49 protein-coding genes and 2 pseudogenes (1 of these 51 cut by a window edge) are annotated in these 56,905 nt (G+C 69.4%); 25 read left to right on the top strand and 26 right to left on the bottom strand.

Going from position 1 to position 56,905, the window contains the following annotated elements:
* From ACWDOP_RS24615 to ACWDOP_RS24600, 4 genes are all read right to left on the bottom strand, one after another.
* Positions 1-261: the start of an acyl-CoA dehydrogenase family protein gene (locus tag ACWDOP_RS24615; RefSeq protein WP_456346940.1), read on the bottom strand. 963 nt of this gene lie to the left of the window's left edge; only the first 261 of its 1,224 coding nucleotides appear in the window; its start codon is at positions 259-261; its stop codon lies off the left edge, out of view.
* The gene (gene sfnG, locus ACWDOP_RS24610; RefSeq protein WP_456346939.1) at positions 258-1,406 is read right to left on the bottom strand and encodes a dimethylsulfone monooxygenase SfnG; all 1,149 of its coding nucleotides are present in this window, start codon (positions 1,404-1,406) and stop codon (positions 258-260) included. The genes ACWDOP_RS24615 and sfnG overlap by 4 nt, the downstream gene beginning before the upstream one ends.
* 191 nt (positions 1,407-1,597) lie before the next feature.
* The gene (locus tag ACWDOP_RS24605; protein WP_454202123.1) at positions 1,598-2,509 is read right to left on the bottom strand and encodes a LysR family transcriptional regulator; all 912 of its coding nucleotides are present in this window, start codon (positions 2,507-2,509) and stop codon (positions 1,598-1,600) included.
* Positions 2,510-2,665: 156 nt separating this feature from the next.
* Positions 2,666-3,526, bottom strand: a complete 861-nt coding sequence (locus ACWDOP_RS24600) for a helix-turn-helix domain-containing GNAT family N-acetyltransferase (RefSeq protein WP_456346938.1) — start codon at positions 3,524-3,526, stop codon at positions 2,666-2,668.
* Positions 3,527-3,626: 100 nt separating this feature from the next.
* On the opposite strand from ACWDOP_RS24600, the gene ACWDOP_RS24595 reads away from it, so the two are divergent.
* Both ACWDOP_RS24595 and ACWDOP_RS24590 read left to right on the top strand, forming a co-directional pair.
* Entirely contained in the window at positions 3,627-4,967 is a 1,341-nt protein-coding gene (locus tag ACWDOP_RS24595; protein WP_456346937.1) for an NAD(P)-binding domain-containing protein, read from the top strand.
* A 4-nt stretch (positions 4,968-4,971) separates the two neighbouring features.
* Positions 4,972-6,192, top strand: coding sequence for an MFS transporter (locus ACWDOP_RS24590; protein WP_456346936.1), 1,221 nt, complete (start codon positions 4,972-4,974; stop codon positions 6,190-6,192).
* Between the two features lie 23 nt (positions 6,193-6,215).
* Here the strand turns inward: ACWDOP_RS24590 and ACWDOP_RS24585 are convergent, their stop codons facing one another.
* Together ACWDOP_RS24585 and ACWDOP_RS24580 are read right to left on the bottom strand one after the other, a co-directional pair.
* The gene (locus ACWDOP_RS24585; RefSeq protein WP_456346935.1) at positions 6,216-8,117 is read right to left on the bottom strand and encodes a CocE/NonD family hydrolase; all 1,902 of its coding nucleotides are present in this window, start codon (positions 8,115-8,117) and stop codon (positions 6,216-6,218) included.
* Between the two features lie 377 nt (positions 8,118-8,494).
* Positions 8,495-9,496: a LacI family DNA-binding transcriptional regulator gene (locus ACWDOP_RS24580; protein ID WP_456346934.1), complete on the bottom strand. Its 1,002-nt coding sequence runs from the start codon at positions 9,494-9,496 to the stop codon at positions 8,495-8,497.
* A 104-nt stretch (positions 9,497-9,600) separates the two neighbouring features.
* Between ACWDOP_RS24580 and ACWDOP_RS24575 the strand changes: the two genes are divergently transcribed.
* From ACWDOP_RS24575 to ACWDOP_RS24555, 5 genes are all read left to right on the top strand, one after another.
* Positions 9,601-10,605, top strand: a complete 1,005-nt coding sequence (locus ACWDOP_RS24575; RefSeq protein ID WP_456346933.1) for an alpha/beta hydrolase — start codon at positions 9,601-9,603, stop codon at positions 10,603-10,605.
* 11 nt (positions 10,606-10,616) lie between these two features.
* Positions 10,617-11,561: an alpha/beta hydrolase gene (locus ACWDOP_RS24570; RefSeq protein WP_456346932.1), complete on the top strand. Its 945-nt coding sequence runs from the start codon at positions 10,617-10,619 to the stop codon at positions 11,559-11,561.
* A gap of 29 nt (positions 11,562-11,590) precedes the next feature.
* Entirely contained in the window at positions 11,591-12,862 is a 1,272-nt protein-coding gene (locus tag ACWDOP_RS24565; protein ID WP_456346931.1) for an MFS transporter, read from the top strand.
* A complete protein-coding gene (locus tag ACWDOP_RS24560) occupies positions 12,862-14,238 on the top strand; it encodes an alpha/beta hydrolase (protein WP_456346930.1) in 1,377 nt (458 codons plus the stop codon). Before ACWDOP_RS24565 ends, ACWDOP_RS24560 begins: the two co-directional genes overlap by 1 nt.
* Before the next feature lie 270 nt (positions 14,239-14,508).
* On the top strand, positions 14,509-15,609 hold the full coding sequence (locus tag ACWDOP_RS24555) for an AraC family transcriptional regulator (RefSeq protein WP_456346929.1): 1,101 nt from the start codon (positions 14,509-14,511) through the stop codon (positions 15,607-15,609).
* Here ACWDOP_RS24555 and ACWDOP_RS24550 read toward each other — a convergent pair.
* Positions 15,562-15,972 (bottom strand): nitroreductase family deazaflavin-dependent oxidoreductase, encoded by a 411-nt coding sequence (locus tag ACWDOP_RS24550; RefSeq protein WP_456346928.1) that lies wholly within the window; start codon positions 15,970-15,972, stop codon positions 15,562-15,564. The genes ACWDOP_RS24555 and ACWDOP_RS24550 overlap by 48 nt on opposite strands.
* Positions 15,973-16,195: 223 nt before the next feature.
* Between ACWDOP_RS24550 and ACWDOP_RS24545 the strand changes: the two genes are divergently transcribed.
* Genes ACWDOP_RS24545 through ACWDOP_RS24535 form a run of 3 tightly spaced genes read left to right on the top strand, consistent with a single transcriptional unit; the run spans position 16,196 to position 20,036 of the window.
* A complete protein-coding gene (locus ACWDOP_RS24545; RefSeq protein ID WP_456346927.1) occupies positions 16,196-17,932 on the top strand; it encodes a hypothetical protein in 1,737 nt (578 codons plus the stop codon).
* Positions 17,933-17,962: 30 nt separating this feature from the next.
* Positions 17,963-19,174, top strand: coding sequence for an FG-GAP repeat domain-containing protein (locus tag ACWDOP_RS24540; protein WP_456346926.1), 1,212 nt, complete (start codon positions 17,963-17,965; stop codon positions 19,172-19,174).
* Between the two features lie 4 nt (positions 19,175-19,178).
* Positions 19,179-20,036, top strand: coding sequence for a hypothetical protein (locus ACWDOP_RS24535; protein ID WP_456346925.1), 858 nt, complete (start codon positions 19,179-19,181; stop codon positions 20,034-20,036).
* An 869-nt stretch (positions 20,037-20,905) separates the two neighbouring features.
* On the opposite strand, the gene ACWDOP_RS24530 is transcribed toward ACWDOP_RS24535, so the two are convergent.
* Together ACWDOP_RS24530 and ACWDOP_RS24525 are read right to left on the bottom strand one after the other, a co-directional pair.
* A complete protein-coding gene (locus tag ACWDOP_RS24530; protein WP_456346924.1) occupies positions 20,906-22,411 on the bottom strand; it encodes a DUF222 domain-containing protein in 1,506 nt (501 codons plus the stop codon).
* A gap of 107 nt (positions 22,412-22,518) precedes the next feature.
* Entirely contained in the window at positions 22,519-23,865 is a 1,347-nt protein-coding gene (locus ACWDOP_RS24525; protein WP_456346923.1) for an FG-GAP repeat domain-containing protein, read from the bottom strand.
* Between the two features lie 227 nt (positions 23,866-24,092).
* Here ACWDOP_RS24525 and ACWDOP_RS24520 point away from each other — a divergent pair, with 227 nt between their 5' ends.
* The 3 genes from ACWDOP_RS24520 (at position 24,093) to ACWDOP_RS24510 (ending at position 28,003) form a co-directional block, all read left to right on the top strand.
* Positions 24,093-24,326 carry a hypothetical protein gene (locus tag ACWDOP_RS24520; RefSeq protein ID WP_456346922.1) on the top strand — a complete coding sequence of 78 codons (234 nt, stop codon included), beginning with the start codon at positions 24,093-24,095 and terminating at the stop codon, positions 24,324-24,326.
* 121 nt (positions 24,327-24,447) lie between these two features.
* Positions 24,448-25,341, top strand: coding sequence for an SUMF1/EgtB/PvdO family nonheme iron enzyme (locus ACWDOP_RS24515; RefSeq protein WP_456346995.1), 894 nt, complete (start codon positions 24,448-24,450; stop codon positions 25,339-25,341).
* 136 nt (positions 25,342-25,477) lie between these two features.
* A complete protein-coding gene (locus ACWDOP_RS24510; protein WP_456346921.1) occupies positions 25,478-28,003 on the top strand; it encodes an arylsulfatase in 2,526 nt (841 codons plus the stop codon).
* Between the two features lie 46 nt (positions 28,004-28,049).
* On the opposite strand, the gene ACWDOP_RS24505 is transcribed toward ACWDOP_RS24510, so the two are convergent.
* Both ACWDOP_RS24505 and ACWDOP_RS24500 read right to left on the bottom strand, forming a co-directional pair.
* The gene (locus ACWDOP_RS24505) at positions 28,050-28,355 is read right to left on the bottom strand and encodes an SHOCT domain-containing protein (protein WP_456346920.1); all 306 of its coding nucleotides are present in this window, start codon (positions 28,353-28,355) and stop codon (positions 28,050-28,052) included.
* 17 nt (positions 28,356-28,372) lie between these two features.
* Positions 28,373-28,795 (bottom strand): DUF6325 family protein, encoded by a 423-nt coding sequence (locus ACWDOP_RS24500; RefSeq protein ID WP_456346919.1) that lies wholly within the window; start codon positions 28,793-28,795, stop codon positions 28,373-28,375.
* Positions 28,796-29,397: 602 nt separating this feature from the next.
* On the opposite strand from ACWDOP_RS24500, the gene ACWDOP_RS24495 reads away from it, so the two are divergent.
* Positions 29,398-30,057 carry a GAP family protein gene (locus ACWDOP_RS24495; RefSeq protein ID WP_456346918.1) on the top strand — a complete coding sequence of 220 codons (660 nt, stop codon included), beginning with the start codon at positions 29,398-29,400 and terminating at the stop codon, positions 30,055-30,057.
* A 30-nt stretch (positions 30,058-30,087) separates the two neighbouring features.
* Positions 30,088-31,791, top strand: a complete 1,704-nt coding sequence (locus tag ACWDOP_RS24490; protein WP_456346917.1) for a SulP family inorganic anion transporter — start codon at positions 30,088-30,090, stop codon at positions 31,789-31,791.
* On the opposite strand, the gene ACWDOP_RS24485 is transcribed toward ACWDOP_RS24490, so the two are convergent.
* The gene (locus ACWDOP_RS24485) at positions 31,788-32,891 is read right to left on the bottom strand and encodes an AI-2E family transporter (protein ID WP_456346916.1); all 1,104 of its coding nucleotides are present in this window, start codon (positions 32,889-32,891) and stop codon (positions 31,788-31,790) included. The two genes, ACWDOP_RS24490 and ACWDOP_RS24485, sit on opposite strands and share 4 nt — an antisense overlap.
* Before the next feature lie 279 nt (positions 32,892-33,170).
* On the opposite strand from ACWDOP_RS24485, the gene ACWDOP_RS24480 reads away from it, so the two are divergent.
* From ACWDOP_RS24480 to ACWDOP_RS24465, 4 genes are all read left to right on the top strand, one after another.
* Positions 33,171-35,810 (top strand): LuxR C-terminal-related transcriptional regulator, encoded by a 2,640-nt coding sequence (locus ACWDOP_RS24480; RefSeq protein ID WP_456346915.1) that lies wholly within the window; start codon positions 33,171-33,173, stop codon positions 35,808-35,810.
* Positions 35,811-35,926: 116 nt separating this feature from the next.
* On the top strand, positions 35,927-36,133 hold the full coding sequence (locus ACWDOP_RS24475; protein ID WP_454208987.1) for a hypothetical protein: 207 nt from the start codon (positions 35,927-35,929) through the stop codon (positions 36,131-36,133).
* Positions 36,134-36,142: 9 nt separating this feature from the next.
* On the top strand, positions 36,143-37,108 hold the full coding sequence (locus tag ACWDOP_RS24470) for a DUF389 domain-containing protein (RefSeq protein WP_456346914.1): 966 nt from the start codon (positions 36,143-36,145) through the stop codon (positions 37,106-37,108).
* Positions 37,109-37,231: 123 nt separating this feature from the next.
* Positions 37,232-38,557 (top strand): hypothetical protein, encoded by a 1,326-nt coding sequence (locus ACWDOP_RS24465; protein ID WP_456346913.1) that lies wholly within the window; start codon positions 37,232-37,234, stop codon positions 38,555-38,557.
* On the opposite strand, the gene ACWDOP_RS24460 is transcribed toward ACWDOP_RS24465, so the two are convergent.
* The 3 genes and pseudogenes from ACWDOP_RS24460 to ACWDOP_RS24450 form a co-directional block, all read right to left on the bottom strand.
* Positions 38,538-39,524 carry a hypothetical protein gene (locus ACWDOP_RS24460; protein ID WP_456346912.1) on the bottom strand — a complete coding sequence of 329 codons (987 nt, stop codon included), beginning with the start codon at positions 39,522-39,524 and terminating at the stop codon, positions 38,538-38,540. The genes ACWDOP_RS24465 and ACWDOP_RS24460 overlap by 20 nt on opposite strands.
* 282 nt (positions 39,525-39,806) lie before the next feature.
* A pseudogene (locus ACWDOP_RS24455) lies at positions 39,807-40,559 on the bottom strand (MSCRAMM family protein); the annotation flags it as partial.
* Between the two features lie 324 nt (positions 40,560-40,883).
* Positions 40,884-43,181, bottom strand: a pseudogene (locus ACWDOP_RS24450) (MMPL family transporter); the annotation flags it as partial.
* Between the two features lie 337 nt (positions 43,182-43,518).
* Here ACWDOP_RS24450 and ACWDOP_RS24445 point away from each other — a divergent pair.
* Positions 43,519-44,142, top strand: a complete 624-nt coding sequence (locus ACWDOP_RS24445) for a 2'-5' RNA ligase family protein (protein WP_456346911.1) — start codon at positions 43,519-43,521, stop codon at positions 44,140-44,142.
* 10 nt (positions 44,143-44,152) lie between these two features.
* Here the strand turns inward: ACWDOP_RS24445 and ACWDOP_RS24440 are convergent, their stop codons facing one another.
* From ACWDOP_RS24440 to ACWDOP_RS24430, 3 genes are all read right to left on the bottom strand, one after another.
* Positions 44,153-44,512 carry a hypothetical protein gene (locus ACWDOP_RS24440; protein WP_456346910.1) on the bottom strand — a complete coding sequence of 120 codons (360 nt, stop codon included), beginning with the start codon at positions 44,510-44,512 and terminating at the stop codon, positions 44,153-44,155.
* A 103-nt stretch (positions 44,513-44,615) separates the two neighbouring features.
* Positions 44,616-44,993, bottom strand: a complete 378-nt coding sequence (locus tag ACWDOP_RS24435) for a 4-oxalocrotonate tautomerase (protein WP_456346909.1) — start codon at positions 44,991-44,993, stop codon at positions 44,616-44,618.
* 1 nt (position 44,994) lies between these two features.
* Positions 44,995-45,435 (bottom strand): hypothetical protein, encoded by a 441-nt coding sequence (locus ACWDOP_RS24430; protein ID WP_456346908.1) that lies wholly within the window; start codon positions 45,433-45,435, stop codon positions 44,995-44,997.
* 183 nt (positions 45,436-45,618) lie between these two features.
* On the opposite strand from ACWDOP_RS24430, the gene ACWDOP_RS24425 reads away from it, so the two are divergent.
* Positions 45,619-47,019 carry a lipase family protein gene (locus ACWDOP_RS24425; protein WP_456346907.1) on the top strand — a complete coding sequence of 467 codons (1,401 nt, stop codon included), beginning with the start codon at positions 45,619-45,621 and terminating at the stop codon, positions 47,017-47,019.
* A 45-nt stretch (positions 47,020-47,064) separates the two neighbouring features.
* Here the strand turns inward: ACWDOP_RS24425 and ACWDOP_RS24420 are convergent, their stop codons facing one another.
* From ACWDOP_RS24420 to ACWDOP_RS24400, 5 genes are read right to left on the bottom strand one after another with little or no spacing between them, the layout of a single operon-like run.
* Positions 47,065-47,508: a nuclear transport factor 2 family protein gene (locus ACWDOP_RS24420; RefSeq protein ID WP_456346906.1), complete on the bottom strand. Its 444-nt coding sequence runs from the start codon at positions 47,506-47,508 to the stop codon at positions 47,065-47,067.
* Between the two features lie 58 nt (positions 47,509-47,566).
* Positions 47,567-48,892 carry a hypothetical protein gene (locus ACWDOP_RS24415; RefSeq protein ID WP_456346905.1) on the bottom strand — a complete coding sequence of 442 codons (1,326 nt, stop codon included), beginning with the start codon at positions 48,890-48,892 and terminating at the stop codon, positions 47,567-47,569.
* A complete protein-coding gene (locus ACWDOP_RS24410; RefSeq protein WP_456346904.1) occupies positions 48,892-49,299 on the bottom strand; it encodes a hypothetical protein in 408 nt (135 codons plus the stop codon). The genes ACWDOP_RS24415 and ACWDOP_RS24410 overlap by 1 nt, the downstream gene beginning before the upstream one ends.
* Before the next feature lies 1 nt (position 49,300).
* Positions 49,301-49,474 carry a hypothetical protein gene (locus ACWDOP_RS24405; protein ID WP_456346903.1) on the bottom strand — a complete coding sequence of 58 codons (174 nt, stop codon included), beginning with the start codon at positions 49,472-49,474 and terminating at the stop codon, positions 49,301-49,303.
* Positions 49,471-51,228: a hypothetical protein gene (locus ACWDOP_RS24400; protein ID WP_456346994.1), complete on the bottom strand. Its 1,758-nt coding sequence runs from the start codon at positions 51,226-51,228 to the stop codon at positions 49,471-49,473. Before ACWDOP_RS24400 ends, ACWDOP_RS24405 begins: the two co-directional genes overlap by 4 nt.
* 304 nt (positions 51,229-51,532) lie before the next feature.
* On the opposite strand from ACWDOP_RS24400, the gene ACWDOP_RS24395 reads away from it, so the two are divergent.
* Positions 51,533-52,639, top strand: a complete 1,107-nt coding sequence (locus ACWDOP_RS24395) for a PucR family transcriptional regulator (protein ID WP_456346902.1) — start codon at positions 51,533-51,535, stop codon at positions 52,637-52,639.
* 34 nt (positions 52,640-52,673) lie between these two features.
* Here ACWDOP_RS24395 and ACWDOP_RS24390 read toward each other — a convergent pair whose 3' ends face one another.
* From ACWDOP_RS24390 to mbp1, 3 genes are all read right to left on the bottom strand, one after another.
* Positions 52,674-53,066, bottom strand: coding sequence for a hypothetical protein (locus ACWDOP_RS24390; protein ID WP_456346901.1), 393 nt, complete (start codon positions 53,064-53,066; stop codon positions 52,674-52,676).
* A 68-nt stretch (positions 53,067-53,134) separates the two neighbouring features.
* The gene (locus ACWDOP_RS24385; protein ID WP_456346900.1) at positions 53,135-54,415 is read right to left on the bottom strand and encodes a GAF domain-containing protein; all 1,281 of its coding nucleotides are present in this window, start codon (positions 54,413-54,415) and stop codon (positions 53,135-53,137) included.
* A gap of 185 nt (positions 54,416-54,600) precedes the next feature.
* Positions 54,601-54,846 carry a microaggregate-binding protein 1 gene (gene mbp1 / locus ACWDOP_RS24380; RefSeq protein WP_456346899.1) on the bottom strand — a complete coding sequence of 82 codons (246 nt, stop codon included), beginning with the start codon at positions 54,844-54,846 and terminating at the stop codon, positions 54,601-54,603.
* Between the two features lie 174 nt (positions 54,847-55,020).
* Between mbp1 and ACWDOP_RS24375 the strand changes: the two genes are divergently transcribed.
* The 3 genes from ACWDOP_RS24375 to ACWDOP_RS24365 all read left to right on the top strand — a co-directional run bounded on the left by ACWDOP_RS24375 (position 55,021) and on the right by ACWDOP_RS24365 (position 56,800).
* Complete coding sequence (locus tag ACWDOP_RS24375) at positions 55,021-55,860, top strand: RCC1 domain-containing protein (protein WP_456346898.1); 840 nt, start codon at positions 55,021-55,023, stop codon at positions 55,858-55,860.
* 218 nt (positions 55,861-56,078) lie between these two features.
* Positions 56,079-56,450, top strand: coding sequence for a hypothetical protein (locus tag ACWDOP_RS24370; protein WP_454208969.1), 372 nt, complete (start codon positions 56,079-56,081; stop codon positions 56,448-56,450).
* A 29-nt stretch (positions 56,451-56,479) separates the two neighbouring features.
* Positions 56,480-56,800, top strand: a complete 321-nt coding sequence (locus ACWDOP_RS24365; RefSeq protein WP_454208968.1) for an ArsR/SmtB family transcription factor — start codon at positions 56,480-56,482, stop codon at positions 56,798-56,800.
* Positions 56,801-56,905 lie beyond the last annotated feature (105 nt).

Below are 56,905 nucleotides of genomic sequence, written 5' to 3'. Positions count from 1 at the left end.
CGCCTGCGGCAGATTCGATTCCGCGGCGGCCAGTTCGATCAGCAGCCGGAACAGCTGGCGCACCGTCACGCCGTAGCCACCGTCGGCCACCGGCACCCGCAGCGCGCCGAACTTGGCCGCGCGCAACCAGTTCACCTCGTCGAACGGCAGTCGCCGGTCGATCTCGCGGGTCACCGCGCCCGCGGCGATGCGCTCGAAGATCGGGCCGAAGATGGCGTCGAGTTCGGCGTCGGTCGTGGTCTGTGACTCGACGGTGGTCATCGCGTCGCTCCCACCGGCTCGGGGGCGCCCGCGCCGGAGGCCAATTCGGCTTCCAGTTCGCGCACGATCGGCAGCACGTTCTTCCCGAAGTACTCGACTTCCTCGTGGTAATGCAAGAATCCGAGCAGCAGCAGGTTCACCCCGCGCTTCTTGTACTCCACGATCCGGTGCGCGATCTGCTCGGGCGTGCCGATGAGCTTGGAGCGGAAGCCGTCGTTGTACTGCACCAGGTCCTCGAAGCTGGAGTCGGCCCACATGCCGCGCTTGTCGCCGGTGGAGCTGCCCGCCTGCTGGACCGCGCCCCGGAAGCCCTCCACGGCTTCGGGATCGGCCTTGGCGATGATCTCGCGCAGGGTCTCCTTCGCCTCGGCCTCGGTGTCGCGGGCGATGAGGAAGCCGTTGAGTCCGAAGCGGACCGTGCGGCCGTGCTCGTCGGCCGAGGCGCGGACCTCGGTGATCTGCTCGGTGATGCCGTCGAAGTCCTTGCCGTTGCTGAAGTACCAGTCCGAGACGCGCCCGGCCATGGCGCGGGCGGCGGTGGAATTGCCGCCCTGGAAGATCTCCGGATGCGGGCGGCCCTCCGAGGCAAGGGGTTTGGGCTTGAGGTCGTAGCCGCGCAGGCGGTAGAAGTCGCCGGCGAACTGGGCCGACTCCTCGGTCCAGCTGCGGCGCAGCACCTCGATGAACTCCTCCGAACGCCGGTAGCGCTCGTCGTGTTCGAGCCACGGTTCGCCCAGTGCGGTGAATTCGCCCTTGAACCAGCCGCTCACCACGTTGACCGCGGCGCGGCCGCCGGAGAGGTGATCGGTGGTGGCGATGAGCTTGGCCAGGACCGCCGGCTGCCAGAAGCCGGGATGCACGGCGGCGATGACCTTGAGGCGTTCGGTGGCCAGCAGGAGCGCGAGGCTGAAGCTCGTCGACTCGTGCTGGTAGGCGGCGCCGTAGCTGGCCATGTAGCGGACCTGGGTGAGCGCGTACTCGAAACCGTTGTTCTCGGCGAGTACGGCGAGTTTCCTGTTGTACTCGTAGCCCCAATCGGTGCGCTGCTCGATATTCGAGACGACGAGGCCGCCGCTCACATTCGGCACCCAATAGGCGAATTTCAAGGGTTCGGCGTAGATGTCATTGTGTTTGTCCGCGGACACAGGGCTTCTCCATCGTGAAAGTCGGTGAACTGGAAGGAATTCCCGCGCGCGCAGTGTGGCGCGATCAGGAAGTGCCGCGACAACAGCTCTGGTTGCTCATGATCACCAGCCTAGGAGTAGTGAAATGTACTGTCCAACAGGCAAATTCGACTCCGTGATAAGTTTTCCCTACCACGCGGGGCAGGCTGCGGTCAGGCCGCTCGCGCGCCAAGGGAACCCGCCCGCCGGACCAGGACGTCGTGCAGTGAACGCGCCGCGTGCGGCAGCGCCCCGGATTTGCGCCGCTGTGCCACCAGCATTACCTCGGTGGCGCGGCAATCGAGCGGACGCCAGGTGATCACGCCGCTCTGTTCGAGTGGATCACCGGCGATGCTGTAGTCGGGAAGAACGGTGACCCCCAAGCCATTCGCCACCATGATCTTGCCCATTTCCGCGCCGTCGGTGGAATAGGAGAACAGCGGTTGCCGCCCGTCGAGCAGCCGGTGCACGAAACGGTGCATGACGTATCCGGACCGCATGACGATCAGCGATTCGCCCAGCAGATCCTCGACCCCGACCTCGGGCAGTCTCGCCAGCCGGCTGTCCGGCCGCACGCACACCACCGGCCGGCCCCGCAGCAGCTCGGTGCTGTGGAACTCCGGCGCGAGATCGTCACCGTGCAGGTAGTTCACCAGTCCTAGATCGAAACTGCCCTCGCGCAGCGCGGTGTGGATCTCGGACTGCTGCGCGTCCACCACTTCCACCTGCGTCTGCGGATGCGCCTCCCGGAACTCCCGGATCGCGGGCAGCACCAGCGACACCGTCGCGGCGTTGACGGTCCCCACCCGGACCATGCGACTGACCCGGTGCTGCTCGTCGGCCGCGCGCCGCAGCAGGTCCACCGCCTCCACCACCTGCGCGATATACGGCAGCAGCTCCCGCCCCTGATCACTGACCCGCGCCCCCGACCGCCGCCGGTCCAGCAGGTCGACCCCCAGCTCCCGCTCCAGGTTCCGCAGCGTCTCACTCAGCGCCGGCTGCGACAGGTGCAGTTCCTCGGCGACCCGCCGCAACGACCCCAGCCGGGTCACCGCCTGAAAGTATTCGAGCTGCTCGATCCGCATGGTCCCTCTTCGTCGGTCGCTACTCCCGCATGCTCTCCCGCATCGAGTGTGCGCGCCGATGCCGGACGGTTGCAGGGTTGCGATCACCGAGAGTCGATGCCCGCCGAGGTGTCGGAACGACGTCGACGTGCCGCTGGGCCGGTGGCCGGAATCGGGCTACGAGCGCGCGCCGCGCCGTTCCAGCAGGACGGTGTCGCGCCACGTGCCGCCGAGTTGCGCGATCCGCTCGCGGACGCCAATCGTCCGGAAACCGGACTGATGATGCAGCGCTATCGCGGCTCGGTTCTCGGGGAAGATCGAGGACTGCAGGGTCCACAGGCCCGCCTCGTCGGCGGCGATGACCAGGGTGCGAGCCAGGGCTTTGCCCACGCCGCGGCCGCGTGCGGCGGCGGCGACGTAGATCGCGGTGTCGGCGACGCCGTCGAGGTACCCGCGGGTCGAGACCGGGCTCAGGGCGGCCCAGCCGACCACCCGGCCGTCGATCTCGGCGACCCATCGGTGATCGGGTAGCCACCGGCGCTCCAGTTCGTCGCGAGTCGGCGGTTCGCTCTCGAATGTGGCGTTGCCCGTGTCGATTCCCTCGGCGTAGATGCGGCGGACCGCCTCCCAGTCGGCATCGTTCAGGGCGCGGACCGAGACGTCGCCGGGGACGTTGTCGGGGCAGCACGGTCGCGCGGGGAGTACGCCCATGACCGCGTCGGCCGCGTGCGGGAGGCCGGTGCAGCAGGCCGGGTTGATCGCCACGACCGTGCTGGTGCGGTCCTTGTGGACGTTGACGAACCCGACATCGACCAGCTTGCGCACGTGGTGCGAGACCGTGGGCTGACCGACGCCGAGCGCCTCGGCCAGTTCGCCGACCGTGATGCCCGCGGGCCGGGTGGCCACGTGGTGTAGCAGGCGCACGCGGGTCGGATCGGCCAGGCAGGCGAACCAGGCCGCGTAGGTGGTCGCTTCGGCGATCGGCAGCGTGTCCACGCGATGGTCGGTGCGTACGACAGGCATATCCAGCGACGTCATGGCTCCCACTATATCGATACACATCGATGGTTGCCTTCATCGACATCTATCGATACAGTTCGTTCATTCAATCGATGAGCATCGATGAAAGGGACTTCTGATGAACGAGCTGCCCGTTGTCGTGGTGGGAGCCGGGCCGATCGGCCTGGCCGCCGCGGCCGAACTGCGTGAACGCGGACTGACCCCGCTGGTGTTCGAGCGCGGCGCCACCGCGGGCGCGGCGGTGGCCGGATGGAACCACGTCCGGCTGTTCTCCCGCTGGGGTGAGCTGGTCGCACCGGCCGCGCGCCGCCTGCTCGAGGCCGCCGGATGGACCGCCCCGCAACCGGATTCGTACCCGACGGGACAGGAATGGGCCGGTGACTACCTGATCCCGCTCGCCGCGGCGCTCGGCGACGACGTCGTGCGGACCGGGACCGAGGTGATCGGCGTGGCAAGGCGCGGGCGTGATCGAGTGGTGGACGCCAGCCGCGACACCGAGCCGCTCTCGGTGCGGGTGCGCCGAGCCGACGGCCGCGAGGAGCGATTCCTGGCCCGCGCGGTGATCGACGCCTCGGGCACCTGGAACGCGCCGAACCCGCTCGGCGGCGACGGCCTGCCCGCGCTCGGCGAGCACACCGCCGCCGACCTCATCTCCTACCGGGTGCCGAATCTCGACGACGCCGCTGTCCGGGCCGAGTACGCGGGCAAGCACATCGCCATCGCGGGCAGTGGCCACTCGGCGCTCGGCGCGATCGTCGCGCTGGCCGGGGTGGCCAAAACCGTTCCCGGAACCCGAATCAGCTGGCTCCTGCGCCGGGGCGAGGTCGGCAACACCTTCGGCGGCGGCGCCGACGACCAGCTGCCCGCGCGCGGCGCGCTGGGCCAGCGGGCCAAGGACGCCCTCGAGACCGGCCTGCTCGCGGTGGTGGCCGGATTCCGCACCGCCGCGGTCGAATCCGAGCCCGACGGCCGGCTGACGCTGGTATCCGAGGCGGGCGCGCGGCTCGAGGGCGTCGATCGCGTCGTCGCGCTGACCGGCTTCCGTCCGGAACTGTCGTGGCTCTCGGAAATTCGGCTGAACCTGGACCCGGTGCTGCAGGCCCCGGCCGAGCTGGCTCCGCTGATAGATCCGAACGTGCATTCCTGCGGAACGGTGTATCCCCATGGGGTGAAGGAACTCTCGCATCCGGAGCCCGGCTTCTACCTCGCCGGGATGAAGAGCTACGGCCGTGCCCCGACCTTCTTGGCGCTGACCGGTTACGAGCAGGTGCGCAGCATCGCGGCCGAACTGGCCGGTGACCACGAGTCCGCCGTCCGGGTGGAGCTGACCCTGCCCGACACCGGGGTGTGCGGCGGTGCGGGCGTATTCGACGAACCCGGCGCCGCCGCGCCCGAGAGCGCGGGCGGCTGCTGCGGATCCCCGGCACCGCAACCGATCACCCTGGGCGTGGGCAACTGACTCGATGATCTCCACCGACAACGACGCGTGGACCGGCACTCTCGATCGTGCCGGTCTGCGCCGGGTCCTGGCCGTGCTGTGCCTGACCGAAATCACCAGCTGGGGCATCCTGTATTACGCGTTTCCCGTACTGGCGGTGTCCATCTCCCGCGACACCGGCTGGTCGCTGCCGGCGATCACTGCGGCGTTCTCGCTCGGTCAACTCCTCGCGGCGCTGACGGGTATTCCCGTGGGGCGCATCCTCGATCGCGTCGGACCGCGCGTGGTCATGACGGCCGGGTCGGTCTTCGCGGTGCCCGCGCTCGTGATGGTCGCGCTCGCGCCGAATATCGTTGTGTTCTATGCCGGTTGGTTCCTGGCCGGGCTGGCGATGGGCGCGGTGCTCTACCCGCCCGCGTTCGCGGCGCTGACCCGCTGGTGGGGCGAGGACCGGTTGAAAGCGCTGATGATCCTCACCCTGGCCGCAGGTCTCGCCAGCACCGTGTTCGCGCCGCTGACCGCCGCGCTCGAGCAGGGTACGGACTGGCGCACAACGTATCTGGCGCTCACGGCGATCCTGGCGGTGGTGACGATCCCGACCCACTGGTTCGGGTTGCGCGGTCCGTGGCCTCATCCACCCGCGCCGCTCCACGAATCGTTCGACGATCACGCGGGCATCGCCCGCAGCCGCGCCTTCGCCCTGCTCGTGATCACCCTGTGCCTGGGCGCGTTCGCGACCTCCGCCGGTGTATTCACTCTGGTTCCGCTGCTACAGGAACGCGGCTTCTCACCGACCCTGGCCGCGCTCGCGCTGGGCCTCGGCGGCGCCGGTCAGGTGCTGGGCCGCATCGGCTATCTGCCGCTGGCCGCGCGCAGTACGGTCATGACCCGCACCCTGGTCATCCTCACCGCCACCGCCGTCGCCACCGCGCTGCTCGGCGTCGTCACCGGCGTCACGGCGTTGATCGCGGTCTCGATCGGCGCGGGCCTGGTCCGCGGGATCTTCACCCTGGTGCAGGCGACCGCGATCACCGACCGCTGGGGCGCAACGCATTACGGGCGACTCAACGGCATCCTGTCCGCGCCGGTGGTGATCGTGATGGCCCTCGGGCCGTGGGCGGGCACGGCGTTGTCGGCGTGGACCGGCAGCTTCGCTCGCGCCTACCTCGTGCTGGGCGCCATCGCGCTGCTCGCGGTCGGTACGGGCGCACTGGCCAAGACGCGCGCGGTGCCGTCGGCGGGGTAGGCGGTCGCGGGTGCCGTTCCGAATCAGTCGGCCGGGTCGACCGCCAGAAAGCTCAGGTAGGCCGGGTGATCCGGATCCAGTACCACGGACTGGCCGGCGATCTTCCGGCGCAGGGCGGGCGGGAGCCAGTGGCGGGGGAAGCTCGCCGGCGCGATGGCTACCCGCAGGCGGTGGCCCGCGCGCAGGACGGCCTCGGTCGGGTTGATGTCGATATCGATGTCGAACGGTTCGCCGGGGACCACGGGCAGGACCGAATCCGCGCGTAGCGGGTGCAGCGGGGAGATCATTTCACCGTCTAAGTAGGTGCTGTTCTTCTCGTCGATCGCGCGCAACGAGGACAGCAGTGCGCCGCGGGTCAGGGCCGCCGACGTGCCGTCGGGCTCGACATCGGTGACCGTGACCGACCAGAACGCCTCCGTCCCAGCGGTTTCCACGCGCAGGTGCAGATTCAGGGGGCCGCTCAGGACCAGGTCCGCGGGCAACGGCGCCGTGGTGAAGGTGACGGCCGCGGCCTCGGCCCGGCGATCATCGGGCCTGCGGTCGCGGCGCAGCAGGCCGGCCATGCCGAGTGCCATGACCGAGGTGTTGCTGGACGCCAGGTGGCCGCGCCCGGTGGGCAGCGGCACGTGGACGGGGTCGGCGGGCGGGGCGCTCTCCAGTGACCCATCCGCTCCGGCGTGCGGGGCGGAACCGCTGGGGTCGGCAGAGAGGTAGAGGCGGTGCACGGTCGCGGCGGGATCGGGAAAACTCGGCCGTGCCACCCACCCGCCGCCGCCTTGCGCGCGAACCGTCACCGGCCCGAAGCGGTCGATGCCGTTGTCGATTCCTCTGAGCCAGTGGTCGAACCAGGCGCACTGCAACTCGTCCAGAGCCGCCGGATTGCCCGGTTCCCCGAAGCCGGAACCGAAGCTGATGTGATAGCCGTCATCGACGAGCACCTGCTTCGCGCCGCCGTCGAGCGGAATGCGGTCGTACATGCGGAAATTGGAGCGGTTGTAGACGTCGTGCCAGGCCCCGTGGATCCAGGTGGCCGCCGAGATCTCCTCGAAGCGAGCGGTTCTGGCGGCCCACTGATCGTTGAGGAAGGCATCCGGGTGCGCCTCACCGGTGGCGATGCGGGCGGCCCAGCCCATACCGCTGAACGGGCTCCGGAGCCGATCGCGCAGGTACGGCGCGAGGATCCGATTGCGCACCATGCCACGCGCGGAGGGGAGCCATTTCGCGGCGTTCACCCCTGCCATCCACAACCCCATGCCCGGCGTCGGCACGCCGCCGGTCAAACCGAGTTCGCGCATCGGATCCTCGCCGCCGACGATCGCGAAGACCGCGTCCAAGCCCTCGGGCCGATGACCGGCGGCGATCAGGGCGGCGATGGCGCCGTAGGACACGCCCGTCACCGCGAGATGCCCGTCGCACCAGGGCTGTTCGCGAATCCAGGCCAGCGTCTGCACGTAGTCGAGTTGCTCGCGCGGTGCGAAGAAGTCCCAGACGCCGGTGGAGGATCCGGTGCCGCGCACGTCCACCACCAGACTCGCGTACCCGCGTTCGACCAGGGTGCGGTTGGTCGCCCACACGTCCACCGCCCCGCCCGCCGGAGTATGCAGCACATCGCGACCGGTGAATCGGCGCCGATCCGACCCGGCTCCCGCACCGGCAACCCGCCGCGCGCTCCCCGCGACCCGCGCGGCGACCCGGTTCGCGAGCCGGTTGTAGGGCGTGAAGTTCACGACCACCGGAAACGCCCCGCTCTCGGGCGTATCCGGCGTGCGCGCGGGCCGAATCAGGTCCGCGCACAACACGACACCGTCGGACATCTCGATGGCGACCGTCGGGTCCAGGTGCGCCGCAGGGTACCGGGCGGGTCCGATGTCGAATCGCGCGTCGGGCGGCAGGGCCGGCGATCCGGGGTGCGAGGGCACGGACATGGGCGGTCCTCCGACATCATCGTCTCGGCGGCATACGGACTATCCGTCTGAGACAACAGTCGGACAGATTCATGGTGCACGACCCGGCGCGCTCCGGGCAGTGCATCAGCGGCAGAAAAACGAAGTCGGTCTTTGGCTCGACGCACAACGCCGGGCCGTGCGGCCCCGCGTCACCGGTTACCGCTCGCAGGACCGGGATTCGAAGCTCGACCGGGCGGTGTAGCTCACGGTGGGCAGGTAGGGCCCGTGACGTCGACTTCGCCACGGAGCACCGGGAAGTACTGCTCGCTCGAATCCGGTGTCGGGCATGATGTTCCGGATTGAACCCGCAGCTGCGGACGTGGCACCGCCGGGCGAGGATTCATCCCGGCCTCGCGTCAGGCGGTTTCGCGAACCACCAGCTCGGGCAGCAGCAGCGTCCGGGTGGGCGCCTGCCCGCCGGAATCGATCAGCGAGCGCAGGATCTCCGACGCGCGGCGCCCGGACTCCGCGAACTGCTGGCGGATCGTGGTCAGCCCGAGGCCCTCGGCGAGCGGGCCGTCGTCGAAACCCGCCACCGCGACCGCGCCGGGCACGGACACCCCTGCGGCGCGCAGGCCGGTGAGAAAACCCGCGGCCAACACATCGTGGTGGGCGATGACGGCCGACGGGCGATCGGTGCGTGCTGCGAAATCTGCGGCGAACCGGCGGGCCGCGTCGAAGTGGTTGTCCGGCAGGACGAGTTCCTCGACATCGCCGCCGCCCGCGGCGCGCAGCGCGCGTCGCATGCCGTCGCGCCGGAGCATGGCCGCGGAGACGAAACCGCCCGCGCGCTGGGGCTCGTGGAGATAGGCCAGGCGCTCGTGGCCGCGCTCGAGCAGATGGGTGGCCAGGGTGTACCCCGCGGCCTCGTCGTCGAAGGTGACCGAACTGAAGGCGGGATGGGCCGAGTCGACCAGCACGGTCGGGGGACCCCAGCGCCGCAGCCGGTCCGCGCCCTGTTCGCCCAGCGGCACGCCCATGATGAGGAGTCCGTCGACATCGCCGCGCACGGGCAGGGTTTCCAGCAGCGGCGTGCTGGTCTCGGCCGCCGACGGCGCGTCGTGTACGACCACTTCGACATCGGCCGGGCCGAAGGTGTCCAGGATGCCGATCAGCCGGGTGCGGTAGGTCTCGTAGCTGCTGAAGGGGGCCAGCACCGCGATTCTGCCGACCCGGCGGCGGGCGCGTTCGGAGGACGTCGCGCCCGGGCGGTAGCCGAGCTCGCCGGCGACCTCGATGATCCGGTCGCGGGTCGCGGGCTTCACGCGGTCGGGGTGATTGAGCGCGAGCGACACCGTCGAGATGCTCACTCCGGCCGCCTCGGCCACCTGGTAGATCGTCACGCTCGAATGCCCCACGCTCTCACCCTATTCCATGGTCCGAACCCGGCTTCGCCGTGTTTGTTGACGCACGTCACAATCGAACGTAGAGTTCTTCGTAGAAGCACTTCGATGGAGGTTGAATGCCAGATTACATGCGTTTGGCCGCATCGGCGGGATGCGAACCGCCGGTCCTGGACTGGCTCGCCGCCAACCTGCGAATCTCCGCGGGGCTGCCCGGTCTCACGTCGCCGGACCGATCCGTGCGGCGCGCGGCGGCGCGCGAACTGTCCGACGCGCTCGCCGAGCGCTTCACCGTTCCCGGCCCGCCGGACTGCGAGGTCACCGAGTACTCGGTGCCGACGCGCGCCGGGCACATCACCGTCGTGCACTACCGGCCGCCGCTCGCCGACCGGCCCCGCGCGGCGCATCTCGGCTTCCACGGCGGCGGCTTCGTCATCGGCAGCGTGCACGAGTCGATCAACGATCGGCTGTGGCGCACCCGCGCGGTCGCCGGTGGCCTCGACGTCTTCGATGTCGACTACCGGCTCGCCCCCGAGCACCCCTTCCCGGCCGCGATCGAGGACGGCATCGACGCGCTGCGCTGGCTGCTCGACCGGACCTCGGAGTTCGGTATCGACCCCGCGCGCATCGGCGTCGGCGGCAGTTCCGCCGGCGGCAACCTCGCGGCCCTGGTCGCCGTGCACGCCCGTGACCTCGGAATCCGGCTCGACCACCAGGTATTGGAAGTCCCGGCAGCCGCCTTCGATATCGAGGACGACGAGTCGTACCGCGCCTACGCCGAACTCAACAACCTCGGCGCCGAACTGGCCGCGCTGCGCACCGATTACCTCGGAGCCGCCCGTCCGGACTCGGGCTGGGCCACGCCCGCCGAGGTACCGGATCTCACGAATCTTCCACCCGCACTGGTCATCACGGCCGAACTCGACCCGCTGCGCGACTGCGGCATCGCCTACGCCGACCGGCTCGCCGCGGCCGGTGTACCGGTGCGGAGCTGGTGTGCCCCGGGGCAGTTGCACGGCACCGCCGCGATCACCGAGATCTCCGCCATCGCCCGTGATTGGCAGGACCGCGTCGCCGGTTTCCTGCGCAGCCGTAGCGAATCGACCGCGCCCGCCGCCCGCTGAGGAGACCCGACATGCCACTCGACGCAGCCATCGTTCGCGCCCTGACCGAACTGGGTGTTCCCCTGCCCGAACCGACCACCGATCCGGGCGAACAGCGCAAGCGGGCCTGGGAATTCGAGCAGGCGGTCTTCCCGCACATCGGGCTGCCCGGCCCCGCGCTGCGGACCCGTGATCAGCTCGTTCCGGTGGAGGGCCACCCGGATGTCACCGTGCGCCTGTACTACCCGGACACCGCCGCGACCGCTCTCCCGGTCTCGCTGTTCTTCTACGGCGGCGGCTTCATCCAGGGCGGCCTGCATCATCCCGCCACCGATGCCCAGTGCGCCCGCCGCGCCGCCGACGCCGAGGTGGTGGTCGCCGCCGTCGATTACGCGCTCGCCCCCGAACACCCCTTCCCCGCCGCGCTGGAACAGGGGTACGCCGCGCTCGACTGGCTTGTCCGCGAAGGTGATTCACTCGGCATCGATCCGGCCCGAGTGGGCCTGTGGGGCCAGTCGGCGGGCGGCAATCTGGCCGCGGCGCTGACCCTGCTCAATCGGGATCGCGCCCGGCACCCGCTGCGGCAGCAGATCCTCGAGGTCCCCTTCCTCGACCTGACCGACGATCCGGCCGAACGCGATGTGAGCGAAGCGGCTCCCGCGGAACGGGATTCGCTGGAGACGATTCTGAGCTGGTACCTGCCCGATCGCTCGCTGTGGCGCGATCCGCTCGTATCGCCCCTGCGCGCAGCCGATCTCACCGGGCTGCCCCCGGCCTACATCCTGACCGCCGGATGCGACGTGATCCGCCACGACGGCGCGCGGTACGCGGCGGCGTTGTCCGCGGCCGGGGTGCCGGTCTCGGCGATCGAACTGCTCGGACTGCCGCACAACGGCGCCCTCTTCGAACGCGTGTCACCCACCGCCCGCACGGCGGGCGTCGTCGTGGTGGACGCGCTGCGCGCGCTGCACGACTGAGATTCCGCTCCACCCTTTGGAAGACAATGATGTCCGAAATCGAATCCATGCCCGACACCGATGCCGCCGAACTGCCGGGCAGCACACAGTCGTCGCTGTTCCTGCCCACCCTGGTACTGGCCTACTTCGGCGCTGCCCTGGCCGCGCTGTCGGCGGGATTCGTCAGCATCCCGCTGCGGCTCGCCGAACTCGATCCCGCCCACAAATCCGATCTGCTCTCGCTGACGGTCGCCGTGGGCGGCGTGGTGATCATCCTCGTCTCGGCGCCGCTCGGGCGCATCAGCGACGTCTCCACCTCCCGGGCCGGTATCCGCCGCCCGTTCATCCTCGGCGGTGCGCTAGTCAGCACCTTCGGCCTGGCGGTGCTCGCGCTCGCGCCGAGCGTGCCCGCCATCATCGGCGGCTGGGCCATCACCCAGGCCGGCTTCGGCGCGACCACCATGGCGCTGAACGCGCTACTGGCGGAACAGATTCGCACTCGCATCCGCGCGCGAGTCGCGGCCGCGTTCGGCATGAGCACCGCGCTCGCGCCGGCGCTGGGCAGCTGGCTGATCGGCGCGCTGCCCGATGATCCCGTGTTCTGGTTCGGCATTCCGGCGGTGCTCTCGCTGCTGACCAGCATCGCCATGGTGCTGGTGCTGCGCGACATCGTGCGCACCGTGCCCGTGCCGATCGATCCGCGCGGTCTGCTGCGCAGCTACTGGATCAACCCCATCCGGTATCCGGATTTCGCGTGGGCATGGCTGTGTCGGCTGCTGGTGACGCTCGCGCTGGTATCGGTGGCGACGTATCTGCTGTATCTGCTCACCGACCGGCTCGGCCTGAGCGAAGACGACGCGACCACGGCGCAGGGCGGCGTCATCGGCGTCATGTTCGCCGCCAGTGTTCTCACCAGCGTGCTGTTCAGCTGGATCTCCGATCGCACGGGACGGCGCAAGGTGATCGTGTACTCCTCGGCGCTGTTCACCGCGCTGGGCTTGCTGGTCACGATGTCGGCGAGCGAACTGGTGGTCTTCACCCTGGGCATCGCGCTGGTCGGTATGGGACAGGGCGCGTTCGTCTGCGTCGACGTCGCCATGATGACCGAATTGCTGCCCGACTCACCGGATTCCGGGGCGGGCGCCGGACTGGCCGTCATCGCCCTGTCGTACCAGCTGCCCCAGCTCCTGCTGCCGGTGGTGGCCACACCCCTGCTGGCGCTCGGCGACGCCGGGCCCAACTACTCCGCGCTGTTCGCCGGCGCGATCGTCGCCGCCGTGCTCGGCGGACTGGTTGTTCTTCCGATTCGGACGGTGCGGTAATGAAGCGAAACATCGGATCCACGGGTATGGCCCGGCGCGCAACGACTTCGACGCGACCGCGCAGGCTGCTCGCCGCGGCCGTCGTCGGCATCGCACTCGCGTGCGCCGCGACACCTGTCACGGCGCAACCGCCCGGTGCGGCCGCGGCGATCCTCGACCGGCAGTGGCTGACCCCGCGCACACTGCGCATCACCGTCGCCACGGACGCCTTCGCCGCACCGGTGCCCGTCGAGATCACCTTCCCGGCCGGCTACGACGCCGACGGTGACCGGCGCTGGCCGGTGACCTACTACCTGGGCGGAACCGCGCACGACGAGACCACCTTTCGTTCCTACGAGGGCGAAGACGTCACCGCGGCGTACCCGTCGCTCGTCGTCTCCCCGCGCGGCGACGCCGGGTACTGGTCCGACTGGCTCGGTGTGGGCGGAGCCTTCGCGCCGAAGTACGAGTCGTTCGTGATCGAGCAGCTCGTTCCGCTGATCGACGCGAGCTTCCGGACCATTCCCGAGCGCTCGCACCGCGCGATCATGGGGGAATCCATGGGCGGCTTCGGAACCATGATGCTCGGCGCCCGGCATCCGGACCTGTTCGCCGCCGCGGCAAGCCTGTCCGGCGTTCTCGACACCAACCTCCCGATCACCTGGGACCTGCTGGCGATATCCCCGCGCCTGCAGAACGAGGCGGGCGACGCGATCTACGGTTCGCGCGCGGCGCACGAAATCCGCTGGCGCGGGCACAATCCGGCGGATCTGGCGGGCAACCTCGCCGCCGTGGACCTGCAGCTGTACACCGGCAACGGGGTGTACGACCCCGCCGGCGGCGAAACCCAGGTCGAAGCCTCGGTCGGGTGTCCGCTAGAGGGCGGCATCATCAACCCGGCGAGCCGCAGCATGCACGCGGTCCTGACGGATCTGGGCATCGCGCATCGCTGGGTGGAGCTGCCCTGGGGGTGTCACGGCGTCGCGCTGTTCGAAGCGCAGATGCGGCAGGCGATCGAGCGTTTCGAGCAGGTCTTCACCGCCCCGGCGGCGGCCCCGGCCGTCTTCGACTTCCGGTCGATAGAACCGTCTTACGACATCTGGGGCTGGTCGGTGGAGGCGGATCCGAAACGCGCCCTCGAATTCCTCGACCTGCGTGCGGTGAGTGCGGACGGATTCACCGTCAGCGGTTCCGGCGCGACCACGATCACCACACCCCCGATCTTCCGGAGCACGCCGACGGTCACCGTCGACGGCAAAGCCACGGCCGTGACCGTGGACGCGGCGGGCAGACTCACCATCCCCGTCGATCTGGGCGCGGCGAACGAGCGTCAGCAGTACACCCCTGGAGTGAGCACCGAGGTCCGCTCCGCCACGGTGCGGATCCTGCGGAGCTGAACCGTATGGGTCACCCTGTGCGACAGGGTGACCGAGGTGTCGATGACCCGTCTTTGCGCACTGTGCACAACCTCGATGCTGGTCAGGGCCGTCCAGCCGTAGCGCAGGCAGTCGGCGGAGCAGTTCGGCGATAACGCCCTGAACGGTGTCAATGGGCGCGAAGCAGTCAATTTTTGGGGCATCCCCATCGCATTTCGCCGAGCGGACCGATACTGTCCGGTACAGCTGAGATTGTGGAGCTGCTGGTTCGTCGATGGGGACTGCGGGCATATGTTCGACTGGGATTTGCTGAGGAACACCTCCAGCGTGCACGTCATGACGCTGCTCGCCGAGGAGCGGGGAATGTCGGCCGCGGCATGCCTGTCCGGAACGAATCTGGCGCCGGAGGCGATCCTCGACCCGCACTCGGAAATCACTGCCCGCCAAGAACTCACGGTGGTGCGCAACCTGATCGCCCGTTTCGGGGACGAACCGGGCCTGGGTGTGGAGGCGGGCAGTCGCTATCACATCTCGCTGTACGGCCCCTGGGGACTGGCCATGCTCGCCAGTCGTACCTTGCGCGAATCGATCGAGGTGGCGCTGCGCTACGTGGAATTGGCCTTCGCGTTCGGGCAGGTTCGATTCGAGGAGACCGACTCCGAGGCACGGCTGATCTTCGATGATCACGAAATACCCGAGGACGTGCGCGGTTTCCTCACCGAGCGCGTCATCACCGGCATCCGGATGATCGGGCGCGAACTGTTCCCCGCCGGTGTTCCCTTCCACCGCGTGACCTTTCGGCACGCCGGCCCGGCCGACATCGCACGCTATCGCGCGGTATTCGGCATCGCCCCGGACTTCGACGCCGCGCGCAACGAGGCCGCTTTCGACAGCGCCTACCTCGATCTGCCGCTGCCGCAGGCGAACGAATGGGCGCGGGGCACCTGTGAACAGCTGTGCCGGGATCTGCTCGCGCGGCGGCGAGCGCGTACGGGCATCGCGGGAACCGTCCGCGATCTGCTGGTGCGCGATCCCGGCCGCATTCCCGACCAGGCGGAGGTGGCGGCCGGACTGTTCATCAGCCCGCGCACCCTGTCCCGGCGGCTCAACGAGGAGGGCACCTCGTTCCGGGCACTGGTGGACGAAGTCCGGCAGGTGCTGTCCGAGGAACTCCTCGAACACACCGAGATGACCACCGAGCAGGTGGCCGCGCGGCTGGGATATGCCGAATCCGCCTCGTTCATCCGCGCTTTCCGGCGCTGGAAGGGCTGTCCGCCCGGTGAGTACCGGCTGCGCCGAGCGCGGCCGGTGACCCTGGTCGGAGCCGGGGCGGCATCGCATGTGTCAGGTCACGGTCAGATCCGCGACCAGTATTCGCGTCACGCGGGATAGTCGCCGCACCCGGGCCGGTAATTCGCCGGCCGCGCTCGCGTCCACGATGCGGGGGCCGGTGAAACGGCGCGCCCTGCGCCGATAGGTCACCTCGCCGCCACCGGCGAGCACATTGCGCACCCAATCCGATCCGGTTCCGTAGGGCAGCGGCACGTAGAGCCTGTCGCGATCGAAGTGCGCGAGTACCGGTGTGGTGAAGGGCTTTCCGGACCTTCGGCCGCGATGATGAATCAGGCTGTAGGGCGGAATCCTGCCGGCGTAGAGCCGGGCGAACCTATTCGTGACTCGGCGATTGAACAGCGCGAGCCACCGCGGCGCGATGCCATCCGAGATCCCAGGCCGATCTGTATTTCGCTGCGCCATAGCCGATTCCACCCTGTCCACGCGAACGTGCGAATCCGCCGAAGGTATCCGTGGTCGGCATCGGAGACCAGATCAATCGCGGTCGGAGAATTGACGTTTTCCGCCGTCATTCGTCTTGTCCGCAGATGTCAACCTCCTGGCATCTCATGGCGCGGTCCCGAGACCCGCTGCGACCTAGCGTTTTCCTGACAGCTCGTTGTTCTTGGCACACAGGAGGATCCGGGTGAAACATTCCCGTCGATTGGCCCGCACGGTCTGCGCCGCGATCGCGGTGACGGCATTCACCGTAGCCGGGAGCGGTGCGATACCGGCGGGCGCGAACCCGGATATCGGCCCGCAGCCGCCGGACCCCGCCTATGTCCTGAATCAGATCGGGGATCTGCTCGGCGGCACCTTGTCCGACGTCGCACGCCCGGGAATGCTCGACTATTTCGTCAAAGCCGGGATCATGACCGTGGCGGGCAACTGGACCGAGGCTTTCGAGGACCTCGCGAAACCGGAGACCTACAACTCGCCCGACGCCACACTGCGATTGGCGAGCGCGGCGCAGCGGATCTTCGACACGCTGGCCCACGTCGAGCCCGCCGGAATCGGATTCCCGCCGCACCCGGACTATCTGCCCGACTGGAATCACGACGGCAACTTCGGCATCGCCGATACAGCGGGACAACTGCTCCCCGGCCTCGAATCGGACACCGTCCTGGACGGGGAATACGACCGGCCCGAGTACACCAGCGCGAAATTTCGCTATCCGTGCCTGAACCCCGACGGCACCGTCTGGTACGAAACCCTGTCCGGCGCTTGCGCTCCGGAGAACTCCGGGGCCGATCTCAAACTCGGCGACGTCCAGAAATTCCGAATCATCAACTCGCGGGGCATATCCATGGCCGCCATGGTGTGGATGCCCTACGGCGCACTGGAATCGGACCGGAAATATCCGGTCGCGGTGGGCGCGCCGGGCGCGGCCGAAGCGATGAACCACATCGGCATGTACGCCCAATCCGCAGCCCGCAACGGCTATATGACCGTCACCTTCGCCCAATCCGGTCAGCCCGACAGCGACGGCAACGCTCTGGACATGGTGCTGCCGCTGCTGAGCGTGCCGGACTGCTTCGCGCCCGGATCCTGCCGCGATGTCCAGGACGCGGTGCGCTGGGTGTTCAACGAACCCATCACCCCCGTCATCGATCTCGGCAACGAGCTGAACAACATTCTCATGGTGCCGCGCGTGAACCGGCAGAACCCGGCCTACGCAGCGGCCGGGGGCGCGAACATCAGCAATCCGTGGATCGAGAAGATGGATCTGAACTGGGTCAATCTCTTCGGGCAATCCGTCGGCGCGGTCGGCACCTCGAACTATCTGAACTGGCAGGTCAAGGGACACGGCATCGACGGCAGGCCACTGCCGAGAATCGCATCGGCATCGGTCATGTCGGGGTATACGGCGCTGGTGACCGACGTGCCGCTGCAGATGCAGACCGCGGATCTCGACATACCGGGGCTGTCGGGCTACGGCCTCACCAACTTCTATCAGCCGTTCTTCAATCCCACCGATGGGCCATTCGGCACGATGGATCGGCACCGCGACATCGTTGCCGGCGGTACGACCGCACCGGTGCAGACCATCGTCTACGAGAGCGGCAGTCACGGCGATTCGATCAATTGGATCGGCGTACCGCGCAACATCACCTCACCCGCGCTCTCGGTGGCGTACTCGATGGACTGGTTCAACTGCCACGGCCGGCCCGATGCCGATGCCGCCGCCTGCGCCGCGCTGAGCACACCGCGCGCGGGTCTATCGCGAGCCTTCGCCAGCGAGTACTCCCCGCAGGGCAGCGCGGGTCCCACCCTGTGCCTGCGCATTCCGGATCGTGCCTCCATCGGCCAGATGATTCGGCCCGAATGGTTCATCGACGCGATCAACGGCCGCCCGCGCTACAGCTGCACGGCGCAGGGCTGAGATCATTCCTTCTGTTTCGAGAGGTTCTCCATGTCTGGAGCACAACGACTGTGGGCGGCGAGTGCGGTGCTCGCGCTCGCGGTGAGCGCGATCGCCGCCGGGCAGGCCGGCGCACAGGTGGCACCCGGATCGCATTCCGGCTCTTCGGAAGGCGCTGATCCGATCTTCGGGGAATCAGCGCAGTACCGCGTGGGCGGTCTGGGCCCGGCCGTGGGCGGGCAGACCATGGCATACGCCGATTTCGACGGAGACGGCGACACCGACGTGGCCGCCACCGGGGTGGTCGACGGAGTGGGTGTGCTGTTCGGTGACGGCCGGGGCGCACTGCGGCGAAATCAATTCGTACACACCGAAATCGGTGCGAACGCGGTGCAAACCGGGGATCTGAACGGTGACGGCGCGGCGGATCTGGTTGTCACCAACTTTCTGAGCATCTCGGTACTGCTCAACGATGGCCGCGGCAACTTCGCGGTGGATCGGACCTACGCCACCGACATCAATCCCGATGTCACCTACCGCACCGGCGGCATCCCGTTCGGTATCGCGCTGGCGGACTTCGACAACGACGGTGCGCTGGACCTGGCCTTCAACAATCTGGCGCCGGTGCCCGGTGGGGTGGGCATCATGCGCGGAGACGGATTGGGTCACTTCGCCGCACCGCAGTGGCGCGGAGTCGGACTCGGCAAGGCCAGCGTCATCGCCGGCGATCTGAACGGGGACGGCTACGCCGATCTGGCCATGCACGATCTGGCGACCTCGGGAGTGTGGGTGCTGTTGAACGACCGGTGGGGCGGATTCGACGCCCCGCGGTGGAATCTCGCAGCGTTGCCGAGTGAGGATCTGAAGCTCGCCGACGTCGACGGAGATGGTGCGCTGGATCTGCTCACGGCCAACATCGCGGGCTTCAGCGTCAGCGTGCACTGGGGTGACGGGCGCGGCAACTTCGGGCCACCGCAGCTCATCGGATCGGCCGCCGCGCCGTGTGCGGTGGCAGTGGGGGATTTCGACGGCGACGGTGTCATGGATATTGCTGCCGGACAGTACATTCCATCCACGGCCATGATCTTCAAGGGCAATGAGCGACGCGGTTTCGACTACGTCGAGCAGCACACCATCGGCCTCGGCCCGCAGGCTCTGGAAGCCGTGGATCTCACCGGCGACGGCCGACTCGATCTCATCAGCATGTCCAGCCTGTCCGAGGACGTGGCGGTCATGATCAACCGCAGTAGCGAAAGAGGCTGACACAGTGCGCAATTCTCTTCTGGTACCTGCCATCGCACTCGGCGTCTTCGCGGCCGCGGCGACCAGCGCGGTGCCGAGCGCGACCGCGCTGGAACCGACGCTGTCTTTCGGATCGAGCCTGGGCGGCACGAGCCTCAATCACTTCACCACCGTGCCCAGCGGTGCGCTGTTCGACGGCGATATCGTCACCCTGGCGCCGAGTGTCAACGCGGGGATCATCGGTGTTCTCGCCGATGCCACGCCATTCGATGGCTTCTGCGCCACCGGCACATTCGTATTCGAGGCCAAGAGCGGGGCGAAGGAGGAAGTGCTCGTCGGTACCTCGTGCGGTAGTCCACTGCCGTATCTGGCGGTCGCTGTGAGGGCAGCGGGCGACTACGCCGAAGTCTGTGCGGTGGTAGAGATTGCCGCCCAGCCTGGCAATGGGAACGACCCCGTGCAGCGGACCGAGAATTGCTTCCGATTCCCGAACGATGCGACAACAGCCGCGCCGCCGCTGCTGCCGCCCTTCAATTTCAACGCGCAGATCCTCGGCTTCGATTTCAAGCACACCAACCAGTTTCCCGCGGGGGTTATCTACGACGGCGCGACCTGGGCGGTGAATCCGGAGTGGAACATTCTGACCATCGGGTGGCTGGCGGATTTGGCGCCGTTCTTGAACGGCGACTGTGCGGAGGCGGCGGTGGTATTCGAGACGAAAGGCGGTGAACAGGAGGTGCATTCGCTGGCGCGGGCGTGTTCGAACGGGTATCTGTACGGGATTCTTTCGCAGCGGCCGGCCAAGGAGTACCGCATGGTGTGTATGTCGTCGGGCACCGTGGGGGATGGTGGGCAGCGGGCTTGCTTCCGGTTCATCAATTGAGGGGCGGGATGTGTGGGGCTGGGGTTGGCTGCGGTTCTGGACCTGCCCGGGGGAGAGATGACTGGATGACGGAGTACCGGTGGGAAGACATGGGTGACTCGGGTGCGGTGGGAGCCCTGCCGCCGGAGGGAAGCCTGGACAACGGAGTACCAGCGGGGGCGGGTTGGGGGTCTCTCTTGCGGTGGGGGCTCTACCGCAGGAAAGACGACTGGAAAACGGAGTACCGGCGGGGCATGCTGGGTGCCTCGGCGGCGGTTCCGGCTGGGAAAAGATTCCTGGATAACGGAACCGGCGGGGGCACGTCGGGAGACTCGACGGCGGTTGGGTGCCCTACCGGGGGAAGGACGCCTGGATAACGGAGTACCAGCCGGGGCGGGTTGGGTGCCTCGACTGCGGTTCCGGCTCTCCCGGGCCGATCAACGGGATCGAAGCCTTCGGATGCGTAGCCGAGTTCCCAACCCCGGGCCGGACACGACTATCACCGCCAGAGACATCACCCTGTTGTGCTGAGGACGAGTCTTTGTCTGTAGATCTCGAGAAGGTTCCCACGGCCGGCCAACCAGGCTGGAAGGGCGAACCCGCTCCCGACTGGGGAGCCATAAGTCGGGTACGGCAGACGAAGTGACCAGCACGGTCGCATCTGTCTTGCCCGCTCTCCCGAACCCTGCTGAAAGCCGGAGCGTGGGTGTGGGTGTGGGTGTGGGCTACGTCGGCCACGGGCGTGAACACTGATGCGCGTGGTCGCACCCGCTGCACGGGCGGGAAAAGCCGGGCCGTGTCCAGGACGCGCGAGGAGCCCCTTCGGCATGGGAAAGCCGAAGAGGCAGAGTGGAAAACGGCGAGCAGGGAATCGCGACCGGGTGTGTGGCCTAGCAGCGCCATCGCGCGGGGATACCCGGAAACTGGGGATGGTGACGGAAATTCACACGCGGCCTACGAGTTCGGTCGATGTGTGGTGGAGGGATCCATCCGGTTTTGCCCGGATTCTCCGAATCCTCGCCCATCACAACGGTTTGCCAGCCGTTCGGGCCGGTGTTGATCTGGGCGTGGCAGGCATCGCACGCCAAGGTCAGGTTCTCGATGTCCGTTTCGCCGCCATCGGCCCATTCCTTGATGTGGTGTACGGCCGAGCGGCTCGCTGGCGCGTCGCATCCCGGGCGCGTGCACCCACGTTCGGTGGCGGTGAGCGCCAACCGTTGTGCGGGGTTGGCGAGACGCTGACCTCGCGACAGGTGCAGCGGGCGGCCGTTACGGTCGAGCACTACCAGATACGGGGTGGAGTTCCTGGCCACCTGGAGTGCCTGGGTGATCGACATCGTGCCGCCGGTCGCGGTGGTCGCCACACCCGTGCGCTTCTCCAGGTCGTCGATGCTCATGGTGATGATCGTCGAAACCGGCAGTCCGCGATGTGATCCCAGCTTCGTGGGTCCCATGTCCGGGCGGAAGAACACCATCAGGGCGTCGTGGTTGCGCTGTTCGGCGTTGCGGTGATCTCGTTTGGCGGCCGCGCGGAGCTTCGCGCGAAGGGCGGCGCGGGCACGTTCGGCCGGGGTCAGTGAAGGGTCGTCGGCCTTGGCGTCGTCATCACCGGTGTCGTCGCCGTCATCGAGTTCGGTGTCGAGACCGAGTTCAGCGGTGGTCCACGGGCTTTCGGGGTCGTCGGGATTGCACATGCCGGGTCGCCCGAATTTCTCGAACATCGGGATCATGACCGCCCCCAACTGCGGGGTCAGGAAACCCGAGATCGGGTACATGCCATCGATGCCCTGATGCCCGATCCTGACGCACCGGACCCGCTGGCGGTCTCGGTCCTCGGTCAAACGCCCGTCGGGGTCGACGTGGGCCAGGATATGCACTCCGAGCTTGGTCACACCCTTCGGATCACCCTCACGGGCGTACGAGGTCAGGTGCTCCTCGGCATGGTCTTTGACTTCCGGACCGGCGGCGTCGGGGATCCGTGTCAGCGCATCGTGGATGGCCTTCACGTGGTCGGCGGAGATCTCTCCGGCGCGTTGGGCTGCGGCTACGAGCGGCAATTTCGGGGGCCGGGTGCTCGAACCCACGGACACTGTCGACAGCAGATCGGCGTTGCGAACGCGGGCGGCGGCCTCGGCGTAGGACAGTCGCAGGGTCTGTTGCAGGAAAAGGATCAGGCTCTTCACACCTGCCCGGGGGCCCAGGTCCCGTGCTCCGCATTCGAGTGCGAACCGCTGCTTGACGGCTTCGAGTTTGCGGAAGCTGGTTTCGAGCTCCTGCATAACGTCGATGACCTCGTCCTTGGCCAACGAGTACATCGGCAATTCGAGCAGGTTCTCCACCGCGGCGCCGAGTGCTTTGGCACTCGTCGCGATGGTGGGTACCTCTCTCGAATCCATGCCTCCATTCTACGCCTTGATAGCGAGCATGAATAGCCCAATGCTGTTGAAATACAACGCAATTCGGTCATTTGCCGCCATCATCAAGCTGTTGAATCAGTAGAAATCTAGCCTCGTGTATTGAGCAGAACGGACACCCCTCCGCGCACCACCACCGCGTCGCCGATTGTCACACTCGGCACATTGCCGGTGGCAAGGTCCGGCTTCCCGTCCCCGTTGAAATCGGCGGAGGTGATGGAGTTGGTGCCGACCCCCCACAGCGAGCCGTCGTAACCGTCGGGACCGCGCAGCACGGCCGTGCCCGCCCCCGCCGGCGTGTGATTGGTGAACACGCTGATCCCGAACCCCGGCAGCGGAAAGTCGTTGACGGCCGCGACATCCGGGCTGCCGTCCCCGTCGAAGTCGGCCACCGCGAGCCCCTCGGTCACCACGCCGGACGTGCCGTATGCGCGGGTCACCTCACCGATCAGATCGTTCACCACATCCTCGCCGAACTCGGCGGCGGGAGCGCCGGGCGGGGTTCGATTGAGTCGCACGCTGAACCCGCCCGCCGTGCGCGCCACGATCAGATCCAACCGGCCGTCGCCGTCCAGGTCGGCGAGCTGGGCGTCGGTGCTCGTGATCACCCATTCCTGGGTGACGGTGAAGGTCGGCGTCGTGGCCAGCGGCGGGGTCGCGTTCACCAGGATCGCTACGTTGCCGGTCGTGGTGTTGGACACCACGATGTCGTCGCGGCCGTCGTTGTCGACATCGCCGATCGCCAGACCCTCGGCGACACTGCCGCCGAGGAACTGTTCGGGCGGCGCGAACGTGAGGGGGCCGTCCGGTCGAGTCGTATTGAGCAGCACGGTGATTCCGAGCCCGAACGGCAGGCCCGCGTCGCCGGTGACGAGGTCCAACCGGCCGTCGGCGTTGATGTCGACGGTGCGCACCAGGGACGGGAACGCACCCGTGGGGAGGTTGATCGGGGCCGCGAACTCGGGCGTCGTCGCGCCGGCGGGGGTGAGGTTGCGCAGGATCGAGATCCCGTTCGCGCCGGTGTCGAAGAAGTTGGAGGTCAGGATCTCCGGCGCGCCGTCCCCGTCCAGATCGGCGATCTCTACGGCCAGCGTCCCGACACCGGCCGTGAACTGGCGCGGAGCGGTGAACGCGGGCTCGTCCGCGCGATCCGGGGTCGTGTTCAGCAACACCGACACACCTTCCAGCCCGCCGTGCGTGGTGCCGCCGACGGTCGCCGACCCGGCATTGGCGGTCACGATGTCGGGCTTGCCGTCGCGGTTGACGTCGGCGCCGCGCAGCACCCACGGCGCGGTCCCGGCGTCGAAGGAGAACGGACCCGAGAACGCGGTGCCCGCTCCGCCCGCCGGGCCCGTCGCGGGCGCTCCGCCCGCCTGCCCGCTCGCGAACGACAGGCTCGCGGCGAGCGCGGCACAAACCATGACATGAGACCTCATGCCGGGGACGTTAAGCGCGCTCCGCCCGCACGTCATTGACCCGCCCGGCCGCATGGTTGACCTTCGGGGCCGCCCGCCTCGGCCGATCTCATCCCGATCAGGTGAGGCCCGATCCCGGTCCCGGTTGGGATCCTGCCCGAATGTGGTCCGAGCCCGGCTGCGGCCTCGTCGGCCGACCCAACGGTTCTCGGGCTTTCCGGCGAAGTGTTCCAGACAGGGGTACCGAGATGTATGCAGGAATCGCGCGCGCGGCGGCGGTTGCCGCGCTGGCCGTGCCGCTCGTCGTCCTTGCGGCGCCGACGGCCCTCGCGGACCAGGGCGGCCGGGCGGACGTCGCCGACCAGACCCCGGCGGAGGTGGATCAACTGCGCAGGAACGCCGACGCGCCCTACATCTGGATCAATATCTGCGTCCATATTCCGACACCGGGATCGGCCACGCTGGACTGGTGCTTCCCATAGCGTGTCGGTTCGCGGGAGCGGGGCGAAGTCGGAGCACGCTGGGACGGTAAGCAATTCGACGACAGAACCGGAGACGTGGGTGGAGTTGCGGGACGGGGGTGTCGCTACCGTGCGCAAGGGCATGGTGCGACTGCCGGGTGGCGAGTTCGTCATGGGGTCGGAGGACTTCTTTCCGGAGGAGCGGCCGCGGCGGGTGAGCGCGGTGGACCCGTTCTGGATCGACGCGCATCCGGTGACGAACACCGAGTTCGCCCGGTTCGTGCGCGACACCGGGTACGTGACCGTCGCCGAGCGCGCGCTGGATCCGGCGGCGTTTCCGGGCGCGGAACCCGGCGATCTGGTGCCGGGTGCGCTCGTGTTCAGCCGCACGAACGGCCCGGTGCCCCTGGATGATTGGCGGCGGTGGTGGTCGTACGTGCCGGGTGCGCACTGGCGGCGTCCGGGCGGGCCGGGCACCGACCTGGACGGGCGCAACCAGCATCCGGTCACGCAGGTCGCCTACGCGGACGCGGCCGCCTACGCCGCATGGGCGGGTAAGGCGCTGCCGTCGGAGCAGCAGTGGGAGTACGCCGCTCGTGGCGGGCTGGAGGGCGCGACCTACACCTGGGGAGCCGAGTTCGAACCGCGCGGGCGGCGGATGGCCAACACCTGGGTCGGCCGGTTCCCGTGGGAGTTCGTGCCCGGGCGCGGTCAGGGGGCGCAGCCGGGAACGAGCAGGGTCGGCAGTTATCCGCCCAACGGATACGGGCTGTTCGACATGGCGGGCAATGTCTGGGAGTGGACCACCGGGTACTACGACGAACCCGCCGCGAAGGCCGGCGGATCGTGCTGTGCGCCGCAGGCCGGCGACGCGGTGCGGCAACCGGGGGAGTCGTTCGCGCGCAGGGTGATCAAGGGCGGGTCGTATCTGTGCGCGCCGAACTACTGCCTGCGCTATCGTCCGGCCGCCCGCCAGGCCCAGTCCGAGGACACCGCGACGTGTCATATCGGGTTCCGGTGCGTGCTGCCGGGATAGGCGCGCGACACTCCGCGCCGACCGGCGGCCGGGGCATCGGGCGGGGAGTTATCGCAGGTTATCCCGTATTTCGTGCGCCGGAAACCCGCCGGGGTGGCATCCCCGTATGGGTGAATTGCCTGCTTAGTCTCGTTCTATGACACCCATGGACGATGAGCAGTCTTCGCCCGAGGTACCCCACTCCGAAAACACCGCGCCGGAAGGCAAGAAGCACTCGCGGCGTTCGCTGCTGGGCAAGCTGGCCGCGGCCGGCGCGGGCGTGGCCGCGCTGCCGCTGGTCGCCGCCGCGTGCGGGAAGGACTCCGACGGCGACGGCCCGCCGGGATACGGCACCGGCATCAACGAGGGCTTCGACGGTGACATCGAGCTCGATGTCCGCGACTCCACGCCGGACTGGGGCCCGTTCGAGGTGAAGAAGGCCCCGGAGGGGGCGCCCAACGTCCTGGTGATCCTCTACGACGACACCGGGCTGGCATCCTGGTCGCCCTACGGCGGCCGGATCAACATGCCGGTCATGCAGAAGCTGGCCGACAACGGCCTGACCTACACCCAGTGGCACACCACGGCGCTGTGCTCGCCCACCCGGTCCACGATGCTGACCGGGCGCAATCACCACGTGAACCGGTTCGCGTCGATCACCGAGGCCACCAACGGATTTCCCGGCGCGGCCGGCCGGCTGCCCGCGCAGTGCGCGACGGTCGGGCAGGTGCTCCAGGACAACGGCTACAGCACCTTCTGGGTGGGCAAGAACCACAACGTGCCCGAGGAGGACGTCTCGAGCGGCGGCAGCAAGTCCGAATGGCCGCTGGCCAAGGGCTTCGACCGCTTCTACGGGTTCCTGGGCGGCGAAACCAACCAGTGGTACCCGGACCTGACCGAGGACAACCGGTTCATCGACCAGCCGTACGCTCCCGAGCAGGGCTACCACCTGTCGAAGGACCTGTGCGACAACGCGATCAAGATGCTGCGCGATCAGCGTGCGACCAATCCGTCCAAGCCCTGGTACATGTGGCTGTGCCCGGGCGCGAATCACGCGCCGCACCACAGCCCGACCGAATACGCGGAGAAGTACAAGGGGCAGTTCGACGACGGGTACGAGGCGTACCGCGAATGGGTGCTCGCGCGCATGATCGACAAGGGCATCATGCCGCAGGGCACCCAGTTGACGCCGCTCAACCCGCTCCCGAAAGACGTTGCGCTGGAAGCGGATATGGTGCGGCCCTGGGACTCGCTCAACGCGGACGAGAAGCGGCTCTTCTCCCGGATGGCGGAGGTGTTCGCCGGATTCTCCGAGTACACCGACGCCCAGGTCGGGCGGGTCATCGAGTTCCTGGAACAGACCGGGCAGATGGACAACACCGTCATCTTCTACGCCGCCGACAACGGCGCCTCCGGTGAGGGCTCACCGAACGGGTCGGTGAACGAGAACAAATTCTTCAACGGCTACCCGGACGATCTCGCCGAGAACATGAAGTACATCGACACCCTCGGCACCCCGGATACCTACAACCACTACCCGACCGGATGGGCCGCGGCGTTCTCCACCCCGTTCCAGATGTTCAAGCGCTACGCGCAGTTCGCGGGCGGCACCTGCGACCCACTGGTCATCCACTGGCCCAAGGGAATTCAAGCCAAGGGGCAGATCCGGCACCAGTATCACCACAGCACCGACATCGTGCCCACGATCTACGACGTCACCGGTGTGACGATGCCCGAGACCTACCGCGGGGTGAAGCAGTATCCGCTGAACGGGGTCTCGATGCGCTACACCTTCGACGACGGCGACGCCGCGACCGAGAAGAAGCGCCAGTACTTCGCGATGCTCGGCACCCGCGGCATCTGGGAGAACGGCTGGAAGGCCGCGGCCGTGCACGCGGCTATCAGCGGCGAGGGCAACTTCGACGAGGACAAGTGGGAGCTGTACCACGTCGACGAGGACCGCTCGGAATCGAAGAACCTCGCGGACGAGAATCCGGACAAGCTGAAAGAGCTCATCGCCGCCTGGAACGAAGAGGCCAAGGACAACTTCGTCCTGCCGCTCGACGACCGCACCGCGGTCGAACAGATCGGAGTCGAACGGCCGCAGGCGGAACCGCCGCGCGACAAGTACGTCTACTACCCGGATGCCGCGCCCGTACCCGAGGGCGTGGCGGTCAACATTCGCGGCAAGTCGTACAAGATCCTGGCCGAGGTCGATCTGGCGCAGGACGCACAGGGCGTGATCTTCGCGCACGGCTCGCGGTTCGGCGGGCACACCCTGTTCGTCAAGGACGGCACCCTGCACTACGTCTACAACTTCCTGGGCATCGCCCCGGAACAGGACTTCGTGTCCTCGGCCCCGATCACCCCGGGCAAACACACGCTCGGGATGGAGTTCGATCGGGAGAACACCGGGCCGAACGGTGAATCACTCGGCACCACAACGCTGTACATCGACGGGGAGCCGGTCAACAAGGGTTCGATGCGCGCCCAGACCGGCAAGTTCACCCTCGCCGGTGACGGGCTGTGCGTCGGGTTCGACAGTGGTGACGCCGTGACCTCGCAGTACCGGACCCCGGGCACCTTCACCGGCGGCACCATCGAGAGCGTCACGATCGCCACCGGCGACGAGTCGTACGCCGACCTGCAGAAGGAAGCGGCGGCGGCGCTCTCGCGCAACTGATGTCGGTCGCCGCGCCCGCCGCCATCCCTTGCGGCGGGCGCGGCGCTCAGGTGAGCAATTTGGCCTTGGCGGCGGCGAACTCCGCATCGGTCAGCGCGCCGGAGGAGTGCAGCTCGCCGAGCTGCGCCAGGGTGGCGACCAGGTCCGTGCTCGGCGGCGCGGCGGGGGCCACAGGCGCGGCGGGCGCTGCCGGGGCGTACTGCGCGGCCTCGTACGCCTGTTGCTCGGCGGCACGCTGCTGACCGCGGCGGTTGACCGCGTTGGCGGTCGCACCGGCCGTCCCCGCGACCACGGCGGTGCGTGCCACCGTGCCCAGCAGGCCGGGGCGTCCGATTCTTCCTCGTCGAAGCATGATGTCCCGCACCCTTTCTAGGCGTCGACCAGGGCGGCGGCCAGCACATCGCGCGGTATCTGGACGTGCAGCTCGACCTCACCGCCGGCCGCGCGCACCGCCTCGCCGAGCCCGCGCGCCCAGGTCTGCTCGTAGGCCACGATCACCGCCGAGTTGCCCGGGCGCAACGCCCCGCGCACCAGGTCCAGGTCCGCGTTGCTGATCAACTCCCGGGTCACCGTGAGCGCGCCCAGGCCGAGTTCGTCCAGGGGTTCGCCGAACTCCTTCTCCGTGATGGAGCCATCGGCGTCCTTGGACAGGTACACCAGGTCCAGCACGCTCACGTGACCAGCGTCGACCACCGCGCGCAGCGCGCCGGTCACCTCGGGCGCGAGCACGGTGCCGGGGAAGCTGAGCACGACCAGTTCTACCGGGCCCAGGCCCGCTGCTGATTCCGCCATGCGGGCCATGATTCGCCGAGCCCGCCCTTCCCCGCCTCATCCGACGCGGATGAGACACGGCGCTGGGATTCGGGGCAGGCCGTAGCGGTTGCTGCCCCTGGAGGTCCGCGCGCGTACGGTTTCCGCGTCGTCGGCTGTGCCGAACGGATCGGCTCACCACGTCCGGGCCTTCATGAAGTGACGGGTCGAGGACGACGTCGCGGCGCTGGCCGATTCCGGCTTCCTGTGTCTCCCGCGACTCCTCGGTACACGGCATCGGCGTCGCGGAACTGCTCGCGGGCCGCATCGGGATCGATGCCGGCGCCGCGGGCGCGAACGGGCCATCGGGCGATCCAGGCCGAGGCCGACAGGCTTTGACCGCGCACTGTCCCGGCCACGCGGCTCCACCATGCCTCGGGACCACGCTGAACCGGCCGCATTCCGTCTCGGAAGGCGTTCGCCGCCGCCATCGTCAGCGGCGGCATCAGTGGGGAGCCCGCGGCCGCCGCGCCGGATGTGACGGTCCGGCCGTACGCGCCGGTGCCCGCGCGATGTGGGCATCGCGCGAATCTCATCCCGAGCAGGTGAGGAATCGGGGGTGCTGGCCGCTCTAGCGTGAGCCGATGGGCGCCGTTCTGGGAGATCTCCTGCCGTTGGCCGTGGGTATCGCGATATCGCCTATCCCGATCGTCGCCGCGATATTGATGATCCTGTCCAGGAACGGCTCCGGGAGCGCGATCGGGTTCACCGTCGGGTGGGTCGCCGGGATCGCGGCGGCCACGACGGTCTTCACGCTGATTGCGGGGGCGGCTGGCGGGACCGGGGAGCGTGAGCCCTCGGCCGCCGTGGCGTGGATCAAGATCGGTCTGGGGGTGCTGCTGGTGGCCCTCGCCGTCGCGCAGTGGCGGCAGCGCGGGGACGGTGATCCGCCGGGGTGGATGCGCGCCATCGACGAGTTCACCCCGGTGAAGGCGGGCGGGCTGGCGGTGGTGCTGTCGGCGGTCAATCCGAAGAACCTGCTGCTGTGCGTCTCCGCCGGCGTCGTGATCGGGGCCGGGGATCTGAGCGGCGGTGCCAAAGCCGTTGCGGTGCTCGTCTTCACCGTGCTGGCCGGCGCGAGCGTGCTGACGGTGGTGCTCGGGTATCTGCTGGCCGCGGACCGGCTGCGGCCGGTGCTGGACAGCACCCGGGCCTGGTTGCAGGCCAACAATCACGCGGTCATGGCGATCGTGCTGCTGGTCATGGGAACGGTCGTGGCGGGCAAGGGCATCAGCGGTCTCTGACCGATCGGATCAGCCGGACGGGAGCGGTGGATGAGTAGGTCGACGTGGCCGGTGTTCGAGTCGCTCGAGGGCTATCGCACGTCGTGGCTGCGCCCGGACGTCATCGCGGGCCTGACCGTGTGGGCGGTGCTGGTCCCCGAAGCCCTGGCCTACGCGACCATCGCGGGGGTGCCGCCGGTCGTCGGCCTGTACGCGGCCCTGCCCGCGCTGGTGCTGTACGCGCTGGCGGGCAGTTCCCGGCACCTGGTGGTGGGTCCGATGTCGGCCACCGCGGCCCTGTCGGCGGCCATCATCGCGCCGCTGGCCGGTGCGGATTCCGGTCGCTACGTGGCACTCTCGGCGGCGCTGGCGATCGCCACCGGCGTGGTGGGATTGCTGGCCGGGCTGATCCGGCTCGGGTTCGTGGCCGCGTTCATCTCCGAACCGGTGTTGAAGGGTTTCATCGTCGGACTCGCGCTCACGATCATCATCGGCCAGGTGCCCAAGCTGTTCGGCATCGGCAAGCACGAGGGGAACTTCTTCCGGCAGGCGTGGGGCGTGCTGACCCATCTCGGTGAAACACATTGGCTCACACTGCTTGTCGGCGCGGCGTCGCTGGCGGTGGTCATGGGGCTCAAACGCTGGCTGCCGCTGGTTCCCGGGTCGCTGCTGGCGGTGCTGCTGGGAATCGCGGCGGTTCGGCTGTTCCACCTGGACGACCACGATGTCGACATCGTCGGGCATATCGACGCGGGGTTGCCGGCGGTGGGATTGCCCGGCGGCGTGAGCTTCCACGACTATCTCGACTTGCTGGGCCCGGCGGTCGGGGTGGCGCTCATCGGGTTCGCCGAGGGACTCGGCGCGGCGAAAACCTATGCGGCCAAGGCCGGTTACGAGATCGATGCCAACCGGGAGCTGCTGGGTCTGGGCGCGGCCAACCTCGGTTCCGGGCTGGCCTCGGGCATGGTGGTCAACGGCAGTCTGTCCAAGACGGCCGTCAACGGGTCCGCGGGTGCGAAGACGCAGCTGAGCGGTCTGGTCGTGGCCGCGCTGACCGTCCTGACCCTGCTCTTCCTGACCGGGTTGTTCGAGAAGCTGCCCGAGGCCACGCTCGCGGGCGTGGTGATCGCGGCGGTGCTGGAGCTGGTCGACTTCGCCTCGCTGCGGCGGCTGTACCGGGTGTGGACCGAGCGGCTCGGCAGCATCTACGGGCGAGCAGCCCGCGCGGACTTCGCCGGGGCGATCGCCGCCATGTTCGGCGTGCTGCTGTTCGACACGCTGCCCGGCCTGCTGATCGGTATCGGAATCTCGCTGCTGCTGTTGATCTATCGGGCCTCGCAGCCGCACGTGGCCCCGCTGGTGAAGCAGGGCTCGCTGTGGCTCGACGCGGAACGGCATCCGGACCTGCCGCCCGGGCGCGCGGATCTGCTGGTGGTCCGGGTGGAATCGGGCCTGTTCTTCGCCAATGCCGATTACGTGCGCGAGCGGATCGAGCAGCTGTGCACCGATGCCACCCGGCTGGTGGTCCTGGACGCGGAGACCTCGCCGAGCATCGACGTCAGCGCGGCCACCATGCTCACCCAGCTGCGCGACGCTCTCGCCCGCCGCCGCATCGACTTCCGGATCGCCCGCTCGATAGGCCAGTTCGGCGACGCGCTCGGCAGCGCCGACACCGGTCCGCGGAGTATCGCGGTGTACCCGACCATCGGCGCGGCCACCGCGGATCTTCCGGACCGGGACGAAACAGCAAGTTAGACAGCCGGATCGGGGCTGCTCGGCGGCACGGCCGGATCGGGTGCGGTGCTGATCAGCGCGCTCAGCCAGCGGGTGGAGGGATCGATGTCCAGCAGCACCGCTTTGAGCAGCAGCGTCAGGGGCAGCGCCAGCAGCGCGCCGAGGGCGCCCAGCACCCAGGACCAGAAGATCAGGGCCAGGAAGGTGATCGTCACGCTGAGCCCGACGGCGTCGCCGACGAACTTGGGCTGGATCACCGACTGGATCACGACGTTGACCACGCAGTAGAACACGATCACCCAGATCATCAGGCGCGGGCCGCCGTCGAGCAGGGCCAGCAGCGCGGGCGGGACGAGTCCGAGCACGAATCCGATGTTCGGGATGAAGTTCGTGATGAACGACAGCACCGCCCACAGCAGCGGCAGCGGCACCCCGAACAGCCACAGCCCGACGCCGTCGATGACGCCGACGATGAGGCCGAACACCGTGGACACGACCAGGTATTGGCGCGTTCCGCTCGCGAAAGCGCCCAGGGCGTAGGCGATGTCGGGGCGCACCGCCGCCACGATCTCCACCCGGCGTCCCATCGACATCGCGTCGAACGCCATGAACAGCAGCAGCGCCAGCACGAACACCAGGTTCGACAGCACGGACGCGAGCTCGCCCAGCGCGGTTTGCAGCAGGGAGATCAACTGGTGGAAGTCCAGTCCGCTCAGCATGTTCGCGGTCTGGTCCGCGCCGATGCCGAAGCCGCTCAGCAGCGAGCGCACGCCGTCGAGGAGATCGTCGAAACGCGAGGAGTAGTTGGGCAATTCGGTGGCCAGCTGTCCCACGGGCACGATCAGGACCGCAAGCAGGCCGAGCACGATCAGGTACGCCGCGCACAGGGCGAGCGCCATGCCGATCCAGTGCGGCCAGCCGCGGCGCAGCGCCCAGGACTGCACCGGTTGTACGGCCACGGTGAGCATGAGCGCGAGGAAGGCCGGGCCGATGAGGCCGGCGGTGGCCTTCATCCCGGCGACGGCGATGACCGCGCCGGCGGCGGCGAGCAGCACGATCAGGCCGCGCGGGATCGACCACGCGAGATGCGGGGGCGCGTTGCCGACGGGGTCCGGGTCCACCGCGACCTCCTTGCATGCTGATGATTTGCCGGTTGCGGTGAAATGCCCGGTTCCGGTCGATAGGATCGCTGCTGTGTCTCTCGGCCGGTGTGCCCGGAACGCTTCGAGTTGTTCGTATCGGCGTGTGTACTGAGCGTTGATCACTCCCCGGTGGTGGTACTCATCCGTTTCGGATGAACCGCAACAAGATCATCTCCTTTCCTTAATCGAGGAAGTTCATCCACTAAACTCCTCGACGCAGAGCACCGCTGACATGCGAATGTGAGGCTGGGAGCGCAGATGACCCTTTCGCATGAATTTCGATCCCCGCTGTCCCCGGGCCGGGTGGAATTCTCGACGTCGAACGTCACCGAAATCCCGAGGCCGGCATTCACGCCGGTTCCGCGTTCCGGGTTGATCGCCGAGCTCGACGCGTTCACCGATTCGCCGGACGGATCAACGCTGCTTATTTGCTGTCCGGTGGGAAATGGCAAGACCGTCCTGCTGGGCCAGTGGGCGCGCCGCCGCCGGACCCGGGCCAGGTACCGGCGCATCGCCTGGCTGAACGCGAACGAGCACGCCGCGCCGCGCGATGTGTGGCAGCGCCTGGCCGCGCAACTGGGTCTCGACGCGTCGCCGCGCACGGCGCTGAGCACGGCGCTCGCGGACGCGGACGCGCTGGCCGAAGCGCTCTCCCGGCTCGGCGAACGCGCCCTGGTGATCATCGACGACGCGCACGCGATCACCGACCCGCTGACCCTCACCGGTCTGGAGCAGGTGCTGCTGCTCGCGCCGCCGAACCTGACGATCGTGATCTGCGGTCGCTACGAACCGCCCATCCGATGGCACCTGCTCGAGATGGGTTCGCGCCTGCGCCGCTGGGATTCGAGCAAACTCGCCTTCTCCGCCGCCGAGACCGCGCGGCTGTGCCGCGACCAGGGCTGCGACCTCGGCGAGCGTGAACTCGCGATGCTGACGGACCTGACCCGCGGCTGGGCGGCGCTGGTACGGATCGCGGCGATCTCGCTGGCGGCCCGGCCCGAGGACCCGGCCGCGGTGCTCACCTCGTTCGCGCGGCTGCCGGTCTCGGTGTCGGACCTGCTGGCCGGCGAGCTCATCGACACGCTCTCGCCCGGCGTGCGGCTGTTCCTCACGCACACCTGCGTGCCTGCCGAGTTCACCGAGCGGCTGGCACAGGACCTGATAGGCGGCGATGCCGGGCACTGGCTGCACGAGCTCGAGCGCATGAACTACCCGCTGACCACGGTCGTCCGCGACGGCGAGGTGTGGTTCACCTACCACCCGCTGCTGCGGGCCTACTTCCTGGCCGAGCTCAATCGGCTCGGCGACCAGCGCGGTGCGGAACTGCGGCTGCGCACCGCGTTATTTCTCGAGGGAATCGGCGAACCGCGCGCGGCGCTGCCGCATCTGCTGGCGCTGCCGCGGCGCGAACCGCTGCGGAACTTCCTGGCCGAACACGCGCTGAGCCTGACGCTCGCCGGACACGGCGCGGCGATCTTCGAGGCCGTGGCGGCGGCCGAGCCGGGGTTGTCCGAGGACCCGTATCCCCGGCTGCTGCGCGTGGTGGACGCCCTCGTGAAATCCGATGTGCCCACGGCGCGAGCACATTTCGACGCCCTGCCCGAGCACGGTCCCGCGTCGTTCCTCGGTGCCGACGCGATCACCGCGCTGACGGTGGCGGTGCGATGCGAGCTGGCGACCGCGACCGGCCCGACGCCGGGGGACCCGGAAGTGCCGGCGGACCCGCCGAGTACCGGGCACGCGGTACTAGACTGCTACACCGCCATCGAGACCGCGACCGCGGCGCTGGTGCACGGTGATCCGGCCGCGGGGGAGGAGCGCCTGCGGCAGGGGCTGGCGCTGGCCGAGGTGAGCGCCCTGCCGCAGCTGCGCCTGCGCGCCCTGGTCCGGCTGGGAATGGCGGCGGGGCTCGCCGGCGCGCTCACCACCATGCGCCGGCGCGCCGACTACGCCCTCGAATTGGCGACGCGGGAGCGGCTGCTCGACACGCCCGAGGCCGCGCACGCCTGCGCGCTGGCCGCGTTCGGCGCCTATCTGCAGGGTGAGACGCCCGATCTCGACAGGCTCGCCTCGCTGCGCGGCGAGCACATCCTGCTGGACGGCTCGGTCGGCGCGCACGCCGGGTGGCACACCCATCTCGTCGCGACCCTGACCGAATTCGACATCGCCCACGACCGCAACGCCGCCGCCGAGCTGCTGCGCACCGACTACGCCCGGTTGCTCGAGACCCACCCGGTCCCAGCCACCACCGCGGCCGTCGTTCCGTTCGTGGTGTGGTCCCTGTTGTCCGTGCGCGAATCCTACGAGGCGCAGTTGCTGCTCGAGCGGGCTCGGGCGCGCCTGGGCGACGCCCCGGAGATCGCGCTCGCGCGGGCGGCGCTGGAAGCGAACGCGCATCGTTCCCGTGCCGCGCTGGAACTGCTCGAACCGCTGCTCGACGAGGCGACGGCCCTGCCCCGGGTGCATCGGGTCAGCGCCTGGTTGCAGTACGCGGCGGCACACGACGAGTTGAACACGCCCACCAAGGCGCGCGACGGTCTCGAGAACGCGCTGCGCCACGCCGCGCCCGAACACCTCGTTCGTCCTTTCCTCGATGTCCCCGCCGCGCTCGACCTGCTGGACAGATTCGTGGGCGGCTTCGGCCAGTACGACGCCTTCGTCATGCTCGTGCGGCGGCATCCCTTGGCGCACAAGCACGCTCGGCATCCGAATCTGACCAGCACCGAGATGAAGGTGCTGCGGCAGCTGCCCTCGGGGCGGGCCAGCCGGCAGATCGCGGACGATCTCGGGATCTCGATCAACACCGTGAAAACCCATCTGCGCGGGATCTACACGAAGCTGGGCACCGGCTCCCGCACCGAGGCGCTGGATCAGGCCCGGCGCAGCGGCCTGCTCTGAGGCCCTCGAATTCACCCCGCGGGGATGAGGTCGCGCGCCGGGCCGCGACCCGATACTCGGGCGCGCCGCGTGTCGTGCGCCGTTCCGGGTTCGAGCGGAGAGGAGGTCTGCGCCAGATGTCCGTTCGCTACCAGTTCGTTCTGGACGGGGAGCTGTCCGACCGCGCGCTGGCCGCCTTCCCGGACCTGTCCGCCGCCCCGCGCCGGCACGGCACCACGACGCTGTTCGGCGCGGTACCCGATCCCACCGCCATGCGCGGGATCCTGGCCCGCATAGACAATCTCGGGCTCACCCTGCTCGAGATGCGCCAACTTCCGGATTGAGGAGCGACCGTGGACGTGCTCGCGCCGGCCGGCCAGCGCCGGACCCTCGACGAACTGGTGGACCGGCTCGATCTCGACGTCGGTGACGTGCACGCCAAACGCACCGCTTTCTGGTTGATGCTGACCCTCTCGAGCGTCATCGCGGTCTCCGGCGTGATCGGTGACTCGACCGCGACCGTCATCGGCGCGATGATCGTCGCACCGCTGTCGGTGCCGATTCTGGGCGTCGGGCTGGGAATCGCCACCGGGCGTGGCGCGTTGATCGGGCGCAGTCTGCTGCTGGTGGCGGTGGGTGTGATCCTGGTGGTGGCGATCGGTTTCCTGTTCGCGAAGTTGCTCCCGAACCCGACCGGCATCCTGACCAATTCCCAAGTGGTGGGCCGTACTTCGCCGAAGTTGATGGACCTGCTCGCCGCACTGGCCACGGGCCTGGTCGGGGTGATCGCGATGATCCGCCGTGACGTGGGCGATGTGCTGCCCGGGGTGGCGATCGCGATCTCGCTGGTGCCCCCGCTCGGTGTGGTCGGGGTCTGTCTCGGCTCGCACGCCCCGGGCCTGGCCCTCGGCGCGTTCGTGCTGTTCGCCTCCAACATGGTCGCCATGATCGTCACCGCCACGGTGGTCTTCGTCGTGACCGGTTACGCGGGCGAGGCGGGCGCGGGCGGGGCCCGGCACGGGCGCGCCTACGCGGTGCTCGCGGCCGCGCTGCTGCTGGTGGCGGCGCCCATGGTGGTGAACTCGCTGTCGAGTCTGTGGGCCGATCGCATCGCGGACGCCGCACAGACATGGCTGACCGACGTGCCGGGCGCGGAAGTCACCCGGGTGAGTATCCACAGCGACACCGCCACCGTCGAGGTGCTCGCGCCGGCCGATCTGCCCGCACTGGGCCGACTGCAGAGCGCGGTCGACGACCTGGTCCCGTGGAAACCCCGGGTGGTGGTCGTGCACACCGTCGGCAGCCGGCTGAACGACTGATCGAATTCCGCGATCGGCCGCGCGACGGGCCGACTCTCCCGGCTTGTGGCCGTTCGGATGTCGCGCGAGGTGTCATCCGGAAAGGATGAGGATCCCGGCCCCGTGTCGTCGCAGAGTGATGCGATGGCCGAGGAGCCGACCGGATCCGGCGGGTCGCTGCCGGAAACCGAACGGGAAGAGCTGATTCGCCTGCGGGGCGAGGTGTCGGCGCTGCGCGCGGCGGGCGGGGGTGATGTGCCCGCGTCGCGCGCGGTGGCCCGCCGGATCGTCGCGGCGGTGTTCCTGGTCCTGGTCGCGGTGCTGGGGCTCGCCTCGGTCGCCGCGCGATTCGTTCACGGTGAACTGCTCGACACCGGCCGCTACGTCGAGACCGTGCGCCCGCTGAGCTCCGATCCCACGCTCCAGAACGAGATCACGGACCGGGTCACCGCCGCCATCATGGACCGGGTCGACGTGGAAACCGTTACCGCCCAGGCGCTCTCGGCGCTGGCCGAGAACAACGCGCGGGTGCCCTCGGTGATCACCGGGCTGGCGCCGGTGATCGATCGGGAGGCCGAGGGGCTCGTGCGCGACACCGCGTCCGCGATCGTGGCCTCGGACGAGTTCGAGGGGCTGTGGGTGCGCGCGAATCAGGAGGCGCACCGGGGGATGGTTGCGGTGCTCGACGGAAACTCCCCGGCGGCCGTCGGTATGGACGAGGACGGCACGGTCACGATTTCGCTGCGGCCGATCATCGACCGGGTGCGCGCGGCGCTGGTCGCGCGCGGTTTCACCCTCGCCGAGCGGGTGCCCGACATCGATCGTTCGTTCGTGCTGTTCGAGGCGCCCGATCTCGTCGCCGCGCAGCGATGGGTGCGGGTGCTCGACCGCGCGTCGGCGATACTGCCGCTGGCGACGGTGCTGGCGGGTGTCTGCGCGGTGTGGGCCGCGCCGAAAGGCGCTCGGCGGCGGTTCTTCTCGCTGACGGGGGTGATGCTGGTCGTGGCGATGGCGGTGCTCGCCGTCGGGATCGGGATCGGCCGGGCAGCCGCGCTGAACGCCACGCCCCCGGACGTGCTGTCCGCGCCCGCGGCCACCGTCGTGCTGGACACGCTGCTCGAGCCGTTGCGCACCACGCTGCGTGCGGTTTTCGTGCTGGGCGCGGTGATCGCGCTGGCCGGGTTCGTCACCGGATCCTCGCGCTCGGCAATGGCGATCCGTGCCGGGTATCGGCGGGCGATCGACGCGGTGCGATCCCGCCGCGCGGGCGACCCGAGCTCGATCGCGGTGTCCCTGTGGAAGTTCCGGGTCCCGGTGCGGATCGCGATCGTCGCGGTCGCGGTGAGCGTGCTGGTGTTCTGGTCGTATCCGTCGGGGTCGGTGGTCCTGGTGACGGCTCTCGTGACGGTCGCCGCGCTGCTCGTGCTGGAGCTGATCGCCCGCCCGGCACTCACGCCGGAGCCGGGGTGACACCCTCGCGCTCGGGTCCGCGCAGGTAGCCGCCGACGAACGTCTCGTCCGCGGTGAGCGCCCCGACGATCGAGGCGGCGCTGACCACGACGATGGACATCACGAAGAGCCAGCTCACCGTGGTGAAGGCGATGCCGAGCGGCCCGAAATGCTGTTGCGCGTTGGCCGTTACGCGCGGCAGCGTGAATTGCCCGGTCACGTGGACGACGGTGAGGCCCACCGCCGTCAGCAGGCCGGTGGCCCAGGCGCGGCGGCCGGTGATCGCGCCTTTGGTGAGCAGGAACGGCGCCAGTGCCCACACCAGCGTCCAGATGGCGATCTCACCGGCGGCCGCCAGCGGCCGGCCCGCGTAGCGCATCTGGGCCAGGTCGCGGGTCTGGCCGACCAGCCCGACCGCCACCGCGACCGCGAACAGCGTCGCGACCCACCGCCACGCGTCGCGCGGTCCCATGGCCGGCACCCGCCAGACCGCCACGTACAGGCGGGCCAGGGCGCGTGCGAACGATGTGCCGCTGAGCACGACCATCAGCAGCCCGATCACGCCGAACGCGGCCACCGACGGGTCGCCGGACACCTCTGCGTCCCCGCCGGGCAGCTCGGCGGTGTCGAAGCCGAACTGGTCGCTGATGGTGTCCGCCGCGGCGTGCCAGCCGCTGAACACCGACGCGGCGATGATCACCGGCAGCACCGAGGTGAAGATCTGCGCCGCCAGCGCCAGCGACCGGTCGACCACCTGAATCTCGATCAGCCCGTCCACGATTCGCCACAGCGTGCGCCCTACGGGCGTCCGCCGCGACCAGTCGGTACCGGCGGCGATGCCCGCGTCGACCCGTTCCCGGATCCGGGCCGCCCGGGATTTCACCGCGACCCCGCCCCGCGCACCGGGCTGTGCCGCCGGCGCGTGGTCCCCCGGCCCGGACAGTCCGTGCCCCGTCCCCGGGTCGGATCGGTCGAGCTCCTCGCCCATGCTGCGCGCCTCTCGTTCGCCCGGACCGGCGCAACGCTAGGCCCCGGCCCGCCGGGACACCTCATTCGAATCGGATGAAACCGCTTCGATATTCGACGGCTACCGCGCGCCCACCAGCCGGCCGTCGGACCGGGTGGGCGGCAGCCTGCCTGGTGCACCCGTCGCGGCCGTAGTCGAACTCCCGTCCGATCGCCGGCGCGCGCGACTCCTCAACGCCGCACTCACCGGGCGCGCCACCACCCTCCACAACCCGATCGCCAACTCCCTGACTACGTCCCGCGCTCACCGCACCGCCGCGTACTCGTCGAAGCCCAGGCGGAGGTCGTGGTCGGCGCCCGCGCCGGTGACGGTGATCTGTTCGGTCACGGGGGAGTAGCCGCGCACCTCGACCGTGTAGTCGCCCGGGGGCAGGTCGGGGATCTCGTAGCGGCCCTGCTCGTCGGTGTGGGTGGTGCCGACGGGGACGCCGGAGCGGTTCAGGACGGTGACGCGGGCGTCGTGCACCGGGCGGGTGGCGGCGCGGACCGTGCCGGACAGCACCGCCATGGGGGCCAGGGCCGCGACGTCGACCCGCAGGCGGGTGCTGTCGGGGAGGGTGAATGTCGTTGCGGTCGGCTTCATTCCGGGGGCGACCGTCACCAGGGTGTAGGTGCCGGCCAGTACGCCCCGGCAGGCGTAGGCGCCGTCGGCGGCGGTGACGGCGGTGCCGACCACCTCGCCGAGGGCGTCGGTCACGCTGACGGTGGCGTTCGGAACCGGGTGGTGCGCGGTCGTGCGCACGACGCCGAAGACCTCGCTGGTTCCCGCGAGGACCAGGTCGAACCGGGTCGTGCCGGTCTCGGCGACGGTGACGTCCACCGCGGCCGGTTGGTAGCCGTCCGCCGAGACGATCAGGACGTAGCCGCCCGGGCGTGGCGGTTCGATGACGTACGTGCCGGTACCGGTCGCGACCGTCCGCGAGACCTGGCGGCCGCGGTGGCTGATCAAGGTCAGGGTCGCGCCCGGCACCGGGTGCTGATCGTCCCGGCGGATCGTGCCGGTGAGCGACGGATTGTGTGTGGCGGCGGGGGTTTCCGGGACGACGGGGGCCTCCCGGGGGTGCGGGAGGGATGCCGTCGAGCGGGCGGGCTCTGCCTGCGCAATGTGGACGGACTCTGCCTGTGCGAGGCGGACGGGTTCGGCCTGTGGAGGGCGGACGGGTTCGGCGTCGGCCCGAACCCGTTGCGCCGGTTCGAGAATGGCCTGCACCGCGTGCGCGGATTCGGGCAGGATGCGAACCGGTTGCGCCGGTGCGGATTTCCCGGTCGGCGCACCGGTCACGGGGAATTCGGCCGCCGCGGTGCGCGGGACCGCCGGGCGCACGGGCCGGAACCGCCTGCGGCGCCACTCCTGCAACCGCGCGCCCTCGACGTCGATGTCCGGCAGGATCCGGTTCAGCCACTGCGGAATCCACCAGGACCGGTGGCCCATGATCACCAGCAGCGCCGGGACCACGACCATGCGCACGACGAAGGCGTCGATGGCCACGCCGCACGCCAGGGCGAAGCCCATCGACTTGGCGGTGACATCCGATTCCAGCAGGAACGATCCGAACACCGAGATCATGATGATCGCCGCGGAGGTGACCACCCGGGCCCCGTGGTGGTAGCCCGCGATCATGGCGTCCTTCGGCGATCTGCCGTGCACGTACTCCTCGCGCATGCGGGTCACCAGGAACACCTGGTAGTCCATCGCCAGCCCGAAGACCAACCCGATCAACATGATCGGCAGGAAGCTGATGATCGGCTGCGGATCGGAGATCAGGCCGAAGGTGCCCTCCTGGAAGATCAGGACCGTCGCGCCGAACGTGGCCGCCATGGACAGCAGGAACCCCAGCGCCGCGGTGAGCGGCACCAGGATCGACCGGAACACCAGGATCAGCAGCACGAACGCCGCACCCGCCACGATCGCCAGGTAGGGCACGATCTTGCCGAGCAGCACGTGGTCCATGTCGGCGTAGATGGCGGTGGTGCCGGTGATGCCGTACTCGATCCCGTAGCGCTCGGTCAGTTCGTCCTCGGCCTCGCGGGCGGTGCGCACCAGGTCCTTGGTCGCCTGGTTGTTCGGCCCCGATTTCGGTACGCCACTGAGCATTACGCCCAGGCCGTTGGCGCTGACCTGCGGTGCGGTGACGTAGTCCATCTCCTCGAGTCCGGCGAGCCGATCGCGCAGGGCGGCCACGGCGGCATCGCGCCTGCCCGCCGGCACCTGCTCCAGATCGGCGACGACGGTCAGCACGCCGTTGCTGCCCTCACCGAAGCCGTCGGTCCGGATGTCGTAGGCCTTGCGGATCGTGGACTCGGTCGGGAAGCTGTTCTCGCCCGGCAGGCCCAGCTGCAATCCCAGCGCCGGAGCGGCCAGCGCGCCCAGGGCCGCCACGGCCACCGTGAGGGCGAGCCACGGCTTCGCGCCGATCAGGCGCGCGACCCGGGTGCCCACGGTGACCGAGGCGTCGTCCTCGGTATCGTGCCGCGCGAGCATCGGCAGCTTCGGGGTGAACAGGAACCGGCCGAAAGCGCCCAGCAGCGCGGGCATCAGCGTGACGGCGGTGAGCACCGCGAAGAACGCCGCGACCGCGCCGCCGAGGCCCATGAAGGTCAGGAAGTTCACCCCGACGATGCTCAGCGCGCCCAGGGCGACGATGACGGTGAGCCCCGCGAAGACGACCGCGGATCCGGCCGTGCCCACCGAGATGCCCGCCGCCTCTTCGGAATTCTCCGCGACGCGCAGTTCGTGTTTGTAGCGGGAGACGATGAACAGCGCGTAGTCGATCGACAGCGCGATGCCGATCATCGACGCCAGAAACGTTGTGAAGCTGGGAATCTCGATGACCGAGGTGCTCAGCGCGATCACCAGCATGGCGGCGCCGAGGCCGACGATGGCGGTGATGATCGGCACGAAGGCGGCGACGATGGCTCCGAAGGCGATCACCATCACCACCAATGCCACTCCCATGCCGATCATTTCGGCCTGACCGCTGGGCTGCTCCTGTTTCTGCTGGATCGCCCCGCCGATCTCGACGGTCAGCCCCTGCGCGCGGGACGGGGCGGCCACCTCGTAGGTGGCCGTGCGCTGCGCGTCGGTGATGTCCGCGGCGGAGTCGATGTCGAACGGCACCGAGAGCACCGCGACGGTGGCGGGCGCCCGCTTGTTCAGCACGTTCAGTGGCGCACCGGCGCACACCGCGGGGTCGGCGGCGCCCAGACAGCCCATCGCCTCGGTCGCCGCGATCGGGTTGCGCAGTGCCGCCGCGTCTTTCTCGGCGACGAGCCGGCGCCCGTCGTCACCGGCGGTGAGGGCTTTCAGGTCGGTGATCAGCGTGTCGATCGCCGCGCGATTGGCCTTGTCGGTCAGCTTCGTGCCCGCGGGCGCCTCGATGACATAGGTCCCGCCGACCGCGTCGATGCCGAACTGTGCTGACATGCCGGGGAATTGCTTGTCCAGGATGTCGGTGGCGCGTTCGGAGGGCAGCGACGGCATGCTGAACTCGTCGCTCATCGGCTGGCTCAGCGCGCTGCCGCCGACGCCGAGCGTCACCAGCAGCAGGAGCCACACCGGCAGGACGATCCACTTGCGTCTGAACGCGAATTTGCCCCACCGGTACAGGTATACGGACACGAAAGGTTCTCCTAGGTGGTTCCGGATGTGCCGAGCTCCGGGCCCCTGTCCAGCTCTTTCGCGGCCCGCCACGCCTACGAACAGCTCCTCCCGGCCACGCGTTCGATCTGTCGCACAGTGGGACTCGGCGATCGACGGCCGGCCGAAAACGGAGGAGAAACCTCAAGTTTCGCGAGTGTACCGCACGCGGAAATCGGCGATTCGTCGGCGGTGTCCGGTCGCAGGGTTCCTGCGGGAGGTCGCGAGTCGCCGGGGTAGCGTGCGGGGGAGCGGGCGCGCGGGCGGTGAAACGGTTGCGGCGCTGCGGTATCGGAACGCGGAGGCGGTGGGTTCGGCGATGGGCGGTCACTTCGATCGGGTGCGCTCGCTGCGCGATCACAGGGCGCGCTCGGCCGAGTCGCGGCGGGGCTACTACTGGTTCCTGACCTTCGAGAACGCACCGGGGGTGGCCGCGCTGGCCGCGCATTGTCTGCGGTCGATCGAGTTCCCCTACTACGATCCGGCGGCGCCCGGCGGGCTGCACCTGACCCTGGACCGGATCGCGTACGAGGGCGATCTCGATCCGGCGCGCATCGAAGCGATAGCGGCCGCCGCGCGCGAGACCTGCCGCGACATCAACCCGTTCCGGCTCGTGATCGAGGAGGTCGGCGGCTCCCAGGGCGCGATCAGCCTCGACGTACGCCCGGACCCGCGGGTGCACGAGCTGCGCGCGGCCGTTCGCGCCGCGACGCTGGCCGTCCACCCGGACGCACCGGTCCGGGAGGGTGCGCTGCGCCCGCACATCAGCATCGCCTACGCCAACACCGAGGGCGTGCGCGCGGACGCGGCGGTGGCCGCGGTGCGCGGGCTCAACGCGACGCTGGAGCCGGTGGACGCGCCGGTCGAGGCCGTGTCACTGGTTCTGCTCGAGCGCGTGCCGGGCCGCTACCGGTGGCAGACACTGTCGCGAATCGCGTTGTGAGACGGGCGGACTACTTCGGAATCGGCGGTCCGGGGTCCAGTCCCATGGCCTCGCGCGCCTTGCGGATGAAGTACAGCCCGGCGCGGGCGGACTCGCGGGCGAGGCGGACCTGGCCCAGGTTCGTGGCGGACGCCAGTTGGGAGCGGGCGGTGTTCATGTGGTCGACCGCTTCGGTGACCGCGGCGAGCGCGGCGTCGTTGTCCGGGTCGATCAGCAGCAGTTCGCTACCCGTGCGGTCGAGGTAGCCGCGCACCTCCGATTTCGCCCGGGCCAGCCGCTCGACGTCGCCCGACGACCACTCCCGGGAGATCCACCACACGACCACGGCCAGCACGGCGGCGATGAGCAGGAAAGCGAGCAAGCGACCCATAGGTCCAGCGTACGGTGCCCGTGTCCGCACCCGCCGCCGGGCGCGCCCCGCCCGGTCGGTTCGCCGCCCTCGGTGCGGCGGCGGCGAGTGATCCGGTCGCCGGCTAGTGCGCGAGCCACCCCTGCTCCTCGCCCGGCTCCGGGAGGATCCGGCCCCCTTCCATCACCCAGCTCGCGGGCGTGGCGATCAATTCGACCCGGACCGCGGACATCGCGATGGCGCAGGTGTCGGCGATGCGGGTCCGCAGGGTGTCGCGCAGCGTATCGAGCAGGGCGGCATCGCGATTGCCGCCGCCGCGCACCGCCGCGATCACCGACAACTCCACGCCGCGGCGCAGCGGGTAGCCGTAGAGCAGGACCGCGCTGACGAATTCCGGTGGGGCGCCGGTCAGTTCGCAGTGGGTGCGGGTGATCGTCGCGGCCACCTCGGCATCGAGTTCGGGTGCGAGGCGGGTGCGGCAGGCGACGTTGTAGACCGGCATCTCACGCACCCCCGTGGTTCGCGGGCATCGCCAGCCGGCCGGTCCGCAGCTTCGCGGCGATCAGCCGCAATCCCGTGCGCGCCAAGAACTTCGGTTGTGCGAGGGGGTCGATCCGGGACCGGTTGAGGTCGAGGTAGCGGTCGAACCACGCGGTGTCGCAGAGGGCGACCATGAGTTCGTTCGACGTGGCGCCCGTGGCGCCGGTCCAGGCCTCGCTCATCGCGTGCAGGGCATCCGCGCGCACGGTCGCGTCCAGGTCGTCGTCCACCTCGGCCATCACCCACGACATGGACGAGGGGCGGAAGTCGGTGAACGACTGCCCGCGCGGGATCTCCGTCCACACCACCGTCACCCGGCCGTCGCCGAGAACGTCTCGATACGCCCGCGTCAGCGCTCGTTCGACCGCGCGATGACGCCCGTCGAGCGATCCTGCCTGGATCATGCAACCGATTCGCCGCACGCTACCTCCACTCGGTGATTCCCACGGTGCGATCCCCGAGGCTAGTACACCGATCGGTATACTGTCGATGGACGGACGCGTCTCGGACGGGTCGAAACCTCGCCGATCTCACACGCCGGATTTCTGAAACCTGTTACCGTTTCGGCGGCAGGAAGGGAGTCCGGCATGGGGAAATCCGGCGGGGGACGCGCGTCCGCGGCACGGTTCGAATTCATCAGGGGGCGTGCGGTTCGCGGGGTGCTGGCGCTGGCCGTGGTGTGCGCGGCGGGGGTGGCGACCGCGCCGTCCGGGTCGGCCACGCCCAACACGGCGGACGCGTTCTACGCGCCGCCGGACGGCTACTCCGAGACCGCGCCGGGCACGGTACTGCGCTCGCGGCCCATCGCCGCGAGCTTCTTCCAGGCGTTGCCCATGGCCGTCGAGGCGTGGCAGGTGCTGTACCGCACCACCGATGCAGGCGGCGCGCCGTACAGCGCCGTCACCACCGTTCTGAAGCCGCGGAACGGCGACGGGACCATTCTCTCGTTCCAGAACATGACCGATGCCATTGCGCCGCAGTGCATGCCGTCGCAGGCGCTGCAGCAGGGGCAGGTACCGTGGCTGAATCTCGGTGGCGCGCACCCGATCGAGCTGACCACCATGGCCAACGAAAGCCCGCTGGTGGCAGCGGCGCTGGCACGGGGCTGGACGGTGTCGGTCCCGGACTACGGCGGCGTCGACAATCACTTCCTGGCCCCGAAGGAGCCCGGCTACGCCATTCTCGACGGCATCCGCGCGATTCGGAACTTCGCCCCGGCCGCCGCGCCGATCGACTCGAAAGTGCTGATGTGGGGCTATTCCGGCGGCGGCATCGCGACCGGGTGGGCCGCCCAGGAACAACCCGGGTACGCACCCGAACTCGACATCACGGCCGCCGCGCTCGGCGCGCCCGTCGGTGACTTCGAAGCCGGAATCCGTTCCGCCGACGGCACTCCCGTCGGCGGGGCGCTGATCCCCATCGCGCTGATGGGCATGCGGCAGAATTCCCCCGAGCTGGCGGCGGCCCTCGACCGGTACCTGACCCCGGCGGGGCGGCAGCGGATCGACGACGCCATGGGCGCCTGCACGCCCCAGAACCTGCTGTCCAACATAGGTTTCGAAGCGGGCAGGCACCTGACGGTATCGCTGGAGGAGGTGCTGGCGGATCCGGTGATCTCGGCGGCGGTGGCGGAGGCCGAACTCGGCCGGACCGCGCCCGCCGCACCGGTGTACGTCTACAACTCCGTCGCGGACGAGATCAGTACCATCGGCGGCGCCGACGCCCTCGTGGCCGGGTACTGCGACAGCGGTGTGCCGGTGACCTACCGGCGTGAGCAACTGCCCCTGCCGCTCTCGGGTCACACCCTCGAATGGGCGCTGGGCGCGCCCGGCGCGCTGGCGTGGCTCGAGCAGCGGGCCGCCGCGAACGGAACGCCGACCGGCTGCGACATCGCCTCGGTCCCCGCTACCATCACCGATCCCGCCGCCCTGACCGCCCTGACCTCGGGCATCATCACCGGTTCGGTGCTCGGATTACTGGGACTGTGACCGTCTTTCGCGCGTGCGCCGGGGACGTGAATTCTCGCGTCCCCGCTACACGGCGGAGTCGTCGAAGGCCTGCGCGACCGACAGGCTGTCCTCGTACACGTGATGGCGGGTGATCAATCCGTCCTCGACGGTGACGTGCAGGGCGAAGCGGGAGCGGTAGGAGCGGCCGGTGGTGCGCGCGGTCTGGCGGATCTCGCCGGTGATCACCGCGTCGGGGCCGTCGACGAGGACGCGTTCGATGACGGTGCCCGCGCCCTCGGGCAGGTGGTGGTCGGCGATCGCGCGGAAGTGCTCGGCGGCGTCGGCGCCGGTGGTGCGCTGCCGGATCCACGGGGTCGCGGCGCGGCCGTGTTCGGCCTCGGGCCAGTCCAGCTTCCAGTCGGTGCGGGGTGCGTAGAGCGCGGCGATGCCCTCGGGATCGCCCGCGCCGATGCGCCGCAGCAGCTCCTCGACGACGGCGCGGGTGGTGCCGGATTCGATCGTGTTCATGCGGACCACCTTGCCCGCGCCGGGGAACGGTGTCGATTACCCGGCAGGTAACGGACGCTCACGCCTCGAACAGCAGGTACAGCCCGGCGAAGGTGAAACCGACCATGGTCAGCATCAGCGCGAGCTGACCGGTGAGGCGGTGTGCGGGCGGCAGCAGCCGCAGGCAGCGGTCGTGCGCGGCGGTGACGCCGAGGATGTGACCGGTGAGCACGGCCAGGACCTTGATGGTTCCGAGCAGGGCCGGGTTGGTCGAGAGGAAGTAGGCGGTCTCGCGATCGGCGAGACCGGCCAGGTTCCAGCCGCGGTCGAGGGGGTCGGCGAACAGGATGATCGTGGTCTGGCCCTTCTCCACCAGGAAGGTGAGGTAGTGGGCGATCAGGTAGCCCGCGATGATCGGGGTGATGCTGTGCGCCAGCTGGGTGGGCAGCTGTGCCCGGGCGGCGGGGGAGAGGCCGCCGGTGGCGCGCGCCGCCAGCCAGAAGGCCAGGCCGACAACGACAATGAAGCCCAGCAGGCCCAGGGTGGCCAGGCCGGTCGCCCAGAGTTGGTCGTGGTCTTCGGCTTTCACGACCAGTGATCGCCAGGAGGGGAACATCGAGAAGCTGTCGAACGCGGTGGAGCCCAGCAGGGTCGCCGCCACCGCGACCGATCCGGCGCGGGCGGGGGTGCCCGCCAGATTCGCCAGCGGCGAGCGCAGCACCAATTCGCCGGTGTCGCGCCGGCCCAGCGGGCTGAGCCGCCCGAGCAGGGAGCTGTACACCTCGATCGGGTCGGCGCGTTCGGCCCAGACCGTGCCGAACAGGAACAGTCCGGCCGTGGTCGTGATCAGGTAGCCGAGGAACCAAACGGTCACCGCGGCAACGGCTCCCGGATCCGGGTAGGCCAGTTCGAGCGAGACGAACGAGAACAGCCCCGCCGCCGCGGGCCAGTAGCCCCAGGCGTCGCGGTAGACGAAAGGCCCGGAGTCGCCGCGGGATCGGCGCACGAGCCGGTGGATCGCGCGGGCGGGTGACAGGAGCTTCCAGACCGGGCCGAGCAGCAGCGACGCCGCCATCACCCCGACCCACAGGAAGATGTAGAGCACCCCGGGCACGGGGTTGTGCGCGGGATCGCGGGAGCCGAGAAGCGCTGTGGCCGTGACGAGTACCGTTCCCGTCAGGCTCAACGCCGCGAGGACCGCGCGCAACCGGGGCGAGTCCAGCACCGCCCGGACCCCGGCGGGCAGGGCGATGCCCGGCGAGTGCGGATCGAGCCGGGGCGTCTTCCAGGCGAAGACCAGGATCGCGAACGAGAACGTCAACGCCCAGGCCGCGCCGACGAGCGCGTAGGACAGCGGTATCGGCAGGTCCGCGGACCCGCCGATACCGTGCGCGAGGACCGCCATCAGCGCACGAGCAGCGTGGCCACGGTGTGCGCGGCCTCGTGCAGTTCCAGCTCGACCCGGCCCGGGACGTCGATGGTGAAGCGGAACCGCTGCCCGGCGCCGGGGACGATCGCGAAACTGTGCTCGGGGGTGCCGTGCACGTGCAGTTCATCGCGGGCATCGCTGTCGACGACGACCTCGATCGGACTGCCGGTCTTCGCGTCCAGGACGGCGCCGACCGGTTCGACGGATCCGTTCGCTATCCGCACGGTGATCACGACCGCCGCCGGCGCGGCGGCCGTGGCCTCCGTACTCGCCGACGCGCTGCTCGACGGCGTTCCGCCGGTGTCGCTCTCGCGGGCCGCGCAGCCCATCGTGATCAGGCAGCTCAGCGCCAGCAGCGCGAATCCGGCTCGGGGCGCACGCACGTCAGTTCTCCTCGTCGGGCTCGGTGGGATGGGTCTCGTCGTCGGGGCCGCCGCGCCGGTCGCGCACCGCGATGAACACGATGACCGCGACGATGAGCAGCGCCGGTGCGAAGGCCGGGATCGCCAGCAGGATCGAATGATCCGCGAGGATCGCGACATCGCCGGAACCCGTCACGGCGTGGGCACCGCGGCGCGATCGGCCGCCAGGTAGCGGTCGTTGATCCGCGCGGCGCCCCAGGACAGCGCGGCGATCAGCGCCAGGCTGCACAGCAGCACCACCAGTCCGGCGGCGGTGAACAACCAGGCCGGATGGTCGAACGAGCGCTCCCGCTGCAGGACGGTGATCTCGGCGACGAAGTCGCGGCGGAACGACGCGAGCGCGGGCACCTCCTCGGCCCCGATGCCGGGATCGGCGGCCATGTAGACCGGCAGCGCGGTCTGCGTGCGCCCATCCTGGATGCGCAGCACCGTCTTCCACGTGCCGTGCACCGGGACCGGGCGGGTCGAGCGATAGTGGCCGGCGTCCACGCGCTCGAGCTGATCGACCACGAGACCGCGTCCCGGGCTGTCGCTTCCGACCCCGCCCTGCCAGGCCAGGATCTGGATCCACTCGGGATCCTCACCCACCAGATCGGCGGGTTCGAGGCGGATATCGGCGGTGACCATCCGGCCGCCGTCGGGGTCCGCGTCGGTCAAAGTGACGGTGGCGGAGGCGTTTTCCGGAAGGTCGGTGATCAGGCCGTTGGTCGTGGCGGCCGCCGCGATCACCACCGCACCGACGACCAGACTCCGCCGGATCGCGGGTCGCGGCAGCGGCTCGCCCCGCAGGACCAGCGCCAGCAGGGCGCCGACCACGCCACCGGCGACACCGACCGGGACGGCCATCGCCAGCAGTTCCGGCCACATCGACGCGGGCCAGGGATCGACGAACATCGCACGGATCCACAGGGATTCGAGCAGCAGGCCCGCGGTCGCGATGCCGAAACCGGCCAGCGCGCCCCACCACACGGGCCGCGTCCGCGTCAGCGGGATCAGTGCGCAGAGTTCCACGACCACGGCCGCGCCCAGGTAGAGCGGGAACACGTTGCGCGGGGCGTCGATGATGGGACCGCCCACCAGCCACGCGACGATCCCGCGCACCGCGACCGCGAAGGCCACCACGACCAGGGTGCTGAACGGGCCGAGGGTGAGTCGCGCCGCGACCAGGGCGATGGCGGCCGCCGCGACGATGAGCATGGGCTGCAGGACCAGCCGGAACTGCTCGACGCCGAAATCGAATTCCACGCTGAAGACCGACAGGCCGATCAGCAGTCCGCCGAACGCGAACGAGCGCACCAGCCAGCCGCCCTCGGGGCGGGTGGTATCCGGGCGGTTGCGGCGGCCCTCGTACTCCAGCAGCAGAACACCGACCAGGGACAGGCCCGCGCCGCCGATGAGCATCAGATGGGTTGGGCCCCAGAGGGTTACGTCCTGGCCGAACATGCGGTGCCAGATGTCGTCGAGCGGGAACCCGATCAGCGCGTACAGTCCGGCGCCCGCGATGAGGATGCCGCCGACCGGCGCGTACCAGGTCCGGGTGATGCGGACCGCCGCCGCACCGGGCTTGACGTCCAGCGGCAGCACGATGGCCGTCATTCCGGCGGTGAACAGGAAGAACAGGCCGACGAGGATGAAATAGTGCGCCGGGTTGGCCAGCGGGCCTTCGTCGCGGCCGTTGCCGATGTGCAGGCTGACGTCCCAGATGAAGCCGAGCAGGGCGGTGAGAATCGTGGCCAGGAACAGGGCGATCGGCAGGGCGACCCAGCCGGGCCGGTTGAACAGTCGTCCCAGGCCGTCGGCCAGGCGCTGCAACCAGGTGATCTTGCGGGATCGGTGCAGGTAGCCGATCCACAGCAGGATCAGCCCGATCACTCCGGCCGAGCCGGACATCAGCGCGACCTGATCCAGTGCGGCGCCACCGCCTTCGGCGCCGCTCTGAGCAAGCGGGGTGAGATTGTGCACGCCAGCGGGCACGGCAGACCTCCATCACGAACAGGTAGTTACTGTTACGGACGGTAGCATGAAATTGGTGCACAGTGTTGCGCTTCTTTTTGCAGCTAGATCATAACTCGATAGCTGGACAACGGCTATTTCGAATGTTGTTGGTGTACAAGCGTGCACCGAAACGCTAGGGTTCGGCGACCGCCGGTCACGACAGGTTCCGACGCTCGGCGGGGAAGGGCAGACCAGGCAGATGACCAGTTTCGTACAGACCTCGAGTCTCGAACTCGAATCCGGGGATGCCCTCGCAGCCGGCGACCCCGCCGATCTGGCGGCCGACATCCGGCGCGCGAGCATGGACGTGGCCCTGCTGGGTCACCGCGGCGACGACGTCGGCGCCCGCATCGGCGAGCTCGAGCGGTGCGCCCGGCAGTGGGCCCAGCTCGGGCTCGGCCTGGACCGCCTGCAGCAGGCCGTGCACCAGGGCTATCGCGCGGGCTCCGATCGCGCGTATACCGTTGCGCCGCTGACCGATGCCGACGCGGCGATGATCGCCGCGCGGCGGCATCTCGACCTGCTCGAGGCGGTGCACGTACGCCTCACCCGCGCCTATACCCGTCAGCTGCCGCCGCCCGTGGACTCGCACCACGCCGCCGTCCGCAACGTCGCGGTCGCGCTGCTGCGCGGCGAACTCGCCGGTCCGCTCGCCCGGCACTGCGGCATCGCCATCAGCGACCGCTACCATCTGATCGCGGTCGGGCTGCCGCAGCCGGTCGATCGCGCCGCGCCGAACCTCGCCGACAGCCTCGCGGCCGCGCTCACCGCCCGCTGCGGTGAGAGCGCGCTGTCCATCCTCGGCGCGAACGGCGGCACCCTGCTGATTCCGCACGAGCTTCTCGCGGACGGCGAACTCGACGCCCTGGTCGGGGAATTGGCGCTGCTGTCGCCGAACCCGCTGACCGCGGTGGTGGTCGTCGCCGAGCCCGCGGGCCTGCCCGCCGCGGGCCGGCAGGCGCACGAGCTGCTCGAAACCGCTATGTCGCTGCGCATCACGCCGGGGCTGTACCGGATCAGCGAGCTGGGCCTGTACTTTCAGCTCACCCGCCCCGGCCCGGCCCGGGACGCCCTGCACGCGCTGCTCGATCCCCTGGAGGGTCACCCGGATCTGCTGCAGACCCTGGCGGCCTACGTGGACAACGATTTCAACCGCCGCCGCACCGCGGGCGAGCTGCACGTGCACCCGAACACCCTCGACTATCGCCTCAAACGCGTGCATCGGATGACCGGCTGCGATCCCGCCACGGCGTCGGGGCTGTGGCGGTTGCGCTCGGCGATGGTGGTGCGCCGGTACACGGGGTAGCGCGAGCCGTGTGGCCGGCGCGCGGGAACCCCTCTCACAGACCGGTCTCGAGCCGGTGCAGATTGAGCAGGTCGACGCCGAGAGCGTCGAATTGTGCCAGGACGCGGTGCATCTCGATCGCGTTCGCGACCGGGCCGTGCAGCACCGTCGTTCCGGCGCTGCTCGTGGCGGTCCAGTCCCCGGGGAGTCCGGCGAGCGCGCCCGGGGCGATGTCGCCGTGCACCGTGAACTGGTACCGGGTGGTGCGTACGGTCGTCGGCTCGGCGGCGACGGCGTCCCGGGCGGAACCGGCCACGACGAGCTTGGGCCGGCGGACGCGCCCGAGCGGCCGCCTTCTCGGGTGACGTTCCGGCGGGTTGGTCGAGCCGAATCCGGCCGAGCCGGTCGACGGACGTCCTCCGGGGCGCTGAACTGCGTTGATGGTCACCGAACTCTATTTCCCGGATTTTCGGGAAGTATTCGCGGCCGGACGAATCAATCTGCGCCGGGCCGTGATCAGCGGTTGCGGTAGGCGGCCAGCCCGCCGAGTTCCTCGCTGGCGATGAAGACCGAGCGGACGTTCAGCAGGGCTTCCTCGACGTGCGCGGGGCAGCCCCACGCGGCGTCGCCCCAGGAGTCGGCGACCTTGATTTCGGCTGCGGCCGGGCAGGTTTCGGTGCCGCCGAGTTGGCAGAGCTCGGGATGGGGCGTCTCGGCCTGCGTGGCGGCCGCGGCCTGGAGGCGGGCCGTGAGCCGGGTGGCGGCCAGGGCGCGATCCTCGGCCTCGGCGCGTAGTTGCTGTTCGGCGCGCACGGCGTCGGCGAGCGCGGCGCGGGCCGCCTCGGCCCGGTTCTCGGCGAGCGCCTTCGCGGTCTCGATGTGGTGGCGCTCGATGGCCAGGCTCGCGGTGTCGGCGAACAGGGCGGCCAGGGCCAGATCGATCTCGTCGGGGGTGCGCGGGGTCGGGTGGTACATGGCGAAGGTTCCCAGCAGCGCGCCGTCGCGGGCCAGCAGCGGGGTGGACCAGCACGCGGCCACGCCCGCGCGGCCGGCGAGTTCGCGGAAGTCGTCCCAGAACGGGTCGGCGCCGATGTCGGTCACGATGACCGGCGTGCGGCGATGCGCGGCGGTGCCGCAGGAACCAACGCCCTCCCCGGTGGCGATGCCGTCGATGGCGCGGTTGTAGAAGTCGGGCAGGCTCGGCGCGGCGCCGTGGCGCAGGTGCAGGCCGTCGGGATCCGCCAGCAGGACCGAGACGAGGATCGGTTCGGGCGCGAGATCCTCTATGGCGCGGGCCATTCCGTCGAGGACGTCGCTCAGCGGCGCGTCCCGGGCGATCTGTTCCACCAGGGCGCGCTGTTCGGCGAGCAGGCGTTGCGCCTGTTTGATTCGGGTGGTCTCCACGCCTAGCAACCGGGCACCGATCACCCGACCGTGCGGGTCGCGTCGCGGCTCGTAGGTGAGATCGAAGGTCGCTTCGCGGGAGTGGCCCGGACCGCCCAGCGCGACGCTGACGTCGCGGGCGGTTTCGGATTCGCCGGTGCGGCGGACTCTGTCGAGTGCGGCGGCGGCTTGTTCGCCGATCGGACCGGGCAGCAGGTGCGTCGGCGACTCGCCGCCGGGACGAGCGCCCAACGCCGCGAAGAACCCGGTGTTGGCCTCCTCCAGGTGCTGTCCGGGGCCGGTGAACGAGGCCAGTACCGGTGCGGTCCACCCGAACAGTGAGCGCACATCCTGCTCCGGCACGGACTCACCGGGACGAGGCCCTTCCGTGTGGGCGCCCGATTCCGCTGTCATCGACCGGTTCTCCTCTTCGTCGTGCGCACACCGAACTGGTCGCAGGTCCGGAAGGCTATCGGGTGCCGAACCGCGCGCACAACACGGCGGGTGCGGCCCGGTCGCGTGCCTGTTCACGACACATGCGCCCGGGAGCGGGCGCCCGTGATGGGCACCCGCTCCCGGGATGGATGAGCGTGGCCGGACTAGCGGTCCTGCTGATGCGCACGCTGGCGCTGCTCGTCGATCGAGGCTTCGGCGCGGGCACGCTCCGCCTCGGCCTCCTTCTGTGCGACGGTGCGCTGGGATTCGGCCTTGTCCTGCTGGGCGCTGCCCTCACGGCGCAGATCGTCCCGTCCGGTCACCGCACCGGCGACTTCCTTGACCTTGCCCTTGATCCCCTCGACAACCCCCGAAACCGCCTCCAGGGGACCGCTTTTGCGCTCGGACATCGTTCAACCTCCGAAATATGCTGCGTTATCAGGATATTGGCGCAGTACCCACTGGATGACGGCTGAATCAAAGCGGTGTTCGAGATGGTGCGGCGAGTCGCCACGGGCACCGGCGCCGGGCTCGGTGAGCGGTGATTAGTCTCGTCGTCGACGAGCACAGAAAGCGGGTAGTCGATGGCCCCCCTTGCCGCGGGCAGAAGGCATTCGGTAGCGCTGCGTACGGACGGGCGCGCCCTCGCGACCGGCGACGGCGCGGCGGGCGAGTGCGCCGTGGACGGGTGGCGGGAGCTCACCGCCGTGGCGGCGGGCAACGTACACACCGCCCGCAATACGGGGAAGTCGCACACGGTGGGACTGCGTGCCGACGGCACCGTGGTGGCGACCGGATGGAACGGTGACGGCCAGTGCGCGGTGGACGAGTGGCGGGCGATCGCGTCCGTCGCGGCGGGCTGGCGGCGCACGCTCGGCGTGCGGGCGGACGGGACGGTGGTCGCGGCCGGCCGAAATGCCGAGGGGCAGTGCGAGGTTGGCTCCTGGCGCGAGGTCACGTCGGTGAGCTGCGGCGACTGGCACTCGGTCGGTGTGCGTGCGGACGGAACAGCGGTCGCGACGGGCAACAACCGCGCGGGCCAGTGCGACGTCGAATCGTGGCGCGCGGTCACCGCCGTCGCGGCGGGCTACCTGCACACGGTCGGCCTGCTGTCCGGCGGGACGGTGGTCGCTACCGGCCGCGCCCCCGCCTGCGCGGTGCGGGACTGGCGCGAGGTGCGCGAGCTGGCCGCCGGCAGCTATCACACCGTCGGCCTGCGCACGGACGGCACCGTGGTCGCCGTGGGAGACAACGACTTCGGCCAGTGCGATGTCGACACCTGGCGCGCGATCGTGGCGGTCGCCGCCGGCTCGACCCACACCCTCGGCCTGCGTGCCGACGGGACGGTGGTCGCCACGGGCAACGACGCCCACGGCCAATGCCGGGTCGGGGACTGGCGGGGCGTGGGGTTGGCGGAGGGGTAACCGGCGCCTCGGCGGGGTCTCTCACCAGGCGGTACGTGCCGGATCGTGTCAGGGCCCCCATACAGCGGGGAACCGGGTGGGGGCTGTTGGCTGCCTGTTTGCAGAAATTGTTAATTGCATACCTATTGGAATCCTTCAGCAAACGGGGGGCGGTGGGGGCGGGGCGTGTGTAGCGTCACCGGACGCCGGCACAGTGGCGGCGTGAGAGAGGAAAAACCATGGCGGACATGGAAGTTGCGCTCAAGGACATGATGATGCTCGACGGGGCCATCGGGGCTGCCGTCGTCGACTACGGCAGTGGAATGCCGCTCGGGACGTTGGGCGGATCCAAGAACCTGAACCTCGAGATCGCCTCGGCCGGGAACACCGAGGTGGTGCGGGCCAAGCTGCGCACGATCGAGCAACTCGGTCTCAGCGAAGAGATCGAAGACATCCTGATCACCCTCGGTAGCCAGTACCATCTCATTCGGCCGACACGTGGTCGCAGGTCCAGGGGTTTGTTTCTCTATCTCGCGCTCGATCGATCGCGCGGCAACCTCGCCCTCGCTCGGCATCGGCTGAAAGACATCGAGCAGGAGCTCGAGATCTGACTTCACCTGTCGGAAGGGGTGGCCCCGGAATGCCATCGATGCAGCGGCCGCTCTACCAGATGAAGGCCGAGTTCTTCAAAACCCTGGGGCACCCCGTTCGCATCCGCGTCCTCGAATTGCTCAGCATCCGTGCGCATCCGGTGTCGGAGTTGCTGGAGGAGATCGACGTGGAGGCGGCGAACCTCTCCCAGCAACTCTCGGTGCTGCGGCGCGCGGGCCTGGTGCGCGCCAACCGGACCGGTCTGTCGGTCACCTACGAACTCACTTCCCCACAGGTAGCGGAGTTGCTGGCCGTGGCCCGCGCCATCCTCACCGGTGTGGTCGCGGGTCAGGTCGAAGCCCTGGGATAGCACCCGCGCGGGCGGGGGGGGGGGAGAAGGGCAGGACCCGCCCCACCACCCCCCACCCACCACAAAAAAAAAAAAAAGACAAAAGAAGCGAGGAGTAAGAATAGT

The organism is Nocardia sp. NPDC003693 (assembly GCF_053981095.1).
Note: the sequence above shows the minus strand (reverse complement) of the source record. Positions and strands in the feature narration are given on the sequence as shown.

Excerpts from the sequence above, each read along its gene's own strand:
- ACWDOP_RS24585 (WP_456346935.1), bottom strand. The coding sequence starts at position 8,117 with ATGTCCGTGCCCTCGCACCCCGGATCGCCGGCCCTGCCGCCCGACGCG.
- ACWDOP_RS24605 (WP_454202123.1), bottom strand. The coding sequence starts at position 2,509 with ATGCGGATCGAGCAGCTCGAATACTTTCAGGCGGTGACCCGGCTGGGG.
- ACWDOP_RS24595 (WP_456346937.1), top strand. The coding sequence starts at position 3,627 with ATGAACGAGCTGCCCGTTGTCGTGGTGGGAGCCGGGCCGATCGGCCTG.
- ACWDOP_RS24510 (WP_456346921.1), top strand. The coding sequence starts at position 25,478 with ATGACACCCATGGACGATGAGCAGTCTTCGCCCGAGGTACCCCACTCC.
- ACWDOP_RS24475 (WP_454208987.1), top strand. The coding sequence starts at position 35,927 with ATGTCCGTTCGCTACCAGTTCGTTCTGGACGGGGAGCTGTCCGACCGC.
- ACWDOP_RS24400 (WP_456346994.1), bottom strand. The coding sequence starts at position 51,228 with ATGTCCGGCTCGGCCGGAGTGATCGGGCTGATCCTGCTGTGGATCGGC.
- ACWDOP_RS24385 (WP_456346900.1), bottom strand. The coding sequence starts at position 54,415 with ATGACAGCGGAATCGGGCGCCCACACGGAAGGGCCTCGTCCCGGTGAG.
- ACWDOP_RS24540 (WP_456346926.1), top strand. The coding sequence starts at position 17,963 with ATGTCTGGAGCACAACGACTGTGGGCGGCGAGTGCGGTGCTCGCGCTC.
- ACWDOP_RS24575 (WP_456346933.1), top strand. The coding sequence starts at position 9,601 with ATGCCAGATTACATGCGTTTGGCCGCATCGGCGGGATGCGAACCGCCG.
- ACWDOP_RS24525 (WP_456346923.1), bottom strand. The coding sequence starts at position 23,865 with ATGAGGTCTCATGTCATGGTTTGTGCCGCGCTCGCCGCGAGCCTGTCG.
- ACWDOP_RS24440 (WP_456346910.1), bottom strand. The coding sequence starts at position 44,512 with ATGGGTCGCTTGCTCGCTTTCCTGCTCATCGCCGCCGTGCTGGCCGTG.
- ACWDOP_RS24520 (WP_456346922.1), top strand. The coding sequence starts at position 24,093 with ATGTATGCAGGAATCGCGCGCGCGGCGGCGGTTGCCGCGCTGGCCGTG.
- ACWDOP_RS24500 (WP_456346919.1), bottom strand. The coding sequence starts at position 28,795 with ATGGCGGAATCAGCAGCGGGCCTGGGCCCGGTAGAACTGGTCGTGCTC.
- ACWDOP_RS24495 (WP_456346918.1), top strand. The coding sequence starts at position 29,398 with ATGGGCGCCGTTCTGGGAGATCTCCTGCCGTTGGCCGTGGGTATCGCG.
- ACWDOP_RS24505 (WP_456346920.1), bottom strand. The coding sequence starts at position 28,355 with ATGCTTCGACGAGGAAGAATCGGACGCCCCGGCCTGCTGGGCACGGTG.
- ACWDOP_RS24465 (WP_456346913.1), top strand. The coding sequence starts at position 37,232 with ATGGCCGAGGAGCCGACCGGATCCGGCGGGTCGCTGCCGGAAACCGAA.
- ACWDOP_RS24480 (WP_456346915.1), top strand. The coding sequence starts at position 33,171 with ATGACCCTTTCGCATGAATTTCGATCCCCGCTGTCCCCGGGCCGGGTG.
- ACWDOP_RS24565 (WP_456346931.1), top strand. The coding sequence starts at position 11,591 with ATGTCCGAAATCGAATCCATGCCCGACACCGATGCCGCCGAACTGCCG.
- ACWDOP_RS24415 (WP_456346905.1), bottom strand. The coding sequence starts at position 48,892 with ATGGCGGTCCTCGCGCACGGTATCGGCGGGTCCGCGGACCTGCCGATA.
- mbp1 (WP_456346899.1), bottom strand. The coding sequence starts at position 54,846 with ATGTCCGAGCGCAAAAGCGGTCCCCTGGAGGCGGTTTCGGGGGTTGTC.
- ACWDOP_RS24460 (WP_456346912.1), bottom strand. The coding sequence starts at position 39,524 with ATGGGCGAGGAGCTCGACCGATCCGACCCGGGGACGGGGCACGGACTG.
- ACWDOP_RS24570 (WP_456346932.1), top strand. The coding sequence starts at position 10,617 with ATGCCACTCGACGCAGCCATCGTTCGCGCCCTGACCGAACTGGGTGTT.
- ACWDOP_RS24600 (WP_456346938.1), bottom strand. The coding sequence starts at position 3,526 with ATGACGTCGCTGGATATGCCTGTCGTACGCACCGACCATCGCGTGGAC.
- ACWDOP_RS24370 (WP_454208969.1), top strand. The coding sequence starts at position 56,079 with ATGGCGGACATGGAAGTTGCGCTCAAGGACATGATGATGCTCGACGGG.
- ACWDOP_RS24375 (WP_456346898.1), top strand. The coding sequence starts at position 55,021 with ATGGCCCCCCTTGCCGCGGGCAGAAGGCATTCGGTAGCGCTGCGTACG.
- ACWDOP_RS24590 (WP_456346936.1), top strand. The coding sequence starts at position 4,972 with ATGATCTCCACCGACAACGACGCGTGGACCGGCACTCTCGATCGTGCC.
- ACWDOP_RS24515 (WP_456346995.1), top strand. The coding sequence starts at position 24,448 with ATGGTGCGACTGCCGGGTGGCGAGTTCGTCATGGGGTCGGAGGACTTC.
- ACWDOP_RS24550 (WP_456346928.1), bottom strand. The coding sequence starts at position 15,972 with ATGGCGCAGCGAAATACAGATCGGCCTGGGATCTCGGATGGCATCGCG.
- ACWDOP_RS24365 (WP_454208968.1), top strand. The coding sequence starts at position 56,480 with ATGCCATCGATGCAGCGGCCGCTCTACCAGATGAAGGCCGAGTTCTTC.
- ACWDOP_RS24395 (WP_456346902.1), top strand. The coding sequence starts at position 51,533 with ATGACCAGTTTCGTACAGACCTCGAGTCTCGAACTCGAATCCGGGGAT.
- ACWDOP_RS24425 (WP_456346907.1), top strand. The coding sequence starts at position 45,619 with ATGGGGAAATCCGGCGGGGGACGCGCGTCCGCGGCACGGTTCGAATTC.
- ACWDOP_RS24445 (WP_456346911.1), top strand. The coding sequence starts at position 43,519 with ATGGGCGGTCACTTCGATCGGGTGCGCTCGCTGCGCGATCACAGGGCG.
- ACWDOP_RS24555 (WP_456346929.1), top strand. The coding sequence starts at position 14,509 with ATGTTCGACTGGGATTTGCTGAGGAACACCTCCAGCGTGCACGTCATG.
- ACWDOP_RS24560 (WP_456346930.1), top strand. The coding sequence starts at position 12,862 with ATGAAGCGAAACATCGGATCCACGGGTATGGCCCGGCGCGCAACGACT.
- ACWDOP_RS24435 (WP_456346909.1), bottom strand. The coding sequence starts at position 44,993 with ATGCCGGTCTACAACGTCGCCTGCCGCACCCGCCTCGCACCCGAACTC.
- ACWDOP_RS24430 (WP_456346908.1), bottom strand. The coding sequence starts at position 45,435 with ATGATCCAGGCAGGATCGCTCGACGGGCGTCATCGCGCGGTCGAACGA.
- ACWDOP_RS24420 (WP_456346906.1), bottom strand. The coding sequence starts at position 47,508 with ATGAACACGATCGAATCCGGCACCACCCGCGCCGTCGTCGAGGAGCTG.
- ACWDOP_RS24530 (WP_456346924.1), bottom strand. The coding sequence starts at position 22,411 with ATGGATTCGAGAGAGGTACCCACCATCGCGACGAGTGCCAAAGCACTC.
- ACWDOP_RS24490 (WP_456346917.1), top strand. The coding sequence starts at position 30,088 with ATGAGTAGGTCGACGTGGCCGGTGTTCGAGTCGCTCGAGGGCTATCGC.